The organism is Sphingomonas sp. OV641, from assembly GCF_900109205.1.
Taxonomy (GTDB): domain Bacteria; phylum Pseudomonadota; class Alphaproteobacteria; order Sphingomonadales; family Sphingomonadaceae; genus Sphingomonas.
In genome coordinates this window covers 56,270-112,567 of the sequence record NZ_FNZB01000005.1, presented here as the reverse complement: position 1 = coordinate 112,567, position 56,298 = coordinate 56,270, and the positions used below count along the sequence as shown (strand labels likewise).

At 64.6% G+C, this 56,298-nt stretch carries 54 protein-coding genes and 3 pseudogenes (2 of these 57 only partly in view); 15 read left to right on the top strand and 42 right to left on the bottom strand.

All coding sequences use genetic code 11. From position 1 onward, the window contains the following. On the top strand, positions 1-1,652 hold the 3' portion of the coding sequence (locus tag BMX36_RS17865) for an alkaline phosphatase D family protein (RefSeq protein WP_062348204.1). 49 nt of this gene lie to the left of the window's left edge; only the last 1,652 of its 1,701 coding nucleotides appear in the window; the start codon falls outside the window, past its left edge; the stop codon is at positions 1,650-1,652. Here the strand turns inward: BMX36_RS17865 and BMX36_RS17860 are convergent. Then, positions 1,645-1,914, bottom strand: a complete 270-nt coding sequence (locus BMX36_RS17860; RefSeq protein ID WP_004212913.1) for a hypothetical protein — start codon at positions 1,912-1,914, stop codon at positions 1,645-1,647. The two genes, BMX36_RS17865 and BMX36_RS17860, sit on opposite strands and share 8 nt — an antisense overlap. A 171-nt stretch (positions 1,915-2,085) precedes the next feature. On the opposite strand from BMX36_RS17860, the gene BMX36_RS21405 reads away from it, so the two are divergent. The 4 genes from BMX36_RS21405 (at position 2,086) to BMX36_RS17840 (ending at position 7,308) form a co-directional block, all read left to right on the top strand. Then, a complete protein-coding gene (locus BMX36_RS21405) occupies positions 2,086-2,268 on the top strand; it encodes a hypothetical protein (protein ID WP_143058613.1) in 183 nt (60 codons plus the stop codon). A gap of 419 nt (positions 2,269-2,687) precedes the next feature. Continuing rightward, positions 2,688-5,144 (top strand): TonB-dependent receptor, encoded by a 2,457-nt coding sequence (locus tag BMX36_RS17855; protein WP_093067849.1) that lies wholly within the window; start codon positions 2,688-2,690, stop codon positions 5,142-5,144. Further along, entirely contained in the window at positions 5,144-6,262 is a 1,119-nt protein-coding gene (locus BMX36_RS17850; protein ID WP_004212909.1) for a glycerophosphodiester phosphodiesterase, read from the top strand. The genes BMX36_RS17855 and BMX36_RS17850 overlap by 1 nt, the downstream gene beginning before the upstream one ends. Before the next feature lie 665 nt (positions 6,263-6,927). Beyond that, a complete protein-coding gene (locus tag BMX36_RS17840; RefSeq protein ID WP_010409231.1) occupies positions 6,928-7,308 on the top strand; it encodes a response regulator in 381 nt (126 codons plus the stop codon). A gap of 468 nt (positions 7,309-7,776) precedes the next feature. On the opposite strand, the gene BMX36_RS17835 is transcribed toward BMX36_RS17840, so the two are convergent. From BMX36_RS17835 to BMX36_RS17795, 9 genes are all read right to left on the bottom strand, one after another. Beyond that, on the bottom strand, positions 7,777-8,184 hold the full coding sequence (locus tag BMX36_RS17835; RefSeq protein WP_047867216.1) for a hypothetical protein: 408 nt from the start codon (positions 8,182-8,184) through the stop codon (positions 7,777-7,779). 17 nt (positions 8,185-8,201) lie between these two features. Then, positions 8,202-9,542 (bottom strand): S1 family peptidase, encoded by a 1,341-nt coding sequence (locus BMX36_RS17830; RefSeq protein ID WP_156455409.1) that lies wholly within the window; start codon positions 9,540-9,542, stop codon positions 8,202-8,204. A 294-nt stretch (positions 9,543-9,836) separates the two neighbouring features. Further along, a complete protein-coding gene (locus tag BMX36_RS17825) occupies positions 9,837-10,142 on the bottom strand; it encodes a HigA family addiction module antitoxin (RefSeq protein WP_205499322.1) in 306 nt (101 codons plus the stop codon). A gap of 122 nt (positions 10,143-10,264) precedes the next feature. Beyond that, complete coding sequence (locus BMX36_RS17820; RefSeq protein ID WP_079246893.1) at positions 10,265-10,579, bottom strand: type II toxin-antitoxin system RelE/ParE family toxin; 315 nt, start codon at positions 10,577-10,579, stop codon at positions 10,265-10,267. 40 nt (positions 10,580-10,619) lie between these two features. Continuing rightward, positions 10,620-11,183, bottom strand: coding sequence for a MobA/MobL family protein (locus tag BMX36_RS17815; protein WP_131818580.1), 564 nt, complete (start codon positions 11,181-11,183; stop codon positions 10,620-10,622). A gap of 691 nt (positions 11,184-11,874) precedes the next feature. Further along, positions 11,875-14,157, bottom strand: a complete 2,283-nt coding sequence (gene acs, locus BMX36_RS17810; RefSeq protein WP_256210873.1) for an acetate--CoA ligase — start codon at positions 14,155-14,157, stop codon at positions 11,875-11,877. Then, positions 14,157-15,191: an alcohol dehydrogenase AdhP gene (adhP, locus tag BMX36_RS17805; protein ID WP_066278433.1), complete on the bottom strand. Its 1,035-nt coding sequence runs from the start codon at positions 15,189-15,191 to the stop codon at positions 14,157-14,159. Before adhP ends, acs begins: the two co-directional genes overlap by 1 nt. Before the next feature lie 79 nt (positions 15,192-15,270). Beyond that, the gene (gene adh, locus BMX36_RS17800) at positions 15,271-16,791 is read right to left on the bottom strand and encodes an aldehyde dehydrogenase (protein ID WP_066278437.1); all 1,521 of its coding nucleotides are present in this window, start codon (positions 16,789-16,791) and stop codon (positions 15,271-15,273) included. Positions 16,792-16,931: 140 nt separating this feature from the next. Then, positions 16,932-18,008, bottom strand: a complete 1,077-nt coding sequence (locus tag BMX36_RS17795; protein ID WP_231738994.1) for a helix-turn-helix domain-containing protein — start codon at positions 18,006-18,008, stop codon at positions 16,932-16,934. Positions 18,009-18,033: 25 nt separating this feature from the next. On the opposite strand from BMX36_RS17795, the pseudogene BMX36_RS17790 reads away from it, so the two are divergent. Beyond that, a pseudogene (locus BMX36_RS17790) lies at positions 18,034-18,408 on the top strand (transposase); the annotation flags it as partial. 240 nt (positions 18,409-18,648) lie between these two features. Here the strand turns inward: BMX36_RS17790 and BMX36_RS17785 are convergent. Further along, the gene (locus BMX36_RS17785; protein WP_093067843.1) at positions 18,649-19,674 is read right to left on the bottom strand and encodes an IS110 family RNA-guided transposase; all 1,026 of its coding nucleotides are present in this window, start codon (positions 19,672-19,674) and stop codon (positions 18,649-18,651) included. A gap of 50 nt (positions 19,675-19,724) precedes the next feature. Between BMX36_RS17785 and BMX36_RS17780 the strand changes: the two are divergent. The 3 genes and pseudogenes from BMX36_RS17780 to BMX36_RS17765 form a co-directional block, all read left to right on the top strand. Next, positions 19,725-20,180, top strand: a pseudogene (locus BMX36_RS17780) (IS5 family transposase); the annotation flags it as partial. A gap of 238 nt (positions 20,181-20,418) precedes the next feature. After that, positions 20,419-20,865, top strand: coding sequence for a hypothetical protein (locus BMX36_RS17775; protein ID WP_093067811.1), 447 nt, complete (start codon positions 20,419-20,421; stop codon positions 20,863-20,865). A 385-nt stretch (positions 20,866-21,250) separates the two neighbouring features. Then, on the top strand, positions 21,251-21,904 hold the full coding sequence (locus BMX36_RS17765) for a recombinase family protein (RefSeq protein WP_371262943.1): 654 nt from the start codon (positions 21,251-21,253) through the stop codon (positions 21,902-21,904). A gap of 59 nt (positions 21,905-21,963) precedes the next feature. Here BMX36_RS17765 and BMX36_RS17760 read toward each other — a convergent pair whose 3' ends face one another. The 28 genes from BMX36_RS17760 to BMX36_RS17630 form a co-directional block, all read right to left on the bottom strand. Further along, entirely contained in the window at positions 21,964-22,485 is a 522-nt protein-coding gene (locus BMX36_RS17760) for a hypothetical protein (protein WP_218142210.1), read from the bottom strand. Positions 22,486-22,629: 144 nt separating this feature from the next. Further along, positions 22,630-23,160, bottom strand: a complete 531-nt coding sequence (locus BMX36_RS21960; RefSeq protein WP_093067800.1) for an SGNH/GDSL hydrolase family protein — start codon at positions 23,158-23,160, stop codon at positions 22,630-22,632. After that, complete coding sequence (locus BMX36_RS17750) at positions 23,160-23,345, bottom strand: hypothetical protein (RefSeq protein WP_093067797.1); 186 nt, start codon at positions 23,343-23,345, stop codon at positions 23,160-23,162. Before BMX36_RS17750 ends, BMX36_RS21960 begins: the two co-directional genes overlap by 1 nt. After that, positions 23,332-23,475, bottom strand: coding sequence for a hypothetical protein (locus tag BMX36_RS21805; protein ID WP_177179213.1), 144 nt, complete (start codon positions 23,473-23,475; stop codon positions 23,332-23,334). Before BMX36_RS21805 ends, BMX36_RS17750 begins: the two co-directional genes overlap by 14 nt. Before the next feature lie 65 nt (positions 23,476-23,540). Further along, positions 23,541-23,825, bottom strand: a complete 285-nt coding sequence (locus BMX36_RS17745; RefSeq protein WP_093067794.1) for an HU family DNA-binding protein — start codon at positions 23,823-23,825, stop codon at positions 23,541-23,543. Between the two features lie 46 nt (positions 23,826-23,871). Then, positions 23,872-24,570, bottom strand: a complete 699-nt coding sequence (locus BMX36_RS17740) for an SOS response-associated peptidase (RefSeq protein WP_093067791.1) — start codon at positions 24,568-24,570, stop codon at positions 23,872-23,874. A gap of 13 nt (positions 24,571-24,583) precedes the next feature. After that, on the bottom strand, positions 24,584-25,567 hold the full coding sequence (locus BMX36_RS17735; protein ID WP_093067788.1) for a diguanylate cyclase domain-containing protein: 984 nt from the start codon (positions 25,565-25,567) through the stop codon (positions 24,584-24,586). Next, entirely contained in the window at positions 25,564-25,887 is a 324-nt protein-coding gene (locus tag BMX36_RS22220; RefSeq protein WP_256210871.1) for a hypothetical protein, read from the bottom strand. Before BMX36_RS22220 ends, BMX36_RS17735 begins: the two co-directional genes overlap by 4 nt. A 205-nt stretch (positions 25,888-26,092) precedes the next feature. Beyond that, on the bottom strand, positions 26,093-29,020 hold the full coding sequence (locus tag BMX36_RS17725; RefSeq protein ID WP_093067786.1) for a conjugal transfer protein TraG N-terminal domain-containing protein: 2,928 nt from the start codon (positions 29,018-29,020) through the stop codon (positions 26,093-26,095). A 13-nt stretch (positions 29,021-29,033) separates the two neighbouring features. Continuing rightward, positions 29,034-30,494, bottom strand: a complete 1,461-nt coding sequence (locus BMX36_RS17720) for a conjugal transfer protein TraH (protein WP_093067783.1) — start codon at positions 30,492-30,494, stop codon at positions 29,034-29,036. After that, a complete protein-coding gene (locus tag BMX36_RS17715; protein WP_093067838.1) occupies positions 30,494-31,246 on the bottom strand; it encodes a conjugal transfer protein TraF in 753 nt (250 codons plus the stop codon). Before BMX36_RS17715 ends, BMX36_RS17720 begins: the two co-directional genes overlap by 1 nt. 124 nt (positions 31,247-31,370) lie before the next feature. Further along, entirely contained in the window at positions 31,371-32,063 is a 693-nt protein-coding gene (locus BMX36_RS17710; protein WP_093067780.1) for a hypothetical protein, read from the bottom strand. 40 nt (positions 32,064-32,103) lie between these two features. After that, the gene (locus tag BMX36_RS17705; RefSeq protein ID WP_093067778.1) at positions 32,104-33,897 is read right to left on the bottom strand and encodes a conjugal transfer protein TraN; all 1,794 of its coding nucleotides are present in this window, start codon (positions 33,895-33,897) and stop codon (positions 32,104-32,106) included. Next, the gene (trbC, locus tag BMX36_RS17700) at positions 33,894-34,637 is read right to left on the bottom strand and encodes a type-F conjugative transfer system pilin assembly protein TrbC (protein WP_093067775.1); all 744 of its coding nucleotides are present in this window, start codon (positions 34,635-34,637) and stop codon (positions 33,894-33,896) included. Before trbC ends, BMX36_RS17705 begins: the two co-directional genes overlap by 4 nt. Before the next feature lie 11 nt (positions 34,638-34,648). Then, the gene (gene traU, locus BMX36_RS17695; RefSeq protein WP_093067773.1) at positions 34,649-35,668 is read right to left on the bottom strand and encodes a conjugal transfer pilus assembly protein TraU; all 1,020 of its coding nucleotides are present in this window, start codon (positions 35,666-35,668) and stop codon (positions 34,649-34,651) included. Further along, complete coding sequence (locus BMX36_RS17690; RefSeq protein ID WP_093067770.1) at positions 35,665-35,943, bottom strand: hypothetical protein; 279 nt, start codon at positions 35,941-35,943, stop codon at positions 35,665-35,667. Before BMX36_RS17690 ends, traU begins: the two co-directional genes overlap by 4 nt. Continuing rightward, the gene (traW, locus tag BMX36_RS17685; RefSeq protein ID WP_093067767.1) at positions 35,943-36,581 is read right to left on the bottom strand and encodes a type-F conjugative transfer system protein TraW; all 639 of its coding nucleotides are present in this window, start codon (positions 36,579-36,581) and stop codon (positions 35,943-35,945) included. The genes BMX36_RS17690 and traW overlap by 1 nt, the downstream gene beginning before the upstream one ends. Then, positions 36,578-37,120: a S26 family signal peptidase gene (locus tag BMX36_RS17680; protein WP_093067764.1), complete on the bottom strand. Its 543-nt coding sequence runs from the start codon at positions 37,118-37,120 to the stop codon at positions 36,578-36,580. The genes traW and BMX36_RS17680 overlap by 4 nt, the downstream gene beginning before the upstream one ends. Beyond that, a complete protein-coding gene (locus tag BMX36_RS17675) occupies positions 37,120-37,833 on the bottom strand; it encodes a TrbI F-type domain-containing protein (protein ID WP_371262941.1) in 714 nt (237 codons plus the stop codon). Before BMX36_RS17675 ends, BMX36_RS17680 begins: the two co-directional genes overlap by 1 nt. After that, positions 37,830-38,189 carry a hypothetical protein gene (locus tag BMX36_RS17670; RefSeq protein WP_093067833.1) on the bottom strand — a complete coding sequence of 120 codons (360 nt, stop codon included), beginning with the start codon at positions 38,187-38,189 and terminating at the stop codon, positions 37,830-37,832. The genes BMX36_RS17675 and BMX36_RS17670 overlap by 4 nt, the downstream gene beginning before the upstream one ends. 5 nt (positions 38,190-38,194) lie before the next feature. Next, on the bottom strand, positions 38,195-40,771 hold the full coding sequence (gene traC / locus BMX36_RS17665; protein WP_093067762.1) for a type IV secretion system protein TraC: 2,577 nt from the start codon (positions 40,769-40,771) through the stop codon (positions 38,195-38,197). Next, entirely contained in the window at positions 40,768-41,802 is a 1,035-nt protein-coding gene (locus BMX36_RS17660) for a TraV family lipoprotein (protein ID WP_093067759.1), read from the bottom strand. Before BMX36_RS17660 ends, traC begins: the two co-directional genes overlap by 4 nt. Continuing rightward, positions 41,799-42,671 carry a DsbC family protein gene (locus BMX36_RS17655; protein ID WP_093067756.1) on the bottom strand — a complete coding sequence of 291 codons (873 nt, stop codon included), beginning with the start codon at positions 42,669-42,671 and terminating at the stop codon, positions 41,799-41,801. Before BMX36_RS17655 ends, BMX36_RS17660 begins: the two co-directional genes overlap by 4 nt. Beyond that, positions 42,658-43,980 (bottom strand): TraB/VirB10 family protein, encoded by a 1,323-nt coding sequence (locus BMX36_RS17650; RefSeq protein WP_093067754.1) that lies wholly within the window; start codon positions 43,978-43,980, stop codon positions 42,658-42,660. Before BMX36_RS17650 ends, BMX36_RS17655 begins: the two co-directional genes overlap by 14 nt. Before the next feature lie 4 nt (positions 43,981-43,984). Further along, positions 43,985-44,800: a type-F conjugative transfer system secretin TraK gene (locus tag BMX36_RS17645; protein WP_093067750.1), complete on the bottom strand. Its 816-nt coding sequence runs from the start codon at positions 44,798-44,800 to the stop codon at positions 43,985-43,987. Beyond that, positions 44,797-45,366: a type IV conjugative transfer system protein TraE gene (locus BMX36_RS17640; protein WP_093067747.1), complete on the bottom strand. Its 570-nt coding sequence runs from the start codon at positions 45,364-45,366 to the stop codon at positions 44,797-44,799. The genes BMX36_RS17645 and BMX36_RS17640 overlap by 4 nt, the downstream gene beginning before the upstream one ends. A gap of 1 nt (position 45,367) precedes the next feature. Beyond that, entirely contained in the window at positions 45,368-45,658 is a 291-nt protein-coding gene (traL, locus tag BMX36_RS17635) for a type IV conjugative transfer system protein TraL (protein WP_093067744.1), read from the bottom strand. Positions 45,659-45,716: 58 nt separating this feature from the next. Beyond that, positions 45,717-46,031: a hypothetical protein gene (locus tag BMX36_RS17630; RefSeq protein WP_093067741.1), complete on the bottom strand. Its 315-nt coding sequence runs from the start codon at positions 46,029-46,031 to the stop codon at positions 45,717-45,719. A gap of 1,023 nt (positions 46,032-47,054) precedes the next feature. On the opposite strand from BMX36_RS17630, the gene BMX36_RS17625 reads away from it, so the two are divergent. The 3 genes from BMX36_RS17625 (at position 47,055) to BMX36_RS17615 (ending at position 48,805) form a co-directional block, all read left to right on the top strand. Then, positions 47,055-47,513, top strand: coding sequence for a hypothetical protein (locus BMX36_RS17625; RefSeq protein ID WP_093067738.1), 459 nt, complete (start codon positions 47,055-47,057; stop codon positions 47,511-47,513). Between the two features lie 128 nt (positions 47,514-47,641). Next, positions 47,642-47,842, top strand: a complete 201-nt coding sequence (locus BMX36_RS17620; protein WP_093067735.1) for a hypothetical protein — start codon at positions 47,642-47,644, stop codon at positions 47,840-47,842. A gap of 198 nt (positions 47,843-48,040) precedes the next feature. Then, positions 48,041-48,805: a helix-turn-helix domain-containing protein gene (locus tag BMX36_RS17615; RefSeq protein ID WP_093067733.1), complete on the top strand. Its 765-nt coding sequence runs from the start codon at positions 48,041-48,043 to the stop codon at positions 48,803-48,805. 216 nt (positions 48,806-49,021) lie between these two features. Here the strand turns inward: BMX36_RS17615 and BMX36_RS22325 are convergent, their stop codons facing one another. Beyond that, positions 49,022-49,960, bottom strand: a complete 939-nt coding sequence (locus tag BMX36_RS22325) for a lytic transglycosylase domain-containing protein (RefSeq protein WP_305825952.1) — start codon at positions 49,958-49,960, stop codon at positions 49,022-49,024. Between the two features lie 172 nt (positions 49,961-50,132). Here BMX36_RS22325 and BMX36_RS17605 point away from each other — a divergent pair. The 3 genes and pseudogenes from BMX36_RS17605 to BMX36_RS17595 all read left to right on the top strand — a co-directional run. Next, positions 50,133-50,960 (top strand): annotated as a pseudogene (locus BMX36_RS17605) (hypothetical protein); the annotation flags it as partial. Positions 50,961-51,139: 179 nt separating this feature from the next. Further along, positions 51,140-52,645 (top strand): tryptophan halogenase family protein, encoded by a 1,506-nt coding sequence (locus BMX36_RS17600; RefSeq protein ID WP_093067730.1) that lies wholly within the window; start codon positions 51,140-51,142, stop codon positions 52,643-52,645. Then, positions 52,642-53,316 carry a DUF6445 family protein gene (locus BMX36_RS17595; RefSeq protein ID WP_093067727.1) on the top strand — a complete coding sequence of 225 codons (675 nt, stop codon included), beginning with the start codon at positions 52,642-52,644 and terminating at the stop codon, positions 53,314-53,316. Before BMX36_RS17600 ends, BMX36_RS17595 begins: the two co-directional genes overlap by 4 nt. On the opposite strand, the gene BMX36_RS17590 is transcribed toward BMX36_RS17595, so the two are convergent. After that, the gene (locus tag BMX36_RS17590) at positions 53,291-55,354 is read right to left on the bottom strand and encodes a hypothetical protein (RefSeq protein ID WP_093067724.1); all 2,064 of its coding nucleotides are present in this window, start codon (positions 55,352-55,354) and stop codon (positions 53,291-53,293) included. The genes BMX36_RS17595 and BMX36_RS17590 overlap by 26 nt on opposite strands. A gap of 56 nt (positions 55,355-55,410) precedes the next feature. Continuing rightward, positions 55,411-56,298, bottom strand: the 3' end of a protein-coding gene (locus tag BMX36_RS17585) for a TonB-dependent receptor domain-containing protein (RefSeq protein WP_218142208.1). Its footprint extends 1,653 nt past the window's final position; the window shows 888 of its 2,541 coding nt (coding positions 1,654-2,541); its start codon lies beyond the right edge, outside the window; its stop codon occupies positions 55,411-55,413.

Genomic DNA, 56,298 nt, shown 5'->3' with positions numbered 1-56,298 from the left:
TTTTGCTCGCCGCCGGTCCCGCCGGGGCAAAAACGAACATGGTCTTCGCGCATGGCGTGGCGAGCGGCGATCCGCATGCCGACAGCGTCCTGCTGTGGACCCGCGTGACCGATCCTGCCCATGGGCCGGTCAGCGGCACATGGGAAATGGCCGAGGATGAACTGTTCACGCGCATCGCTGCGCGCGGATCGTTCAGCACATCGGCGGCGCGGGACCATACGGTCAAGGTGATCGCCTCCGGCCTGAAGGCGGGCCGCGAATATTTCTACCGCTTCCGTGCCATGGACACGGTATCGGCGATCGGGCGGGCAAAAACCCTGCCAACGGGACGCATCGATCGTCTCGATATCGTGCTCGCCTGCTGCGCCATGTATATGTTCGGCGAATTTCACGCCTACCGGGCCATTGCCGATCGGGAAGCGGTGGACCTCATCCTCTTCGTGGGCGACTATATTTACGAATATGGCGCCAACTCGATGCCCGCACTCATGGATGTTCGGGCGATCGAGCCAACGCACGACACGGTCACGCTCGCCGACTATCGCGCACGCTATGCACAGTGGCGTCGTGATCCGGCCCTGCGCGACGCCCATGCCCGCGCGTCGTGGATTTGCATGTGGGACGACCATGAAATCGCGAACGACGACTGGATGCATGGTGCCCAGCATCACGATCCGGCGGCCAACGGCGACTGGGAGGAGCGCAAGGCTGCGGCGGTTCAGGCCTACCTGGAATGGATGCCGATCCGCGATCCTGTCACTTCCGATCCCTATGGCATCACCCGCAGCTTCGCGTTCGGCGATCTCGCGACGCTGGCCCTGCCCGAAACCCGGCTCAAGGCCCGCCAGCAGCAATTGTCGCTGGCCAAGGATCTCGACTGGCATGTTGTCGACCGGCGCGGCAGTGGGGAGCGGGTGATATCCGACCCGGCGGAACTCAAGACACTCGACCTCAAGGCCCTGCCGCAAGGCGTCACGCGCGAACCCGATGTCGCAGCCTTCCGCGAGAAACTTGCCGATCCCGCGCGCGAAATGATCGGCGCGGAACAATGCGCATGGCTGGCGGACGAACTGAAGGCCCATAAGGATGCTCGCCGCCCGTGGTTCCTGTTCGGCAGCGCGACCATCCTGTCCAGCTACGTCTATCCCGATCTGACGAAGTTTCCCGATGGCAAGGTAGCGCTGGCGCCGATGTACGCCCTGACGCGCTATGGCCTGCCGCTTCTCAATGTCGATTCCTGGGACGGCTATGCCGGCGAGCGGGACAAGCTGTACGACCAGTTCGAGAAAAGCGGCGCGAACCTGCTCGTGCTGTCGGGCGACAGTCACATGGCCTGGATCAACGAACCCCATCGCGGGGACCGCCGGATTGGTCTCGAGCTTTCCGCCTCCACGCTGACCGGTCCTTCGATCGGGGAACTGCTCCTGCCGTCGGGGCCGGTCGGCGACGCCTTTGTCCACGACAATCGCGATATACGCTGGTGCGACACCAATGCCGTTGGTTTCGTAACGGTATCGCTGACACGCGACCGGGTGGAGGCCGACTTCGTCCGCGTCCTAACGCCGCGCCAGGCGATCGGAAAGCTCGACATCGCGCGCCATGCCAGCGCACGGATCGCCGAAGATGGGTTGAGCGGCTGGGAGATCAGCTGACCGAACGGCACTGCGTCGGAGCGATCCGGCGCAGTGCCAGCAGGCCGATGAGGCCAGCCAGGCATGAGGGCAGCGCGTAGATCGCCCGCAAGGTGGTTTCGCCTAGCCCATGCGCGGCACCCGGCAGGAAGCCGATAAAGGCGAGCGCCGTGAGCGCCCCGAAAACGCCCAGCGCGGCGGCGAGCTTGTTCGCGACATTGAACGGCGCATAGTGCGTGGCAGCAAAGCCATTGCCGCCCGATCGCACCAGATCCGACACCATCGCCCGCAGCAGCTATATAGTCCGCACCCCATGCGAAACTGCGGATGAGCAGATGGGCCAGCAGCAGCGCCCCGGTCCACCCGTGAATCCCCAGTGCCTCCTCTATGAAGAAGAGCGTCACCGCCCCTTCTGCCGCGTCGGCGGCGCCGAGCGCCCGCATAGAGCAACAGGATGAGCACCAGTTCCCGGCGCAGCAGTATCGGGACCAAGGAGTCTCGATTGCCTTGGTACATCCACATCGACGAGGAAAAGACCGCGAGGTCGCTGGCGCTCAAAGGCGCTTTTCTTGCTCCTTTCATGAACGGCTTGTCGCTGACATGGAACGACCGCCTTGCAGGATCTGATGATGATTGAGTTACAAATTACGACGCGGACTTTTTTGTACGAGAGATTCTATCCGTAAAACTGACTCACGGCATAGCAACCGGGCACAACAACTATCGGCTCGGGAGAAAATAGTCTCTGAGCCCAACCCACTATCGTCATTTGCTGCACAATGCCCGATGCTCGCCTGCGAACTTTCCCCTTACCGAAAAGCTTGGGCTACTTACTGAGCGCAGACGGACCAATACACAGCCACGCCTGATATCTCTCGCCGAAATTCGGACCTACACCGCACCTTGACCGCCATCATAAGCGTCAGGACGCAATGCAACATGTCCGCCGCCCAAATGTCATCAAATCGACCCGAAACGGACCGGAAATCGCAACTCGCTCCATTTAACGCGATGCTGCAAGTGCGAAATTGCGCGCTGCTTGGGGGATATTGGGTCATGAATATTTTGCACACGCGTTCGCGCGCCTGCCTGCTAGGCAGTGCCGGCCTGCTCGCTCTGGTAGTAAGCGCGCCCGCTTTTTCGCAGACGCCCACGCCCGCAGCAGACCAAGCGGCGCAGGTCGATGGCGAGGCAACGTCCATCGTCGTGACCGGTGTTAAGGCTACACGCTCTGCGACCGCCATTACCACAACCGAAATCCAGAAGATCCTGCCGGGCGTTGCGCCGTTCAAGGCGATCCAGACCCTGCCGGGTGTCATGTATGTGACTGCCGATCCGTGGGGCAACAACGAGCAGAACGCCTCGCTCTTCATCCATGGCTTCAGCGCTCAGCAGTTGGGCCATACCCTGGACGGCGTGCCGCTGGGCGATCAGAGCTACGGCAATTTCAACGGCCTCTCTCCGCAGCGCGCTATCATCTCCGAAAATGTCGGCAGCGTCGTTGTCGCCACCGGCACCGCGGAACTGGGCATCGCGTCGACCAGCAACCTGGGCGGCGGGATCGAGAATTTCTCCAGCGATCCGCGCCAGCAGATGGGCGCACAGTTGAACCACACTTTCGGCAGCTACGGGACGGCCCGCACATTCGTTCGCCTCGACAGCGGCGAGTTTGGCGACGGCAATAGCGGCTATGTCTCGGTCCTGCGCCAGCGTGCGCGCGCCTGGGATTTCCGCGGCAAGCAGAAGGGCTGGGCCGCCAACGCCAAATTCGTCCATGACGACAGCAATGGCAAGCTGACCGCCTATTTCAGCTATTCCGACAAGCAGGAACCCAATGAGGACGCGACCACCGTCTTCAAGAACCCTACCAATGCGGCGCAGGCCTATCAGCCCTATACCCGCCCCTTCTTCTACCCCGATTTCGCCGGCGCGGTCGCTTATCTGAACGCCAGCGGCAATGTGCCGGCCGCCGAGGCGCAGAATTATCGCAACTATTACAGCGCCGCGATCCGGACCGATTATCTGGGCTACATCAAATATCAGGCCCATCTGTCCGACCAAGTCGACTGGTCGAACCAGGTATATTATCATAATAATGACGGCGCGGGCATCGTCGCCGGACCGATCACGGTCGCGGGCCTGCCCAACCTGTTCTCGCTCTATTTCCCCGGCCAGAATCTGAAGACGGCCACCGGCAATTCGGGCTATGCGATCCGTACCACCGAATATCGCATCGATCGCGGCGGCATCCTGTCCTCGATCGACGCGACGTTGGGCAACCATCAGATTCAGCTTGGTGCGTGGTACGAATATAACAGCTCGGCCGCCTATCGGAACTGGTATGCGCTCAATGTGACCCGGCCGCAGGACTACAACCCCTATTCGCTGCCGCCGCATGATCCGCTGTTCACCCAATATGCCAGCGAGATGCGCACCAATGTTCTGCAACTTCATGTGCAGGACAGCTGGCAGGTCACGCCCAGCCTGCTGGTCCAGGGCGGTTTCAAGTCCAGCCTGCAATTTGCCAGCGGCACCTTCCCGGTCCAGCCGATCATCGGATCGCTGCCTGGTTCGGCAAGCGCCCTGCCCGAAGGCGAGATCAACACCAAGCGCTGGTTCCTGCCCGCGATCGGCGCGAAGTGGGACTTCACCGACAGCGAGCAGGTCTATGTCAACGTGCAGAAGAACCTGCGCCACTTCCAGCCTTATGGCGGCGGCGGCGTCACGCCGTGGAGCAGCGGCAGCCAGGCGGCATTCGACAATCTGAAGTTCAATGGCCGCCCCGAAACCTCCTGGGTCTATGAAATCGGCCTACGCAGCCGCCGGACCATCGACAGTTCGTTCCTGACCGGGATCGAAGCGCAGGTGAACTATTATCATGTCGATTTCAGCGATCGCCTGCTTGGCATCACGCCTCCCGGCGCGATCGGCGGCATCGGCGGCAGTGGCATCAGCGGCGGCACACCCGCCGTGTTCAACGTCGGCGGCGTGAAGACGGACGGTATCGACGCGGCGCTGACGCTGCGCTTCGGGCAGGTCTTCTCGCTCTACAACGCCGTGTCCTACAACCGCTCCATCTACGACAGCGACTATAGCACTATCACTGGCGCCGCGACCGGCACGCGGATCGGCGGCATCGCGACCGTGGGCGGCGTCGTGCCCACCGGCGGCAAGCTGATCCCGGTCAGCCCGAAGTGGATGAACAAGACGGTCGCGACGCTGACGCTCGGCGATTTCGATGCCCAGATGATCGGCGACTATGTCGGCCGCCGTTTCACCACCTTTACCAACGATGCATCGGTCAAGTCGGTGTTCCAGGCCAGCGCCCGGATCGCTTATCGCCTGCCCGCCAGCATGGTCGGCCTGCAAAAGGCAGAGATCAGCCTGAACGTCACCAACCTGTTCGACACGACGGGTGCATCGACGGTGCAGGCGAGTGCGAACACCAACAATTACAATGTCTACCCAATCCCGCCGCGCCAGTGGTTCGCCACATTGTCGGTGAACTACTGATGCAGGACAGGTCGGTATCCCGCCGTTCGCTGCTTCAGGCGGGTGCCGGCCTGACCGCCGCATTTGCGACGGATGTGGGGGCAGCGATCGCCGCCCCTGCCCGTCGCAAGGGTCCGCCGCTGCTCATCGCCCATCGCGGCGCGTCGGCGCTGCGCCCAGAACATACGCTTGCCGCCTATGCCAAGGCGATCCAAGACGGGGCCGACTATGTCGAGCCTGACCTGGTCGCTACGAAGGACGGCGTGCTGGTCGCGCGGCACGAGAATAATATCGCGGAAACCAGCGACGTTGCCGCCCGGGCCGATTTTGCCGCGCGCAAGACGGTCAAAACGATCGACGGCGAGCGACAGGAAGGTTGGTTCACGGAGGATTTCACCTTCGCGGAACTCAAGACGTTACGCGCGAAAGAGCGGCTGGGCGCCATACGGCCCGAAAGCCAATCCTATGACGGCGCATTCCAGATCGTGTCGATGGAGGAAATCGCCGATTTCGTGGCGGCCGAATCCGCCGCGCGCGGCCGGACCATCGGCCTGATCCCGGAGATCAAGCATTCCACCTATTTCGCAGGCATCGGCCTGCAACAGGAGCAGCGGCTGATCGATATCATCGGCAAGAGCGCCTATCTGCAACGCGCGCCGTTCGCCATCCAGTCGTTCGAGGTCGCTAATCTACGCGCGTTGCGCGGCAGGATCGGCGCCTATCCCAACATCCAGCTGGCCCAGTTGATCGGCGACCCGGCCCAGATGCCGGCCGATGTGCAGGCGGCGGGCAACAAGCGCTTCTATCGCGATATGCTGACGCCCGCAGGTCTTTCCGAAATCGCCAGCTATGCAGATTATCTTGCGCCCCATGTCCGGATGATCATTCCTGTGGACGAGGATCAGCGCCTGACAAAACCCACGGGGCTCGTCGATGCCGCACATGCGGCGGGCCTTCTCGTCAGCATCTGGACCTTCCGCCCGGAAAATCAGTTCCTGGCCGCCGATTTTCGCAGCGACAAAGGCGTTTCCGCGCGCAACGAAGAAGGCAGCATTGCAGAGATGCAGCGCTATCTTGCAACGGGTGTCGATGCGATCTTCACAGACGATCCGGCTTTGGGACGGCGTGCGATTTCCTAGGATAGAGAGAATAAAAACTGCCTATTCCAAATTCACCTCTACCGGTCATTTGATCGCCATCTGGACTGGCCAGCCACAGCAAGTCCACTTCTCTTGACCATCTGCAAGCCCGATCGCAGTTTCGGATCTTCGCGCCGCTTGTGGTCGAATTGCAGCCGTTGGTTGGGGGCGTTTGCGGGAGGGGGCGGAATCCTACGCCAAGCTCGCCCAGATAGCCGGCGCGAGATCTTACTTGTAGGCGCTTGCAATCGTAGCGGCGTGTGCTCGCAAACAGCCTGATTTCCTGCTCACGCTTTCTGCCACTGGCGGGGAGCGTCCTGCTCGAATTATCTGCCAGTGTGCTCGCCATCATCCGGCGCTGCTTGCAAACGGGGCGTTGTGCTCACGCTCCGTGCCAATGGGCTCTCCAAACCCGTAGCCGGCAAGCGCTTTTGCGAAGCAGGTTTCCAGAACAGTTCTGACAAGCGGCGGGCCGCAGAAATGCGTTGTCGTCATGGCCCGCCCGCGAGGTCGTCAGAAAGGAAGGGTTTCGGGTCCACCCTCATCGAGCGGTCGCTTCGATCATATTTCCGGGGGCAGGCCGCAACCGACTACCGGCCGGAAGGTTTGGTTTTTCAGTTGGAAGCGCGGCTCGGAGACGCCGCAATCGTGACCGGGAAGTAAGCGTGGGCCAGAGTACGCCGATCGGCACCAAGACGATCCTGATCGTGGAGGACGAAGCCCTGATCCGCTTCGATCTGGTGGACTTCTTCGAGGCCGCCGGGTGGCGGGTGTTCGAGGCCGAGAACGCCGACGACGCGATCCGCATCCTCGACCACCACAAGGAGGTCCGCGCCGTCCTGACCGACGTGCAGATGCCGGGCTCGATGGATGGCGTGAAGCTCGCCCACTACGTCCGCGAGCGGTTTCCGCCGACGGTGTTGTTCGTGGTGTCGGGCAATCTCCATATCCCGGACAGCGAGCTACCGCCTCAGACCACCTTCCTCCCCAAGCCGTTCGATGCTCACCGGCTGCTGCGCCAGTTGGAAGCCGCTCAACCAAGATAGGCCGGTCCCGCGCCTGCTTTGGCGGAGGCTCAGCGGTTCCCACGCATAGAGTGCGAAGCGCGTCGCGCTTCGGTGCTGGCATAGCTGAGGGCTACCACGCCCCCGCTTGGTGGTCATCTCCTTTCCCTCAAACGAAGGTCGCGTGGGACGGCTGACGGCGGGAAGGCGCGCTCGATGGCAACGAGGGCGCCATTTTCCCGAAATGTGTTCCCGATTGGCTTTTCCCGAAACTGCCCGGTGCAGATGGAGAAACGGGACAACCTATGGCCGTCTGATCGACCTCCCCTTGGCGGTCGAAGCTGTTGGCAGATAACGTGAGTGCGACGCCTCGTTTGCGAGCAGCGCCGGATGATGGCGAGCACATTGGCAGCTAATTCGAGCACGGTGCCACGCGCCAGTGGCAGATAGCGTGAGCAGGAAATAGCGCTGTTGGCGAGCAGACACCGCTACGATTGCAAGCCCCTACACCTACCCGGGCGAGCCCATGCTAAGGAGCCGTTGAGAGCATCTATCGGGCAAGCCGATCGAGGCGGCCGCCTCGCCGGCTTCGGCGCCGACCTCCGAAGCAAAGGGCAGGCTGTACTCCCGCCCGATCGGAAACCGCCTACCTCCCACGACGATCGCGTCGCCGCGAGCGTCGAGGGTCGATCCTAGCGGCAGGACCGGCGTCAGGACGGTGGAGCCGACGCGGACCTGAAGGCAGCCATCCTTCACGAAGAAGGTGCCATAATCCCGTGTGGCGTTCCGCAACCGGTTCGCGGCCTCCGGCAGCTCGGTCACGACCGTCACGCCCGAGCTTTGGCCAACCGCGAACGGCCATACCTTCTTCTCCCGGTCAGCGTTACAGGCGGCGAGCGCCCCTAACGCCAACATCATCGGGACCGCTCGGGCGCTCAAGGCACCAATAGCCCTTGGGTGGTGTGGATCAGGAAGGGAACCCTGTCGTTCACCCGATCGATCGGCATATATGAGAACGAACAAGCGCTCCCGGTGCAGGGACGCCCATAAGCGTCGGTGCTGCCTCCCTTGAGAATGCCATAGGCGACGATCTCGTACGAGCCGTTCGGGTATGAGAATACAGGCGCCCCGCTGTCGCCGCCGAAGGCGATCACCTGCTGGCTCGATCCGCTGACCTTCACGAAGCTCGAATAACTCACGCCTCGATCATCGGTGCCCGACACCGAGCTTGACTGGACGGTGCCGCAGGTGAAGCCGGTCGTCATGCCGCTCTTGCACACGGGCATTCCGATATAGTGGTTCGAGTTGTAGGACGACTGCTTGAGCGTACCCCGGGTGGTGAAATAGCCATCTCCATAGAAGCCCGGAACCGTGTTCACGTAGGACGGGTAATCGGTCACCGCCTTGGAGTTCTGGAAATAGACCCAGTACCCGGTGCTAAGGCCGACCACCGGATGATAACGGAAATCATAGAGGTCGCCATAACGCGTCTCCGTTGCGGCCGGCAGTTGCACCAGGTGGCTACCATCGGACCCGACCACGTAGGGCGGGTTCGTCCGGCAGTGGGCGGCGGTCAGGATCGAGTCCCGGCCGTTGCTGTCCCTTCCGGCGAAACCGTAACTACAGGTCGCGCGCCCGGTCGAGTCGACCAGCTCCCATCCGCCATAGACCGCATCGCCTGGCCGCACGTTGGTCTGGAAGGTTTGTAGAATCGGCCCCACCTCGACCTTCACGGCCGAGCGCAACGTCGGGGGGATCAAGCCCCGGGCCGTCTGAGCAGCCGCTTGGTCTTTCACCGTGACGACATAATTCTGGCTTCTCGGCTCGAAATACGTCTCGAAGGGAAGCTTGGCGGCGGTGATGGCCTTCAAGATCGCATCCAGGTCCTGCTGCGCCGCCGCGAGCGATTTGGTCGCGTTGCGCAGCTGCACATAGCGCCGCAGCTTCGCCGGAATCTGATCCAGGAACGCCTTGCGCTCGTCCTGGCCGGTGAATGCGACGATGATCTTGAACGTCGGCGTGTGCTCCACCCACAGGCCCGCGAAGCCGTCCGGATCGCTGGCGACCGCGACGTCCACGATTTGCTGGACATCGCGGAGGACGTCGACACGCTCTGCCGCCTCCGCGGCCGAGATACCGTATTGCTGGGCTAGGTACTCGACCTGGAGGTCCTTGCCCGACCCCTTGGAGTTTTGCGGTGTCGGGAGTGGGGGAGCCTTCATCTCCTGCGCCGCGAGCGGCGTGGTGCAGAGAAGGGCCGAAATGACGGTAAGCAACGTACGCATGCATTCTCCTGATGACGATCATCTACAGCATGGACGGCCCGACCGTTGCGGCGGACCACCCAAGCCCGACTCACCATGAGTGCGGAACAAAGGGTGAACGATTTAGAATCCTACATTGCAAGCCCTTTTTGCAGGTCCGACCTGCGCTTCTCTGAAACGAGGGCGTATGAGAGAGCCCGCCTCGCTGTCGGCGTAAAGCGGGCGGCGAGGCGGGCTTTTCCCAGAATTTGTTCCCAATTCACTTTTCCCGAAATGGCTCGACCTCGACGGGAAATCGAGAAAGGATCAGGCGGCTTCCAAGGTCGGGATACGCGCGATGATATCGGCATCCTTCACGGCCTGCACGCGCAGGTCGTAATTGCGCTGCATGTTCACCCACATTTCGGGCGTGGTGCCGGTGAGCTTGCCGATCCGAAGCGCCATAGTCGGGGTGACATCCTGCTTTTCAGCGAGGATATCGTAGAGGGTCTGCCGCGACACCTCGATCAGCCTGGCGATCTCCGCCTTGGGCTTGTTGAGCGCGGGCAGAATGTCCTCCCGCAGCAGCTCACCGGGGTGCATCGGGGCAAGGCCGGATACGAGCTGGTTCATCATCTGTCTCCTGTCCGGGCCGATCCCGGATCATCATGCGTCTCTGTGTAAGTCCTATGTGTAAACTAAAGCCTTACATGTCAAGCAATGACTGACAGATTTTTAGGAGGGGGGACACCCTCCTAGTGATAGTCCTCGATGTTCACGTCGATCGCATCGCCGTCATCCCAAGCCCATGTGACCCGGTAATTGCCGCTGGCATCGACCGCATATCGTTTGGGCTTGGTGCTCAACCCATGAAAGCGAAAGCCCGGAACATTCATGTCCTCGGGCTTCGTGGCAGCATCCAGCGTGAGCAGGATGCGGCGAACGCGGTTGTGGTTCTGGACGGGAAGTTTTGAGCCATCTCCCTTGGTGGCGAAGGCTTCGAGCGCCTTGCTGGTGTATGTTTTAATCATAGACACATTGTAAGGCATTTCCTGACATTTGTCAAGCATTACCTTACACTCTGCCGAAAACGATTCTTCGACAGCGACCCTACCGCCCGAACCCGATATCCGGCCCGTCACGTCCACGCTGACGGTCTAGCTCCTGCTCTCGCTGCCGATCGCGCCCACGCTGCCCCGATTGGTCCAGCTCAATCGCCGGCACCTGGTCGCGCTGGGGTGACTGGTCGAGCGCCGGCACCGCCCCGAACCCGCCCTCGCTGCTGGTCTGTAGCCCCGATCGCATCGCCCGCGCTGCGCCCTGGACCAAGCTGGACATGCCCTGCATCGCTAGATCGGCACGCTCGCGGAGTTGGTGGGACCACTCCCGTATCCGCTCCTGACCACGCTCGATGTAGAAGCCCAGCCCCCGCTTCTCCATGATCGCCTCGTTCATCTGCCCGCGCGGGGTAACGGCGTGCGGCTCCTTGCCGGCCGCGATCTGCTCGGCCGACGCGCGCCGCTCGATCGCGGCCGACGCATGGCCCATCTTCACGGTCGGTTCGATATCCAGCCCCTGACGCTCGTAACTGCGGTGATCGACCCGCTCGGCTACCTGGGCGTGTTCCAGCGCGCTGTTGACCATCCCGGCCCACCGCTCGCGGATCGCCTCCACCTCCACCGAGGCCGTCGAGCGCTCGTACGACCAGTCTCAGAACCGAAAACTTCCCGCACCGCCCGCGCCCTCGTCAAAGACGATAAGCATCCCGGCTACGGCCAAACGGGCAAGGCGGCCCTCAGGCCACGCTTACAGCTTGTCTTGCTCGCAATCAGCGTAGATTCCTGCTCACGCTTGGTGAGAACGGGCGACCGCGCGTGCTCGCGCTCAACGACGCTGTGCTCGCATTCAGCGTAGCTTGCTCGATATCGGTGCCCTCATGCTCACATTGGGGTCACGACACGAAAGTGAGTTTTGCGTACGCTAGGAGCGAACAGAACGTGTCCGTAAACCCGTTGCGCGCCGATCTTGTCCGGCAAGCCGTCAAAACCGTGCGCTGCCGGACACTCTGACGCTGACCGGCATACCAGCGTTTGACGGCGACGGCAGGAACCGCCCAAATCCTGCCGTTCAGTAAATCGTCTCGGCGTTTCGAAACCGGCCATTTGCCGTGCAGAAATATTCCCGCTTTCCCATGTACGACGGGCTGTTTTGAGAAAACTCAATCGGGAACAGATTTCGAGAAAGTAGCTCCCCTAGGCGCATCAAGAGAACGATCCTGCCCAGCTTTCTCGCTGCGCCTTCCCAAACGAGACGGTGCCGGAGACGATCCTAACTTCGGAAAGCTTTCCTGTCCCCGTCACGGACCCTAGGCGCTGATGCGGTTGGCCACGAGTTCGTCGACCACCGCAGGGTCGGCCAAGGTTGACATGTCTCCGACTTCGCCCGGTTTCCCTTCGGCAATCTTGCGCAGAATGCGGCGCATGATCTTGCCGCTGCGCGTCTTGGGTAGGCTGGGCGCAAACTGGATCGCATCGGGCGTGGCGATCGGACCGATCTCGCTGCGCACCCATTTGCACAGCGCGGCACGCAGGGCCTCGTCGCCCTCCTGATCCGCGTTGAGCGTCACGAAGGCGTAAATGCCTTGTCCCTTGATATCGTGCGGCATGCCCACCACCGCCGCTTCCGCCACACGCTCATGCGCCACCAGCGCGCTTTCGACTTCGGCGGTGCTCATGCGGTGGCCCGATACGTTGATCACATCATCCACCCGGCCGGTAATCCAGTAATCGCCATCGGCATCGCGACGTGCGCCGTCTCCGGTGAAATAGCTGCCCGGGTAGGTGCTGAAATAGGTCTGAAAGAAGCGTTCGTGATTGCCGTAAACCGTGCGCATCTGACCGGGCCAGCTACGGGTGAGGACGAGATTGCCCTCCACCGCGCCGGCCAGTGTGCGGCCTTCGGCATCGACCAGTTCCGGAAATACACCCGGCAGCGGCTTGGTCGCCGATCCTGGCTTCGCCTCCGCCGTGCCGTTCACGGGCGCGATCAGCGCCGCGCCAGTTTCGGTCTGCCACCATGTGTCGACGATGTCGCAACGCTCGCCGCCGATCACGCGGTGATACCAGTTCCAGGCCTCGGGATTGATCGGCTCGCCTACGGTGCCGAGCAGCCGCAGCCGGGACAGATCGTGTTGTTTCACCGGCTCCTCTCCTTCGCGCATCAGCGCGCGGATCGCGGTCGGCGCGGTGTAGAACACGGTGACGCCCAGACGCTGGCACGTTTCCCATAGGCGTCCGGCATCAGGATAGGTCGGCACGCCGTCAAACATTACCGTGCTGGCGCCGTTCGCGAGCGGCCCGTAAACGACATAGCTGTGGCCCGTGATCCAACCGACATCGGCCGTGCACCAGAATAGATCGTCGTCGGCTAACCCGAATAGAAGATCCGTGGTGAGCGTGACCCACAGGAGATAACCGCCGGTGCTGTGCAGCACGCCCTTGGGCTTGCCGGTCGATCCGCTGGTGTAGAGAATGAACAGCGGATCTTCCGCATTCATTGGCTCGGGCGGACAATCGGCATCGACCCCTTTGCTCAAGTCGTGCCACCACCAATCGCGGCCCTCCTTGAGATCGACCTCGGTCGTCGTCCGCTGTACGACGATAACCGTTTCGACCCCGCCCGCCTTTGCACAGGCCGCGTCGACATTGGCCTTTAGGGGAACCGACCTGCCGCCGCGCCTGCCTTCATTGGCGGTGATAACGAGCTTGGCGCCGCAATCGGAAATACGATCAGACAGACTATCGGGTGAAAAGCCACCGAACACCACCGAATGTACCGCGCCGATTCGTGTGCAGGCAAGCATGGCGATCGCGGCTTCGGGTACCATCGGCATGTACAGGACTACCCGATCTCCCTTGGCGACGCCGCGGCCCTTCAACACATTGGCGAAACGACAGACTTCCGTATGCAGTTCGCGGTAAGTGAGGGTTCGCCCCTCGCCCGGCTCGTCCCCTTCGAAAACGATGGCGGCGTTGTCGCCACGGGCATCCAGATGGCGATCGAGGCAGTTGACCGAAACATTCAGTTCGCCGTCGGCAAACCAGCGAATGCCGAAGTCGGCTTTGTCGAAGCTGCTCTCGTCCGCTTTGGTCGGGAAGACGCTCCAGTTCAGGCGGCATGCCTCGGCCAGCCAAAAGGCGTCGGGATCGCGCTCCACCGATGCTTGCATCGCGTGAAGCCTGTCGGTTGCCGCCAACATGGTGATCTCGGCCTTCTCATAGACACGGCTTCGCACGAGAAAGCGTCGGCCCGTTCCGTTGTCGAGGCTGAACATCCCGCCCCGTCCCTCCACCACGTCGAGGATCAGCTGCGTGTGCTTCCATGCCGCGAATTGCTGCGCCCCGATATAGACTGGCGTGGTGCCTATGGTGCCGAGCAGCACGTCCGATCCGCCAAGGCAAAACTCGCTGCGGGGATAAACCATCGGGCTGGAACCGTCGCAGCAACCGCCCGACTGGTGGACCAGCACCGGGCCGTGACGGTCGACGATTTCGGCCAGCAGCGCCGCTCCCGCCTCGGTGGCAATCACACGGCGAACCAAAGCGGCCCGCCCCATTTTTCCCTCGTCCTGCTCGTCACCGTTCGCCATTATACGGTCAGGTCGAGGACGACCCGCCCTTCGATCTGGCCCTGCCGCATACGGTCGAACACCGAGTTGATGTCTTCGAGACCGGCAGTCGAGATCGTCGCCTTTACCTTGCCGTCGCCAGCGAATTCGAGCGATTCCTGCAGGTCCAGCCTGGTGCCGACGATGGAGCCGCGTATGGTAATACCGTTCAGTACCATGCCGAAGATGTTGAGCGGGAAATCACCCGGCGGTAGGCCGTTAAGCGCGACGGTGCCGCCGCGCCCGATCATGCCGACCGCCTGTTCAAAGGCCTTTTCGCTCACCGCGGTCACCAGCGCGCCGCGCGCGCCTCCGCTGGTCAATCGCCTTACCGTCGTGGCGGGATCATTGTCCGTCCGTGCGTTGACCGTCTCCACCGCACCGAGCCTGCGGGCGAGGTCGAGTTTGGCGTCGTCGACGTCGACGGCGACCACCTTCATCCCCATGGCCACCGCATATTGTACCGCCATATGGCCGAGACCGCCGATGCCGGAGATGACGACCGCATCGCCGGGCCGGGTATCGGTCATCTTCAGGCCCTTGTAGACCGTCACGCCCGCGCACAACACCGGCGCGATTTCGTTGAAGCCGACATTGTCCGGCAGGTGGCCGACATAATTGGGGTCGGCCAGCACGTAGTCGGCGAACCCGCCATTGACCGAATAGCCGGTGTTCAACTGGCTTTCGCACAGCGTCTCCCATCCACCGAGGCAGTGCGTGCAGTGACCGCAAGCGGTGTAGAGCCAAGGCACGCCGACCCGGTCGCCTTCCTTCACGTGGGTCACGCCCTTGCCCACAGCGGAGACAAAGCCCACGCCTTCGTGGCCCGGGATAAAGGGCGGCTCGGGCTTTACCGGCCAGTCGCCTTCTGCGGCGTGGAGGTCGGTGTGACACACACCGGAGGCCTGAATGGCAACCTGGATCATGCCGGGCTGGACCTCGGGCACCGGAACTTCCTCGATCCGCAGTGGCTCGCCAAAGGCGCGCACGACGGCGGCTTTCATGGTCTTGCTCATGACATCTCTCCTGTAGTTTTATCGTTCGAAGGCCGGGCGGCGGGCGAAACTCCGCGTCGCCGTGCCCGGGCTGTTCGCCTCAGAAGAAGCCGAGCTTCTTCGGGCTGTAACTGACCAGCATGTTCTTGGTCTGCTGATAGTGGTCGAGCATCATGCGGTGGTTTTCGCGCCCGATGCCGGATTGCTTGTAGCCGCCGAACGCCGCGTGGGCGGGATAGGCATGGTAGCAATTGGTCCACACACGTCCCGCGCGGATCGCGCGGCCGAAGCGGTAGCAGGTGTTCGCATCCCGGCTCCACACGCCCGCGCCCAGGCCATAAAGCGTATCGTTGGCGATGTTCAGCGCCTCATCCTGGTCCTTGAAGGTGGTGACCGACAGGACCGGTCCGAAGATTTCCTCCTGAAAAATCCGCATCCGGTTATGGCCACGGAACACGGTGGGTTTTACATAGTAGCCGCCTGCAAGATCGCCTTCGAACCGGGCTGCCTCGCCGCCGGTCAGCAGTTCGGCGCCCTCCTGTTTGCCGATATCGATGTAGGATAGGATCTTCTGCTGCTGTTCGGATGATGCCTGCGCGCCGATCATTGTCTCCAGATCGAGCGGATTGCCTGCCTTGATCGCCTCAACGCGCTGGATCGCGCGTTCCATGAAGCGGTCGTAAATGTTCTCATGCACCAGTGCCCGGCTTGGACAGGTGCATACCTCGCCTTGGTTGAGCGCGAACATCACTAGGCCCTCGATCGCCTTGTCGAGATAATCGTCGTCCTCGCGACATACGTCCTCGAAAAAGATGTTCGGACTTTTCCCGCCGAGCTCCAGCGTCACCGGGATCAGGTTCTCGCTGGCATATTGCATGATGAGCCGACCCGTCGTCGTCTCGCCCGTGAAGGCAATCTTCGCGATGCGGTTGCTGCTGGCGAGCGGCTTGCCGGCTTCCAAGCCGAAGCCGTTGACCACGTTGACCACCCCGGCGGGCAGCAGGTCGCCGATGATTTCCATCAGGACCATGATCGACGCCGGCGTCTGTTCGGCCGGTTTCAATACCACGCAATTGCCTGCCGCCAGTGCCGGTGCGAGTTTCCACACCGCCATCAGGATCGGGAAGTTCCACGGAATAATCTGGCCGACCACGCCCAGTGGCTCATGGAAATGATAAGCGACCGTATCGTGATCGATCTCCGAGATACCGCCTTCCTGCGCGCGGATGCAGCCTGCGAAATAGCGGAAGTGATCGATCGCCAGCGGAATGTCCGCGGCCATTGTCTCGCGTAGCGGTTTTCCGTTGTCCCAGGTTTCCGCGATGGCGAGCTCGCGAAGATTTTCCTCCATCCGGTCCGCGATCCGATTGAGGATCAAGGCTCGCTCGCTAACGCTGGTGCGGCCCCAGGCCTCCTTCGCCGCATGCGCCGCATCCAGCGCGGCTTCGACATCGGCCGCCTGACTGCGTGCCACCTGACCAATGGATCTGCCGGTAATCGACGAGATGTTGTCGAAATAGCGCCCGTCCTTGGGCGCGGTCCACTTTCCGCCGATGAAGTTGTCGTAGCGTTCCGCGAACGGCACCGTCATCGAAGTGGCGGGGTTGGTCTGCATGTCCATCACGTCATCCTCTCGAAACCGCCGGATCCTTCCGGTCGCGAGGACGATAGTTCCGCGAGATGGCGGCGGTGCACAGGGACTGCCGGTTGATGGAATGGGTCGATTGTCTCGCTATCGAGACAATGGGGAGACCAGATATGTCAGCGACGCTGCAAACCTACCCTTTCCATTCGACGATAGAGAGTAGCTCGACCGATGCCGAGTTCCTTTGCCGCCTTGGTGGCGTTGCCGTCTGCCCGCGCCAGCGCGCGGCGCAAGAAAGCCCGTTCCGAGTCAGCGAACGAGGTGGCTTCTTCGCCACCGAGGATATTCGAAGCCGTGCGGCGGCCCCCGAGACACGCGTTGGTCAGTTTGAACCGATGCCTTGCAGCGAAGGTCGCGCCGATGACCAGATCGTCCCGATCAACGGCCAGCAAGGCTGCATCGCCGCCTGGCAGATTGGCATCGATGATCCGGTACGAGGCGAAATGCGCGCGAAAGATGCCGCTCTCGATCCGGCGAGCGGCATCCTGCACGATCTTCTGAACGAGCATTCCCATCGCGGCGCTGTGGTCGTAGCGGCAGTTCGAGATATCCAAGGCGCCGACAAGCTGGCCGGTCGCATCGCGCACCGGCGCATCCATGCAGCTTATGCCCGTATTCCGGCTGGCGAAGTGTTCATCTCGATGGATCGTGACCGGTCGACCCTCGATCAGGCAGGTGCCGATCCCGTTCGTGCCTTCCCGGCTTTCGCTCCACACTCCGCCGGGCGTCAAGCCGATCCGATCGAAAAGCTCGCGGTCACCCGCGAGGCTACGCGCTTCCAGAACGACACCGTCATTGTCCGACAGCATCACGGCGCAACCCGTGGCAGAGACGATCTGGAACAGCTGGTCGACCAAGGGACGCGCGACCTCCAGCATCAACTCACAGCGTTGCCGCCGCTGAATCAGGTCACTTGCAGATACAAGATCTGGAACCCGATCGGCTCCTGCGTCGAGACCGTGCTTTAGGCCCGAACGACACCAGCTGGCAGCAACAAGCGAATGCGCGGCACTGGCTGAGCAATGCAGGACCTCTTCGACAACTGCTTCATGCCGATCCTTCATCGCGCCGGGATACACGAAATGTCGCCAGTTGTCGAACCAATGCCGTAGTGTTCTACATCCCGCCAGCGGCCTTTGGTGTGAAGAAAGGTATCCTTGCGTCGATAAATTGACATCACGCTGACCGGTCACCCTGCCTGCATCGTGCCATCCGGCAATTGCTTGCAGCCGCCCATCGGTTCGTCCGTCAGTCAGGACAGGCCTGTTTTGGCTGACGGATGAGCAGATTGAGCGGCTGCGGCCGTTCTTTCCCAAGAGCCACGGCCGGCCGCGGGTGGACGACCGACGGGTTCTGAGCGGCATCGTCTTCGTCAACCGCAATGGGCTGCGCTGGCGAGATGCGCCCAGCGCCTATGGGCCACACAAGACGCTCTACAACCGGTGGAAGCGCCGGGGTGAGGCAGGCGTGTTCACGCGGATGATGGAAGGGCTGGCGGCGGCAGGCGCCGAGCCGAAGACGGTTATGATCGACGCCACCTACCTGAAGGCGCACCGCACGGCATCGAGCCTGCGGGTAAAACGTATGGCTCGCCCCGTCGGCAAGCGGTTTGTGTCTGATGCTCTGAGCAGTCTGCGAAAACGTATCCGGCCTTCCAACACCAGGTCGTTGGCCAAGATGGAGATCCGCGCGTCCTGGTCCTCATAAAGGGGCCGGCATCGAGTGCCATTTTTAGCCATAGGTTTCCGGGACACCGGTCGACTGTCAGGCCATCTTTCACTCACCTCCCGCAGACATCATCCAGCTGGCGCAAGGAGCGCCGACCGAGCTTGTTCAGGCTGCCTGCGCAACCGGATCGTAGGTGCGCTGGTGTCGCAGCAGCGCCCACACGATACGCGCCATCTTGGCGGCCAATGCCACCACGACGGTGTTGTGATGAGAACGTGAGAGGAGACCGCGCAGCCAGGCGCCAAGTCGCGTATCGCTCTTGCTCATTACCGGCAGGGACGCACGCGCACCTTGGATCAGGTTCTTGCGCAGGTAGCGGCTCCCACGTTTGGTGATACCGAGCAATCGCGGCTTGCCTCCGGTCGTGGCCTGCCGCGGCACCAAGCCCAGCCATGCGGCAAGGTCGCGCCCACGCCCGAAGGTCCGGGCATCGCCGACCGCTGCCACCAGCGCGGTGGCATTAAGCGCGCCAATGCCTGGAATGGTCAGCAATCGTCGTGTCCGTTCATCCGCCCGAGCCGCATCGGTGAACTCGGCGTCGAGATCTGCGATCCGTTCGTCGAGCGCTCTCCAGCGCAGGCGCATGTCGCTCATCAGCCGGTGAATGCGGGAGCCGAGTACCGGTTCGTCACCATCCAGCATCTCACCCAGCCGAAGGGCAAGCTTTGCACGCCCCTGCGGGACGATGTAACCGCGTTCGAGGAGGAGGCTCCTGATCTGGTTCATCAAGGAGGTGCGGTCTCCAACAAGCTGGTCACGGATGCGATGGAGCGTCTGCATGTCGAGTTGCTCCTCGGTCTTTAGCTCGACAAACCGCATAGTCGGCCGTGTCGCCGCCTCGGCGATCGCCTCGGCATCACGATCATCGTTTTTCTGCGCCTTGACGTAAGGGCGGACGTATTCCGGCGACATCAATCGTACCGCATGGCCTTGTCGCGCCAAGGCACGTCCCATGTGGTGCGCACCGCAGCAGGCCTCCATCGCCACAACGCAGGCCGGCAAGGTCGCCGCGTAGGTGATGACCGTCTCGCGCCGCATTCGCCGGCGGACGACGACCTTGCCAATGGCATCCAGCCCAACCACGCTGCAGCTATTCTTGCCAAGATCGATCCCGAGCACAGAAATGTCCATGACCTTCGCTCCTTCCGCAAACGACCCGCTGTCGTGAAGCGACAACGGTTCAGATAAGGGGCGAGCCATCCATAAAGGGGGGCCTTGGCCGCCTGATAGGCCGCACCAAGGGCGGCATGAACACCAAGCTCCATGCCGTAGCCGATGCGAACGGACGCCCCTTGAGCTTCTTTATGACCGCCGGGCAGGTCAGCGACTACACCGGTGCGGCCGCGTTGCTGGACGACCTGCCGAAGGCTCAGTGGCTGCTAGGTGACCGCGGCTACGACGCCGACTGGTTCAGGGATGCGCTCCAGGCCAAGGGCATCCAACCCTGCATCCCAGGGCGGCGGTCCCGCAACGAGCCGGTCAGGTACGACAAGCGCCGCTATCGGCGACGTCACCGCATCGAGATCATGTTCGGCCGCCTCAAGGACTGGCGCCGCGTCGCAACCCGCTACGACCGCTGCCCGACCGTCTTCTTCTCCGCCATCGCCCTCGCTGCCACCGTCATCTTCTGGCTGTAATCAACGAGTCCTGACCTTAAAGCATGATCGCGCGCTTGGTGGGTGCCACTGCGGTAAGCATGTAACTGTCCCAAAACACCATCCTTTTCGAGAAAGGCAGCAGCGCGACACGGTAGCAGCTATCAAACCTACCTCCCGGAAAGCGGTCGGATTGCTTCTCGCGAAGTATCGCCGTTCGCTGTCCGTTCGCTCCTAGCGTACGCAAAATTCACTTTCGTGTTGTGACCCCTAAGTGGCCATGCCGATCCGCCCCGAGAACCGCTGGCTCTATCCGATCGACTGGCCGCAGATATCCGACCGGGTTCGCTTCGGTCGCGCCAGAGGCCGGTGCGAACGGTGCGCGCGGCCGCACAAGCGCCGTGTCGCCCATCTCGGCGATGGTCGGTGGTGGGACGCCGATGCGCGCTGCTGGCGGTCTAACACCGGGCCGCGGATCAAGGGACAGAGGTTCGTGCTGGCGCGGATAAGGACCACCTATGTCGTCCTCGCCTGCGCACACCTCGATCACGATCCTGGGAACAGCACCCCCGGCAACCTCGCGGCGCTATGCCAGCGATGCCACATGCTGCACGATGCCGAGGAACATCGCTGGCAGCGATGGTGGAACGCTTACCGCATCCGTGCCTGGCGCGACCTGTTCGAAAGTCCGCAGGAAGTGCGGCTGCGTAATAACGTGAGCAGATGAAAACTTCAGATCGGTCCTACAACACCCTCTCGCAGTGGGCCGCTGATCGTGCCGACATGCGCATCGTTTGTGATTGCGGACGAACGATAAACATCCCTTCGGAACAAATACTCCAGCGTTTTCGCCGCGACAGCGATGTCCCGTCCAGCTTTGTCCGGCTGCGATGCCGTCGCTGCGGCCGGCGTGGCCATGCCACGGTGACTTCGGTTCCGATTCTGCGCCGGTAACGACATCATCTGATACATGAACCATGTCGTGATGGTTCGATGGGTAGCCACTTGAGGCCGCGTCGGATAGCTAGGCCACGTAGGTTCGCAACAAGTTTTTATGAGCCAGTAGTCGTTGAGATGGCCATTTCGGCTATACCCACTTGAGCCAGGGAATGATGAGCAAGCAGCAAAACATGATCCGGGCGGCGCGAGTATATCTGCGGGTCAGCACCGACGAACAGGATCTGGCCCGGCAGGAGGCGATCGTCGCCGGTGCACGAGCCGCCGGCTTCTATGTCGCGGCGGTGTACCGCGAGAAGGCGTCAGGTGCGCGACCCGATCGACCGGAACTGTTGCGTATGGTCGACGACCTGCAACCCGGCGAAGTCGTGATCGCGGAGAAGATCGATCGCATCAGCCGGCTGCCGCTGCCCGAAGCGGAACTGCTGGTCGAGACTATAAGAGGGAAGGGGGCTCGACTGGCGGTCCCGGGGATCGTCGACCTGTCCGACCTGGTCGCCGACAGTTCGGGGGTGGCGCGCATCGTGCTGGAGGCGGTGCAGGACATGCTGCTGCGCGTCGCGCTGCAAACCGCGCGCGACGATTACGAAACCCGGCGCGAGCGCCAGCGCGAGGGGATCGAGATCGCCAAACGGGCAGGGCGATACACCGGGCGCAAGCCCGATCTTGCCCACCACCGCCGCATCGTCGCGCTTCGCGATGCCGGCATGAGCATCGCCCGCACCGCCGAACTGGCTGGGTGCAGCATCGCGCAGGTCAAGCGTGTGACAGCAATCCACCGTAGAATGCTCGCCGTAACCGGCACGTAACGGTTGCAACGCCAATCGGATGAAATCAGATTTTTGCAAAGCCTACGTGCCGTTTACAACTAGCGGTCCGCCGATACGTTGCGATCTCGCCGCCGCGCGAGCATGACAAGGTTGCTCGCGGCGACGAGTACCACAGTGCCGATGTGGGGATATTGTCGAACCATCTGCTGCGAGCTCTCGCCAGCAGGCGTGAACTGACGCTCGAGCAGCATGAAGGGTTCGATAAGATCAGCCGCCGGGTTGTAGAACCACGCAACGAGGATGGTGATCGCCGCGCCAGCGACCGCAGCCATTTCGAGCACGCTGCGATAAGAGGCGATCTGTTCGAGCCGTCGTGCGGCCGTTGCAGACACGAACAGGCTGAGCGTCACGATCGCAACCCAGCCGGCTGCGTCGAAGCCGTTGAGCCAGATACGCTGGTCCACGAACCCGATGTCGATCCGCACCCCGATGAAGGGCAGGAGGAGCGCGATCGCCGCGAGCACACAGGACGAAACCGACAACCGGAACGGTGATCGGGCGATAGCCCGGATCGCGTCGCGCGGTGACTTCTGCTCGATCGGAATCTTCGGCTCGGTCATCATCCATCCTCTTTCTGACACCGGCTCGGAGGTGGTTCGATAATCGACCGGCAAGACCGGCGACCATGATCAACGCACTCGGCGTCCACGCTGGCCTTGGCGACTATCGCTTGGTCAATCACTGACGAGCTTATCGCACAGATATCAGAACGTCATCACGACTGCTTGGCGAACCGGCCGAGCAGCAGCAGCGGGGGCAGGGGATACGGTTCGAGGTTGCCGCGCAACGGCAACTCTATCTTCACCGTATCTCGGAGACGACGACAGCGATAATGCGACCGATCGATAGCTGACGGGGTGGATGCCATCCCGGCTATCGATCGCTGTGAGATGGACAATCTCATCGCCGAACGATCGCGCGATGGCCGCGCTGATTCGCGCCGCTGCCGGCGCGTAGGGAGTGACCCAGGTAACCCGCGCGGCCCTGACCCGTTGTCGCAGCGCAACGAGATTGCGCAACAGGTTCGGATTGCCAGCGTCGTTCGATCCCAGCGCGATCACCGCTCGCTCCCGGAGTGCGCCATCGGTGAAGGTTCGCAGCATTTCAGCAGAGGACGCACCGACGCGCGCGTGAACCTCGCAACGCAACCCCTCGCTGGCGAGCGCGCCTGCGGTTCCCACCGCGATGCTGTCGCCGATCACGATGCAGGCAGGTGGCGGGGGCGGGAGTGGCATCAGAAGTCCAGATCGCGAACGCGCATCTGCTCGGCGGCAAGGTCGGCCACGGGGCCTGCGCCTTCCGCCGCCTCGTAGATCTCGATCACCGCCTTGTCGTCGAGCCACTCGACCATCAGCGCGACCGCGCGGAGGTTGGCGGGATCGAGCACGACGCCTCCAGCATCATCGTCACCGTCTGGCACCGAAGCGCTCCCGCATGTCGGCCATCTTCGTCCAGCTCTCGGCCGAACGCAGCGCACGCTCGCGCTGGTTCGGCAACTCGGCTTCGGCGGCTTCCGCCAGGGCAGCGGCAGCGCGTGCGCGCAAGTCCATGACATTTTCCGACATATCGCCTCCCGGTTCATTCGGCGGGCGGTTTCGCCCGCCGGTGGTGGTTCTCAGTTGCCGTTCATGCGGTCGCGGACCTGCTTGGCCGGCGCGAACGTCAGCTTGCGCTGTGCCGCGATCGTGATCGCCTCGCCATTCGACGGATTGCGACCCTGCCGCTCGGGCACGTCCTTCACCTTGAACTTGCCGAAGCCGTTGATGCTCACTTCCTCACCCCCGGCGACCGCCGCGGTCAGATTGGCAAAGACGGCATCGACCAGCTTCTTGGCATCGCTCTTGGCGAGACCATGGGTGTTGACGAGCTGGTCGGCGAGATCGGACGTCGTAACTGCCACGTATATGTTCCCTTGCTGTGATTTCCCAGGCGAACCCTATCCACGATCAGGCGTCACCGCCATCGGGTGTTGCGACCTGTTCGCGCATTTCGCCGTCATACGGGCGCACCAGCGCCAATGCCGCCGCATGATCGCCGTCGAGCCAGGTCGTGAAGTCGTCCGGATGCAGGATCGCCGGCATCGCCTTGGAATGCCACGGCGCGACCGTCTCGTTCGGGCTGGTGGTGCAAAAGGCATAGGCGTCGCCACGCTCGGTCGGTCGCCAGAGCCCCGCGAAGAAGCCGATCGGCCGGTCAGGCAACGAGAACCAGACCTGGCGCGGCTTGCCGTCGTCGCCCTTGCCGCCTTCGGGATGCGGCTCGGCGAAGTGCGTGAAAGGTACGAGGCAGCGCCGCTCGGGGTTCGCGATCGAGGGCTTCCACATCGAGGACGAAAGGTTGCGCGCATTGGTGACGTACTTGTCGAGCTTCACCGCCGGATCGCGCTTGCTCGCGACCTTCGTCGGGAAGCCCCATTCCATCGCCACGGGCTCGAGCGGGCGGTTGCCTTCGCCCGATCGGCGCACGACCAGGCCATGCCGCGCGGTCTTCTTGCCGGTCGGAAAAATCTCGCGCGGCACGGGGAAGTTCGCGTCCTCGGGGTAGGGCGGCTCATAGCCGCACGCCCGCATCACCTCCGCTTGGCTGGCGCTCAGTCGATACCGATTACAGACGATCGCCTCCCTGTGTGACGTGGCTCGCGCCATCCTGCGCCGGCGATCATCGGATTTCCACCACGGGCGGTTCACTGACGATGACATCGCCATCGGCGCCGGCACGAGCCGCGAGGATGGCGAGTGCCCCGAGGAGTTCATCGAGCGTCCGCGAGCGGGCAGGTGCGACGCCGGCCGAGAAGGTCATCCTGCCGAGTTCGACATCGCTTTCGCGTACCTTCATCCGCCGGGCGGCGAATGCCTGACGGGCGGCATCGAGGAGGGCGCCGAGGTCGGGCGCCGGCATGTTCGGGAAGATGGCGAGCAGCCGATCGTCGCCGGCCCGTCCGATCGCGGACGGGCGGCATTGTTCGGCAAGGGTCCCGACAAGGACGCGCAGCACGCGCACCGCGACCGCTTCGCCATGCGTCGTACGCACATCCCTGCCGTGATCGAGATTGAACATCGCGACCGACAGGTCCTGCGGCTCCGTTGCCAGGGCGCTCGCGAGCCGGTCGAGGACCGCGTCATGCGACAGCGCCCCGGTCGCGGGATCCTGTTCGACGACGTCGAGGATCGCACGCAGATCGTCATGGAGAGCGCGAGTCTGGCTGCTGACCGCGGCGAATGACTGCTCGGCCGAGCGGCTTTGCGCCAGCATCCGCATGACGACCGCGCGCACGGTCTGCGCATCGCCCTCGACCAGTTCGGCCGCGGCGAGCGTGAGTTCGCGGGTCAGCGCCGACGCCTCGTCGTTCGCCTGGGTGATGATTGCGAGGATACCCAACGAGATGCGTTCGATATCGGGAAGCAGTCGATCGTTGGCGGCGATCTCTGGTGAAGGGACGGGCGTGAAGCTGGCCACCTGGCGTTCGGTCAGCCGGACGCCGCCATCGATCAGTTCGTCGACCTGCGCCCTGAAGGAAGCATCGCGTCCAAGGAGGTAGCGGTGCGCGAAAGCATAATGCCGGGGCGTATGCTCCAGTTGGTGCGCGTCGAGGAACCTGAGCACGACCGCACCGCTGCCCGGCCTGTTGCGCCGATCGGTCATGCGCCCGCCACGAACAGCACGGCGGCCAGCGACATCACGAACAACGACAGCCAGATCGCGATCTGGCCGTAGATGTGCATCGCGAGCCCGACCCAGGTATAGCGGCGCCGCAGCACGATACCGCTCGCCACCGCCACGAAGAAGGCGATCAGCGCCGGCGTCGCGATCGAGGGACTGCGCGCCATGCTCGCCTCGGCGAGCGGCAGCAGCCCCAGTGCCAGCACCAGCAGCCACGAGAACGCAAGCACCACGCCCGATCGCGGATCGAACTCCACCTGTTCGGTGGTGCGGGAGCGTTCGGTTGTGAACCTCGTTGTCATGGTCTACCCTTCGCGCGAGGAGGCTGGGCTATGTACGACATCGACATGTACCTTATCACTAAGGATAACCCTGCCGGCCCCATCTATGTCGAGAAGCATAATCCAGCCTTCGATGAGGATCGACGCTTCTACGATCAGGACGGGAATGAAACCAAGGGTTCAAGGATAGGACGATATTTGTCTTATGCGGTCCTTGCGGCTCTTCTCATTTGGATTTGGGCTCACTAGGGCCAAAGATCTTTTCCTTCAGATAGCGTGACCCAGGGAATAGCTCAGGCATCTCGCGGGCCTTCGGATCGGTGAAGAATTGCCGGTTCATATCTTTATCGACCTCACCCCGTACACCCGACCCGGCATCCAGATGCCCCTGACGCATGACGGAAGCCGCGCGTCCTGCATCAGCGATCCCGGCTTGGCCCGCTGCGATCCTGCCTGCCGCCCCGGTCGTGTCAGGCAACGATCCGGGGATGTTGACGGGCAGTAGCCCACCGGGACGATGATGCCCGCGGACATCCGCCTCCGATGTGATGGGCGAGGCGGGGACGTCGACGAGATCAGGCTCGTGGAAGCGGGGGGCAACCGAGTCCATGATCTCCTGCTTCGACGAGGCGAGATACTCTGACATCAACTGATCGCGAACCTGCCGCTGCTGCGGCGTCATTACGACGGCAAGCGGCGAAGGGGCATCGAGACCCTGACGGCCTGCGATACGACGCTCGTACCACTGCGAGAAATCCTGGCTGAGGTTCTGGCTGACCTGGAAGTTGTGGCTCTCCATGTAGCTGGCCTCGTTCGACAGCTGGTCGGCCCGCTCGTTCAGCTTGCGCGCGCGCAGTTCATGGGTCGCAGCCTCGGAAAGCGCCTGCTCGCGGCTGCGCGACGCCGTGCTTGACCGTTCGTTGCGGCTAGTGAGCGCGGAACGCTCCTGATGTCCAGTTCCATCGGTGATGCGATCACCAGCGGACTTTTCATTTCGTATCCCGCCGGACGCTGTGTTGGCGTCATCCGTAGATTGGGTTCTTTCTGTCGAACGATGAAGACTATCAGAATTTTGGGCGCTTAGGACGCGACCCCCTTCAATTCCGCCGTTTATCGACGGGCTACGGTTGGGCGACGACGCTGAAGCGCCGCCGGACTGGCCAGTTCCGTTCGCCCCAGCATTCTTTCCGCCACCACCACCACCAGGGAGGCCTAGCGCAGCGGAATAGCCTCCGCGAGTAACGTCGTTGTCTTCAGATGCGCGCCGATGCGATCCTGTCACCCGGGCGGCATTCCCGACACTGGACCGGTCCTCGATCCCGTTGAAGGTGCTGCCGCTGTTGCCGTAGAAGTTCTCGACGCCGCTGCTGTCGGTGTTAGACGAGGATGTCTCGAACCCGCTCCCGATCGTGGTCGAGGTGCCCTGCGACGCGCGATCGGTGTTGGTCGAGGTCAGGATCCGCGCGGCGGCTTCCTCTTCGCTGACCGCCTGGCGACGCATCTCGGAGGCGGTCTGGCGCAGATCGGCCGCGATGCCGCGGTTCTCGGTGAAGCCGGTCCCGAGCTGCGACATCGCGCCCGAGACATTGTAGACGGACTCGCCGTTGCCATAGGCCGATCGGGTCGCGCCGTTGCTCGCACGCTCGGTGAACCCGGCCGCCCCGGTCGAATAGTTCGCCGCGTCGTGCCACTGGTTGCTTTGCAGGTTGTTCGACGACGAGTTGGCGAAGCTGACGTTGCCGTAGCTGTAATTGCCGGTGGTCTGCTCGACGGCGGCTGCCTCGGCCGCGTTCTGCGCCGGGTTGAGCATCGACATCGACTGACCCGAAATGCTCATGGCCCCGCGTGAGAGGGCTGCCGCCATGAACGGCACGCTCATGAGCATGAACCCCGCGATCGTGGCGGTCTCGGCGTTGACCGCGCCGATGCCCGCGAAGCTGCCAAGCGACACGCCGCCCTCGGCGACCCCGTTGGCAGCCGACATGCCCCGGCTCATGCAGATCATGTGGAGGATGACGTAGAGCGGCCCCCAGGAGGCGAGATAGAAGAAGCCGGTGAGATAGCCCTTCAATGCCTGGACCCCGGTCTGCGGCATCAGGAACAGTGGGAAGATCACCGGGAACATCGCGTAGAAGACGACGGTCAGCACGATGTTGAGGATCGGGACCCAGGTCATCGCCTGCTGCGAGATCGAATTGTAGGTGTTGCGCGCCTGGATGTCGGCGCGGGTAGTAGCGAAGGTGTCGATCGAGGCTGACCCCGGCCCCCCGGCCATGCCGTCGCGCGCCTGCATGAAGGCGTTGATCGCGGTCATCTGGCGCATGGTCGAGGTATAGTCGCCCGACGAGCCGGTGAAGGCGGAAGCCACGACCGGTATGTCCTGTTTCAGCTTGGCCGCCGCCTGCGCGGTCGACAGGCGGGTATAGGCTTCCTTGCCCCACAGGCTGGTGGCCGCCTCGATCATCGGCACCCATTGCGCACTGAGCAGGTTATAGGCCTGCTCGCAGGTGACGATCTGGCTGCTCATGCCCGACCCGTCGCGCGCGATCCACGGCTGTCCGCGCGCCGGCGAACCCGGTCCTAGCTCGGCCCACAGGTCTTTGGCTTGCGACAACACGGTCAGCGACTTGCGATTCAGCAGGATGTCGCCGAACACGCAATTCTTGAAGTGTATCTGGAGGTTGGTCGAAAACTCGGCATCGCGGATCTGGAAGTTGCGCGTCATGTCGAACAGGCGCGAGCCGTAGATCATGCCGTTGGTCGAATAGTTGAGTTCGTTGGGCATCACGAACACGGTCTCGGCGGTCCGCGTCAGCCAGTCGCCGACCTGGCTGGTGAAGCTGGCCATTACGCCCAGACCCAGCGGCACGTTGGCGACGACGGCGGGGGCGAGGCTGGGATTGATCCGGTCAGTGACCTTGACGGTGACGGTCGGCACCATGAGGCACGAATAGATAAGCGCGGAGCCCAGGAACCAGTTGAGCCAGGCGCGCACGTTCATCGTGAAGGCGACCGCCATCAGCGCGTAGATGAAGCCGAGCACCATGACGACGCGCAGCAGCGCGCGATAACCGCCGCCTCCGGTCCACGCGGCGACCGCGTTGAAGACGTTGACGATATACTCGCCGCCCCCGATCGTGAACACCTCGACCATCGTCAAAGCCCCCTTAGTTGAGCCCCTGCGCGCTCAGGCCCCGCGAGAAATTGAGCGCGGCCTGCATGCCCGGCGACATCGCGTTCTGGAGTGTCGATTCCAGCATCACCGAACGGTTGATGAGGTTGGTCGCCATCGTGACGGTGTCCTTCACCTTCACGTCACGCTGCGCGTATTTGTTGCGCGCATCGGCCAGTTGCCCGCGCCACGTCTCGGCGGTCGCCTGATCGGCGGGCTGGAAATCGACCTGCGTCACCACCCGGTCGATCATGTTGTCGATCATCGAGGCGAGGAGGTTGATCGCGACGACCTCGGCCAGCGCATCGACCTCGCCGTCGGTGAAGCTCGAATGCGCGAGCGCCTGGACGGTCAGCATCTTGTAGAGCGGGATGTTGGTCATGTTGAGCAGCTGCTTCTCGGCATTGTCGAGCGCGCTGTCGGTGCGGATCTTGCCGTTCATCGATACGATCATCGCCTTGACGCGCGGGCGCAGCGCGCTCGCGGTCGGGATCGGCAGCGATTGCTCGCTGATGTCGAGGCAATCATCGTCCCGGCACGACAGGATCTTGACCGGGTTGCCGTTCTGGGTGCCGTCGAGCAGTGCGGTCACCACCGCATCCTCGCCGGGGCCGAAATACTTGATGCTCCGGTCCGCGTCCTTGCCGCTGATGACGACGGTGCCGACCAGCGTCATCAGATATTCGGAGAACTGCTTGTCGAAGCCGCCGAACTTGTTGGAGCGCTTCAACGCCTCCCAGGTATAGTTGCGCGGCTTGGCCGGAATATGGTCGGCCATCTTCGGGTCGGTATTGCCCTCGAGCGTCGCATCCTGCTCACCGCCGGCACCGCAGCCCTGCCGCGCCTTGGCCCAGTCGGAAAACTTGCCCTGGCTGTTGCCGACCGCCGCGCAGATGGTCGATCGCGCGCCCTGCATCTTGGGCCACACCGCCCCGACCAACCCCTGCGCGGCCTCGCACGACGAGATGTTCATCTGGTTGAGCTGCTGCGCCGCGCCCTGCAGGAAGTCGATCTCCTTCGAGATCTGCGGCGAGATGCTGCTGATGGCGAGCTTGAAGGCGAAGCCCAGCGCATTGTTGGCGACGCCCTTCATCATCGCGACGAGTTCGCCCGAGTTGATGAACGAGAAGGAGCCGGCGAACAGGTCGATCCCGCCGCACCCGGCGCGAGCACTCGGCAATTGCAGGTTGAAGGGCTGGACGCTGCGCTGGGGGAAGCGGGTCCAAACGTTGCCACCTGAATAATAACCGGCACTTTGCCCCTGATAGGCCGATGGCCCGGTCACGTTGGCGGCACCGCCGGCATCGTTGAAAAAGTCGTTCATCTTGGCGGCGACCTGAGCGGAGGCGATGTCGGCCGGGATCATCGAGAGCGCGGCGGCGCTCGCGAGCCCGGCGGCAAACCGCCGGCGAAAGACGCGGAAAGGTGAGCGGGCGGGGGGCAGGGGAGTGTGCATCAGTAGTCGCTCCCGACCTTGGTGTTGGTAAGGGTGAAGATGCGGTCCGAGATTTCGTCGGCCGAGAGGATGCCGAACCCGATGGGGACGGTGCGGCGGGTGACGGTGTCGAAGAGGACGAGCGCGGGGACGGCGTTGCCGGGCACGCCCATGCGCGCGCGCTGGCCGCTGTCGACCACGTAGTTGGGGAAGTCCTTGCTTGGTCCCCCGTCCATCGAGACCGCCATCACCGCCATGCGGTGGCTGGCGGCGACTGAGCGCAGGATCGGGCCGAAGACCTCGCAGGCGGCGCAGGACTGCGCGAAGAAGTAGAACATGCCGTACCGCTCGCCCAAGCGGTTCATCACCGTGTCGCGGTCGGCCTTGCGGGTATCGGTCCAGGCACGCTTGCCGACGGTCGAGACCGGGCGCTGGAGCGTGTAGTCGATATCCGGGTTCTGCCACAGCGCGCGCTGCCAGGTGTCCGAGAAGGTCGAGGCACGGTCGAGCTGCTCGCGCTGGTAGCGGACATAGGCGATGACGTTCGCCTCGCTCGGCTCGAGGATGGCGCGGGCCTTCAGTTCATCGAGTTCCTTGCCGATCGCGGCGAGCCGCTCGCTGGCGGAGGCCTGCGGGGTGGGCGCGGGGGTCGCCGTCTTCGGCTTCGCGCGAGGCTTCTCGCAGTAGAACCATTGCCCGAGCCGGCGCTCGCGGCAGTAGAAGGCGTCTTCAGCGGCCTGCGCCTCGTCGGCCGACGCGGGCGCTGCGACCATCTGTGCGCGCGCATCGTCCTCGTACGCGGCCGCCTCGGCGAGCGACTGCGCCGGCGCGGTCGCCGGCAGCAAAACGACACCCAACGCCGCGAGACAGACGATCCGCAACCGGCGGACCAGATTCCTATCGTTCGTCATCGTCATTCTCCCCCCGGGTCTTTCCCGGCGCCCCGGGCTCGTTCGTGGCCAGCTTTCCCGTGTCGTCACCGGCCGTGTCGGCATCGTTCGCGGCGCTATCGGCCGGGGCGTCGCCCGCGCCGGCGTCGTCACCGCTACCGGCACTCCCGGCCGGTTCCTCGCCGGCCCCGGCGCTCGCGGCGTTTCCGGCTTCGCCATCTCCAGAGCGGGTGCCCTTGGGTCCGCTGCCGTTGCGCCACGGGTCGGGCTTGCCGGTCGCCGGATCGATATCGGTCCAGCCATCCTTCGTGAGCCAGCGGTCGGGCGCGTCCGGATGGTCGAGGTCCTCGTCGATCGGATCGAGGTCCTCCTCGTACGGCGGGTCGACCTCGTGCTTGGCGACGTTGAGGATGTTCATCATCAAGGCCACGTCGAGCAGCTTGGTGCCCATCCGCATGAAGTTGATGATGCCGTGCAGGCTGACGCGCGCCTGGTCGCGGCCGTCCGGCGCGGCGCGAAGGCCCCCCTCGCGGTGGGTGAGCCAGCCCTTGCGGATCATGCGGTCGGCGACCGCGCGGACGTGCGCCACGGTCACGTCGCATTCGAACCAGTGGCCGACCGTCGCCGCCACGTCGCCGGGATCGACCGGGTTTTCATCGCGGAAGATCCGCATGAACATCGCGAGCTCGAAGACCGACATGCGGATCTCGCACGGGCCTTCGCCCCCGCTGCTTCCCCATTTAGTTGCGAGGCGAACGACCATAATAATCCTCAATTTTTTGCTGGATCTTGGCCATTGTCTCCACCTCGTCGGGGAGTTTGGCGGCGTCGGTGAACTCGGCGTAGACCTCGGCGAAATCCATCTTCGAGAGGTCGAGGCGCTGGAACTCCTCGATGGTGAAACCCTCGCACTTCGCGTCCTTGGGCTTGCCCCACGGCTTGTTCAGCTGGGTGCGGCCCTGTTCCTGGAGGATGCGCGAGAGCTTGCTGCCAAAGCAGCAATAGGCGTCGCGCGAAGTGACGCAGATGCCGAGCACCTTGTCCGAACAATAGGTGCCGACCTTGTGGCACAGCCCCTTGTCGTCCTTTTCGTCCAGCGCGCGATCGGCCGCGCTGCACAGCCAGGGGGTGAGCAGCGGTACGCCCTTGCCCGAACAGCAGTTGGACGCGCCGAAGATCTTCTTGCTGCAGGCACCCCGCTCGCCCGAGAAGACGGTCAGATTGTCGGGGTCGAACTGCTTGCCCGCCTCGCCCAGCGAATGGAGGGCGACCAGCGCGTCCTTGAACTCGGTCGATGCCTCGCGCTCGATCGGCTCGCAGTCGCCGTTGATGCAATAGACATCGCCGCCGCAGATATATTGCTTGTCGCCCGGCGCCTGTTCGGCCGGAAGCGGACAGCTGTAGATCCGCTGCGAGACCTTGCAGGCGCCTTGTTGCGGATCGTCGAGGCATTCGTCGCGCAGGAAGGTGCACTGGCGATTGGCATCGAGATCGGTGCAGTCGTTGCCTTGCGTGATCCGCCGGCACGAAAAAGTGCGCGACCATGCCCAGCAGCTTTGCGTGACGGCGACGCCCTCGATCATCCGCGTCTCCGGCCCCTCGGTGCAGACCTCTTCGCCGGTCGCCGTGCAGCCCTCGTTGTCCGACAGCGCCGGGCAGCTTCCCTCGTTGCGGGTGACGGTGACGCTGGTCGACCCTTCCTTGCGCAGGTACGTGGTGCCGGTGCGATTGTTGACGTGCGCGGGGATCTCGGCCTGCGGGATTTCGGACGAACAGGAATAGAGCTGTGCGTTGGTGCGCATCGAGCTCAGCCCCTTGCACCAGCGCAGATAGTCAGCCGGCCGATCGCCGCCCGCGCCCATCTCGACCTGTGCGTCACAGATATGCGGCGTGGCAGGTTCGGTGCGACAGATGCCCGCCGCGACCTTGGCGGCCATCACGCTGTTGCGGGCAAAGCCGTTACCCTCGTTCTGGTCGCGCACCCCGTAGTAGAAATAGCGCTCGGTGTTGACGACGGTCGGCACGAGCCGCGCGGTGCAAGTCTCCGGACCTTCGGATATCTGCGACCCCTTGTTGCAGACCGCCTCGTAATAGCCTTTGGCACCGGCACCGGGCGGCAGCGGCGTACAGGTGCCGTTCTCGCCACCCAGCTGCTGTCCCTCGAGATAGGCATCGGGGTTGTCCGCGATCGTCATGCCGCGCCGCGTCACCTCCTCGATCTCGGCGCTCGAGAAGCGCGGGCGGCTGTTGTCGGCGTCGGTCACGGTGCGGAAGTTCTGGTCGGCGGTCGCGATCGGCCGCGCCTCGGCGGTCAGGCGATCCGGATCGCTGAAATAGGTCGATTCCGGCAGCGTCGTGCCCTGGTATCCCGGCAGTTCGCCAAGCTGTCCCTGGCCCGGCAGATTGGCGCCGTTGGCACGCATCGCCTTGCCCAGATCGTTGCCCTCGCGCCGTGCCTCCTCCTTCGTCGTCTGTGCGAAGCCGCCGCCAGCAGCGAGCAGCGCACAGAGGAAAGGGAGGACGAGACGCTTCACGCGCCGGCCTTGCTCATGTTGCGCAGCGCCACGCCGGCGACGCCGGCACCGGGTCCGCGCGCGTCCACGAAGGTTTCGAGGACATAGCGCAGCGTGACGTTGCCGGTCATGCGGTCATAGGCGGGCACCTCGCTCTTGCACGAGAAGCCCGAACACAGGTCGAAGTCCGACGAGACCGCGACATAGGCGGGCACGGCCTGGACGTCGAACGCTCTGAACAGGCGCGGATCGACGCCGACATTGGCGAGCTGGTCGCGCTCGGTCACGACCTTGCCCATCTGTTCGCTGAAGGCGCGCATCGAATTGTTCGGGAAGCCGCGAAAGACGACGACGCCGCCCGCCTTGGCGGTATCCGCGATCAGCCGGCGCAGCGCCTGGGGCGGCATCGAAAGGCTGGCGAAGACGATGAGCTGCGGCGCGTCGCCGCGCGCGCCCGCCGCATTGGCGCCCGCGCCCTTGATGATCTCGTCGAAATCGACCGCGCCGTCATAGCCCCTGGGCAGATCGGCCTTGGCCAGCTGGACGGCATTGTCGTTCGCCTTGTCGCGCACCGCGATGGCTTCCTCGCGAAAGGCGTCCCCACGGTTCTGGACATGGGCGACGAAGGCTTCGGCATCGGGACCCATCGCCTGCGCGCGGGCGCGCACCGCATCGAGGTCGAGCCCCTCGACGGTCTGGGCGAACGCCTGGAAGCCGGCAACCCCGGCAAGGGCGGAAGCGAGGATGAGGAAGCGGCGCATGGGGTCTCTCCTCAGAGCACGCAGCAATTGCGCTTGCGCCACACGAGGTAGCCCATGTCCTCGCCCTTGACGGGGAAGGACCGGCCGGCCTGCGGCGGCATGTCGGACGCCCCGATCGGCGAGCAGGCGGCCTTGCCGCTGACCGTCGCGATCGGGTTGGTCATCTGGATGCGATATTGCTGCTTCCTGAGCATCGGCATCGGATATTTGTTGCAGAGGCCAGGCGCGCCCATCGTGCCCCAGGCCAGCCCCTCGCGGTGCATCTTGAAGGCGAAGCGCGAGAGCGCGAGACGCGATGCCTGGACGTGGCCGACATGCGAGGCGACGTTGCCGTTCATCGGGTACATCGGTCCCTGGCAGCCGGCGCACCAGAAGGTCGCATCGAGCGGCAGGCGCGCGGTCGCGGCGATGCAGTCGCCCGCGCACGCGGCCTGCGCGACCGGATTGGAGAAGACCACCGCCTCGGGGTTGATGAGCGCGGTCAGCGTATCGTCCTGCCACAGGGGATCTACCTCGGTGATATAGGCGATATCGAACGAGGCCTGCTCGAAGCAGACGAAATCGGCGAGGATTTCCATCCAGTAAAGCAGCGGATAGATGTACCAGTGGACATGCCACTTGGACGTGCTCTGCTGCTGGCCGCCGACCTGGCCCGCCGCCGAGATCTGGCCGTTGCCGATATCGAAGCCGGGCGAGATCTTCGCGCCGCCGAGGTTCACGAAGCACCACGGCTTGGTCGAGACATCGGCGAGGCGGACCGGCTCCCAGAACCCCGCCGCGATCCCGATGCGCGGTACCGGCGCGCCGCAGGCGCAGACCGGCAGGCCGGGATTGGGGGTGTCGGGACGACCGCTCGGCCAGATGTTCAATCCGCCGACCGACATCGGGAACAGGCACGACCAGCACACGTCGGTGATCGGGTTCACGAACTTGCCGGTGCATTTGGACGGGGCCTGCGCGGCCGCGGGCAGCGCCAGCATCGCGGCGATGGCGGCAAGGAACGCCACCGCGGCGAGGCGCAACGCCTTCATGCCTCGTCGCCCCCCGATACCGCCGCGTCGAGGAAGGCGGCGTCCGCGCGGTTCTTGCGGGTCACGTAGAGCGCGGTGTGGAGCGCGGTCATGATGAGCAGCGCCGCCACGCCGACGCCGGCGGCACGGCCGAGAAGCGAGGTCAACGGCGAGATCGCCAGCACGCCGACCGCGCACAGGACGCACAGGACCTGAAAGGTGCGGCGCATGGCGCGCAGCTCGCCGGTCTCGGGCGCCGCCATCGGGGTGCGCAGAAGATCGAGCCAGAGCGGCATCAGCCTTTCCCCCGCAGCACGATCTCGCTGATCTTCACGACACGTCCGTCCTGCTCGGCGACCGCCGGCGTATGGCGCACGCCCAGCTTGCCCGTGAGCCGGCCTTCCTGGTCGAAGTAGAAGCGCCGCTGCCGTTTGGTCATGGCATCGATCGGCGAGCCGTTGACCATGATGATCTTGGCGTTGGCGTCGGTGTAGCGCTTCGTCGCCCAGTCCATCTGTTCGGGGCTGTCGCCGTCCACGAACACCAGCGCCTGGCGCATGGTCACGAAATCGAGCGGATTGACGGTGTGGCCCGCCTTCGCGACGAGATTGCCCTTGGGGTCGCGGATATCCTTGTCGATCGTGATCGTCGGATCGTAGAGCCACTCGCGCGCATCGCCGGCGGGCGTCACGCCGGCGACGGGTTTGGGGCGACGGATGCGCGCCTCGGATCGCTCGGCGAAAACCTTGTTCATCCGCTCGATCCCGCCGTTCGCCTCGAGCGTGCGCAGCCGGGTCTCGATCGTGGTCAGCAGGTCGGCTTCCGCGATGGGAAAGGTCTGGCCGACGGTGCCGTGGTCGCGCGCGCGGATCGGGGTCGACATGCCCAGCGTCAGGATCGCGGCGAAGGCGGCGGTCTCGAGGATCGCCTTCACAGGATCGGCTCCCCGACCCCGACGATCTTGTCCGAACACGCATAGCCGATCGCGGCATAGCGGCTGTCGAAGCCGTCCTTGTGGGGCGTGCCGACATAATAGCAGCCCTGCGGGACCACGCCGTTGCTCCCACGCACCAGCGGCTCGCCGAAGCGGGTGGCGGGCTTGGTGTGCGATACCACGTGCCCCGCGACCAGTACGGCATTGCCGCGATGCTCGACGGTATCGCCGGGCATGCCGTAGACGATCTTGCCGAACATCTGCTTGTTCGACCCGAAATGGCGGATCACGATCGGGTGCGCGGGCGGCACGAAGAACACATAGTCGCCGCGCTGGGGGACATGCGTCTTGTGGATCACGAACGCCCAGTTGGGGAGCGACGTGGTCTGGTTGATGAGCAGCGCGTGGGTGTCGCGCCAGTCCGCGATCGCGGTCAGCGCGATGCTCCCCGCGAAGAACAGCCCCATCGCCGCCCACAGGTTGCGGCGCGGCCGCCAGGCGGGCGCGGGATCGGAAGCCGGGGCGAGCGCTTGCGCCATCACTGCTGCCCGAAGACCGAGACCGCCGCGCCGGTGAGCGCCGGGTCGGAGGCGGGTGCGGGACCGGACATCGCCGGAGCGCCGGCGGGCGCGGGGCCGTCACCGAAGATCGCGGCCCCCGGCACCGGACCGATCCCCGGCTGCGACGCCGACGCCAGATCGACCGGCGCGGCCATCGGCACGCCCTGTCCGGCCTGCCCGACCTGTCCCCGCAGCGCGCCGCTGCCGGCACGCGGGCGCGGTACGCCGTTCGCATAGACCGCTTTCGCCACATCGGCGGTGATGTCGGCCACGTTCTTCGAGAGGACTGCCTCGCCGACCAGCACCACCTCGCCCGCCTTGCCGCGACGCTGGAGCTCGCCGTCGAGCGAGGCCATGAAGCGCCGCATCTCGGCCTGGACGCGCTCGGGCGGCGTGTCGCTGCGCGCCTGCGCCTGCACGTAATCGCCGACGATCCGCGAGAGGTCGGCCTTCACGATATGCTGGTCGGTCGGGGTCATGAGCGTCCGCGTGACCCACATGCCCCAGATCGCCAGCAGGATGGCGAGCAGGCCCAGGCCGAGCTGCGCGGGGGTTAGCCCGGCGAAGCCTGCCGGGCGCCGTGCGGGCGCGGTCGCGGCAGCGGTAGCGCCGGTGTCGGCGGATGCCGGGGCCGGGACGGGTGCCGGCTCGGCGGAGGCGCGGGCGTCCGGGCCGGTCCCGGGCGCGCTCACTTCGCGTTCTCCTTCATGTCGGCGAGCAGCGCGACGAGCGCGTGCCGGCGGAAGAAGGCGATGGCGAGCGTCGCGAGGAGGAAGGTCGTGCCCGCGATCGCCTTGAAGCCGGTGATCCGCGAAGGCTCGGCCTCGACATAGCGCCCCGCCATGTTGGCGAGGTGCGCCATCATGCCGTCGAGCGAGAAGCCGCCGATCGCGAGGAAGAACAGGACGTAGACGCCGAACGCCATCAGCATCGTCGAGGCGAGAAAGCCCGTGGCGCGCAGCATGAAATAGAGCGCGAAGCCGTAGTCGGGCCGTGGACGCGCGCTAGTCGCGTTACGCTCGGGGGCGGGGGAGACGATGGTCGCCATGCTGGTCACTCCGCGGCGATGGCGAGATCGTCCGCGCCATCGTTCCACTTCTCGGGGTTGTCGGGGAAGGCGATCCGCTCGATCGCGGCCTCCATGGTGAGGCCCTGGTCGAGCAGCTCGTGGATCGCGGCGAAGGTGCGCGGCGAGGAGGAATAGACCGTCGCCGAATAGGGATCGAGGACGAGCCGGCCGGAGGCCAGCATGTCGGGTCCCTTGATGAGCACGTCGGAATATTCGACGCCCTGGCGTTTGAGCGAACGCAGCAGCGCATCGGTATGATCGTCCATCTCGAAGCGGTCGTGCTTCTTGAAGTCCGCGATCGTCTCGGCCTTCTGCTGGAGGATGACGAACCAGTCGCTGTTCTCCAGCGCCGCCTTCGAGCCGTCCGACTTGTAATAGTCGTTGAGGCTCTGCGTCGCGGTGACGAGGCTCGCGCCGTACTTGCGGCAGGTGCGCGCATAGGCCTCGATGAAGTCGGCCATCGAGCCGCCTTTCAGCATCTGCCACGCCTCGTCGAGGAGCAGCGCCTTGGGCGTGGCGCGATCGACGCGGCGCATCATCTGCGACGCCATGAACATGATCGCCGTCAGCACGACGCTGCGCAATTCCTCGCGCGAGGAGAGATCCGACAGCTCGAAGACGGTAAGGTTGGCCTCCAGCTTGAACGACACCTCGCCCTCGAAGAAGCGGCCATAGGTGCCCGCCCGCGAGAAGGGCCGCATCGCGATGCCGAGGTCGCGACCGAGATCGTTGCCGGTCCCGTTCAGCGCGTCGATCACGTCGTCGATCGAGCCGGCGCGTCCCTTCTCGCCCCAGACCTTGTTGACCGCCCCGTCGATCAGACCCCGCTCGGTATCGTTCAGCTTGTCGATGTGGCGCGCCATCTGACTGATGATCGACTTGAGCATCGCGAAACAGTCGAGGAGGTAATCCTCGTCATGCTCCGCCTGGACCGGATCGATCATCGAGAAGGGGTTGAGGCAGAAACCCGACGCCATGGTGAACTCGACGAACGAGCCGTTCTGCAGCTTGGCGGAATGCTCGAACGAGCGGCCGTCGTCGATCACCACGACCTTGGCGCCGGCACCCACCATCGAGGCGCACAATTCCTGCAGCGCGACCGACTTGCCCGAGCCGGACTTGCCGAACACCGCGACATTGTGGTTGCCCGCCGTGTTCTCGAACGGCGACCAGAAGAAGGGCTGGCCGCGCCTCCCGATCAGCATCAGGTGCGGCACGTTGGCGCCGAGATACTCGCCCTGCATCGGCATGAGGCTGGCGGCGGTGGTGGTCAGCACCGTGCGCAACCGCTTCATGTTCCTGAGGTCGTACGACAGCCCGTTGGCCATCGTCATTGGCATCGAGGCGAGCAGCCCCTGGATCTGGAGATAGCGGTCATCGAGCAGGTCCCAGCCCGCCGCGCGGTATACCGATTTCAGGATACGCTCGTTGGTATCGCCCTTGCCCTTGGGACTGAACGAGGTGACCGAGAAGAACGCCTGCACCAGCTTCCGGCCCTGGCGCAGCTCGTCCTTCACGAACTTCCACTCGGCCGACTGATCCTTCAGCTGCGGCAGCAGCCGCGCCGACTTGCTGTCGGCAAGGCTGGTGGTGCGCATGAACTTGCGGCTCGCGCGGCCGCTGGCGGCCTCGGCGTCGGGGAAGTCGAGGCACAGGTTCGTCGCGACCGGGCAGGGCATGCGCAGCTTGTCGGCGAAGAGATCGCCGATGAGCTTGGCCATGTCCCACGGTGCCCAGCGCGTCGGCAGGTTGCGCACCGAGAAGGAGCGGACATCGAAGACGTCCGGGTAGATTTCGCCGATCTCGGGCGCATCGTCGATGACCTTGCCGGTCGGACGGAAGCGCTCGGTGCGCAGCAGCAGCCGGTCGGGCTCGATCCGGACCTCGAGGTCGTGACGCACCGCCTGGTCCGCGATGGGATCGAACGGATTGTAGCTGATCGCGTCCGACCCCGGCGCGGTGGTCGGCGAGGTGATATCGTCGATCCAGGCGATGAGCGCTTGCGGGTCCATCGGACGCGCCTCGACCCCGATCGCCTCGAGGCTCGAGATGAGCCCCTGCAACACCGAGACGATCTCCTCGTTGCTGACCCGGCTCGATTCCGGGGTCGCATAGCTGATCGCGACGCGGTGGTTGCGCAGGTGGAAGGGGGCCGCGACCGAGAGCGAATCCCAGACTCCGCCCAGCAGATAGTCGGTGCGGTGCTTGGCCATGCGCTCATAGACGCCGGCGGCCATGAAGCGCGGCAGATACCAGCCCGACAGGCGGTCGCCGACGCGCGGGCTCATCCAGCCATGGATCTGGAGCGTCCCCGGCGTCGGCACGCCTTCGGAAAGGAACTGCGTCAGGATCTCGTGGCTGCGCTCGCTCGCCCCGATCATGGGCGCTGCCTCGACGACGAAACCGCGCGAGGCGGAATTGTAGAAGATGTGCGTCTTGGAATCGTAGCTGCGATAGGGCAGCCAGTGGACGAGCCGGGGGACGGCGGTCGCGGGGCGCGCATTGTCAGGCTTGTCGTCGTCGCCGAGGATGCCGCCGAGGATCGAGCGCAGCATGTTCATTGGGGTGCTCCGGGGAATGAGGGCGCGCGCAGGACCGGTAGCGCGAGCGGCGGGCGAGCGGCCGTCGCGGCCGCGCTCATGCCGCCGACGCCGGCGGCGAGCGCCGGGTTCGCCTGCAAGCGCGCGACGGCCGCCTTGCCTTCCGGCGTGGCATGCGCCGGCGTCGCGATCCCGGCCGCAACGGGCGCCGATGGCGGGGTAGCGGCCGGAGCGGAAGGAACCGGGGCTTTCGCGACGGTGCCCGCCTGGCTTGCCGGCGCGGTCCGCGTTCCGGCAGGTGCCGCGGGCACCTTCACGGCGACGGCCTGACCGGCGGGGGCCGACACCGAAGCATCGAGGGGCAGCGCCGCCTTGCCGACTTCGAGACGGGGCGGCGTGGAGCGAATGGCTCCCGGCCGGGTCACGGCGGTACGCGGCGGACGAACCGCCAGCTTGCTCGCGACCTGCGCCTTGATGTCCCCGATCGGATCGGACGCGCGCGCTCGGGCCGCCGCGACCGCGGCCGCGCTCGGCGCGTCGGGATCGGCTCCGGCATAGCCGTCGCCCATATCGGTGAGCGCGACGCTGACCCGGTCGACCGCCGCGAACAGCGGTCCGCCAGCAGCCGAGGACGCGACCTGCGCCGGCGAGGAGGCGACGGGCGCCCCGACCGAAGCGCTCTGCCAGTCGCCGTTCTCGACGACGGCATGGACCGCCGTCTGCTCGTAGAGCCGTCCCGAGGCATCGATATGCGAGGGGAACACGATCCGCAGCACCTTCTCGCGGGTACGCGTGGGATCGGCAGCGGCGATCTGTTGCCCGCGCCGCGCGGCCGGAGCCGGCGTATATGGACCGGCGGGCGTCGTCTGCGCCTCGGGCGCATCGCCGAGGATCAGCGCGAGCGCGCGATCGTCGATGACCGAACTCGGCGCGCAGATGCCGTCGGGCGCGCGGCAGGCGAAATCGCCCTTCACGGTGCCCCCCATCGTCATGCAGCCCGAAAGCAGCGTGCCGGCGAGGATCGCGGCGAGCGTGTGCGACCGCGCGCTCACGACGCCTTCCCCGCGAGCCAGGCGGCGAGGAACTCCTTCGGGCGATAGCCCTCGATCGCGGCGCCGTCGCTCCGCACGATGACCGGCGTGCCGGCGAGCCCATGCTTGCGCGCGAAGGCCTCGTTGGCGTCCAGCCCGGACGTGTCGCAGGTGGCCGACCCCTTGACCGGCTCGCCGGCATAGGCCGCGTGGAGCGCCTGTTCGCGGTTCTTCGCGCAATAGACCCGGTTGGCGAGATCGCGGCTGCCGAGCGTCGAGATGGGCCGCTCGATCACATGCACGTTCATCGAGCGCAGCGTGTTGGTGAGCGCGCGGCAATAGCCGCACTGGAAATCGCTGAAGACGGTGACGCTCTTACCGCCGCGCGGCCCCCACTCGATCGCGCCGGTCGCCGGCAGGGTCGAGATCGGCAAGGACTTGAGCGACGGCGCGGGCGCGCGCGCCGGCGCGGCGCCTGGCGGAGAGGGCGGTCCGCCCGCCTCGGCCGCGGCATTCGCCTTCGCCGCTCCGCCGACCAGCATGTCGGGATTGATCTCGAGCAGCCGCGCGGCGGTCAGGTCCTGGCGCGTGTCCATGTCGTAGACCCGGCCGATGACGAGATAGCGCGCGCTGCGATCGACGTAGAACAGGTTGTTGCCGGCGGTGACCTCGCACAGCCCGGCGACCTTGCCGCAGTCGAGCCCGGAGACCTGTGTCTTGGGCAGTCGCTCCTTGAGGAGGGCGGCGACCTTGGTGTCGGACGCGCCGACGATGCCGATGCTGGACGCGTAGCTTGCCGCGCCGGCGCCGACGAACGGCGAGGCGAGCAAGGCGGCCGCGAGCAGCGCGGAGCGCGCCGGCCGTGCACGGATGCGGTCAATTACGGACATGGACACCCTCCAGGAAAACGACCTCGACATCGACACCGGTCGGCATCTCGATCACGGGCTGGTATTGCTCGGCGCGCTCGATGAGATACTTCGAGACCATGTCGCCGCTCTCGGCGACGCCGTTGCCCAGACCCCCTTGGGCGATATCGCCGAGGCCGAGTTGCTGGCGGCGACCGTTCACGACGACGTTCCCGGGTTGCAGCGCGAGATTGGTGTTGGTGGCAAAGCCGCGCCCGATCCCGCCGACAAGCCCCGCGATGAACGCCTGCCCAACGAGAGAGCCTTCGCGGCTGACCACCCGCCCGCGCACACCGGTCTTGCCGGCAAAGGCGATGAAGCCCTTCACTTCGGACACCGCGTAACGCCCGCCGGGCTGCGGGCAGGTCATCTTTTGAAGCTTGACGTAGACCTTCTCGCTCGAGAGTTCGCCGCGTGCCGCACCGTTGATGAGGCAGCCCTGGATCCGGGTGGTCAGGAGCTTGCCGTTCTGGAAGACCGAGCGTGCGGGACCGGTCACGCGCAGCACGACCGGCAATGGGTCGGTCTGGCTCTGGACGCCGGCCGCCGCATCGACGCCGACGATGACGCGCGCGGTCGCGAAGCTGTTGGGCGGCAGATAGTTCGGGCTGTCGCTATAGACGGTGTTGCCCTTCTCAACCTGCGTCGCGGTGCCGCCCGCCGTCTGGAACGAGACCATCTTCACTTCGGAGAGCCGTGCGGGGGCGGGGGCTTCGGGGACCTGTGCCCCCCCTGCGCCCTCGGGCCGCTGATAGAGGGGAACGCCGGCGGGACCGTACATCGCGGCGGGACCCGGCGCAGGCGGCGCGCTGGCGCGCTCGTTGACCTGGCGGCGCAGCTGCTCGTTCTCATTCTGGTAGGCCGAGACCACACGCTGGCCGTCCGAGGCCATCGACTGGTTCTGCGCCTTGAGCGCCTCGATCTGCTCGGAGAGCTGGTCGACCCGGTGGTTGGTGCCGTTGATGCCCTTCAGCTGGTTCTCGGTGGAATCGAACCGGTTTTCGCTGAGCGCCATCCACTCCTGCTCGGAGAGGTTGCGGTTCATCATGTCCTTGGTGGAGACCTTCACCTCCTCGGCGGTGTCGGCCGTCTCGGGTTTCGCGTCACCGCCGTCGAAGATGTAGAAGGAGGCGCCGACCAGTGCGACCGCCGCCACGCCCGCCAGCATCATCTGCTGCTTCTTTTTGGTCGCGTCGTTACCGGCGAGTTCGGAGGCGACCGGCGAGACGCCGTCGCCCTCGGGCGCGTCGAGCGCCTTGCGATTGCGCGAGAACATGTCTTTGAATGCCATCGGCTTACTTCCCGCTGCGTGAGACGAGATAGGCCGTGGTCACCTTGCCCACGGCCAGTTTGGGATCCGCGATCGAGACCGCGAGCGCGCCGCGCGGTGCGACCATGTCGTCGGTCAGCACCGTCTCGGTCGCACCGGTGTTCTCGATGCGCAGGACATGGCCGGTGAGATCGGACCCGCGATATTCCGCGATCATCTGGACCTTGAGATCGCCGACATGAACCGGCCGGATCGCGCGCTGCTTCATCTCGTAGCCGTCGCCGACCTTGTTGGCGTACATCGCCTGGATGAGCTGGATCGCGCCTTCCTGCGGGCTCGTGGTTGATGCCGCTGCCCGGCCCATCGGCGCCTCGTCCGCTGCCTCGGCCTTCTCGATCGCGGGGTTCGAGAGAAACACCTGCGCGGCTTCGTTGCCCGCGATCCGACAGGCGAACTTGTAGACATAGCCGCGCTTGCTGGTCGCAAAGAACGACAGCACCGGGCGGCTATAGCCGTCGGGCACCGACAGGTAGATGTCGCCGCGCACCGGCTCGTTGACGACCGAGAAGTCGTCGCTCGGATTGCCGGTGTTGATCTTGGAGACGCTGGCGAACTCGTCCTGGACGAGACTGATCCGCGTCAAATCCCTCGCCGAGGCATTGCACTGCACCGCCGCGCCGTCCGAGACTTGGAGATTCTGGTCGGCGAAGGCGGGCGTGGCGAACAGCAGTACCGATGCCCCGATCAAGGCACCGCCCGCCAGACGGCTGAGATGGCAGAAGCTACGCGAGGCAAGCACGGTGCCGAGCGCTGCGCTGCCGAAGGCGAGGTAGCTGGTCATGCGGGCATGCCCTTCTTCTCGGGCTGGACCATCCCGAAGCCGATGAGCTTCAGCGACACGCCCGAATATTCCCAGTCGAACCGGAAGGTGCGCACCTGCGAGGTGATGATCTTCTGGCCGACGACGGTGTTGAGCTGGCCCGTCACCGTCGACTGGAGGTTGGCGGGGTCGATCTTCATCGACTGGAGCGTGAAATACTGGCTGATGCTCGACCCGCGCTGCTCGTCGACGATGCGCAGCAGATCGGCCTTGATCTTGCCCTGCGCGCGCGGCGAGACGATCTCGAGGACCGACTTCATCCAATAGTCGAGGTTGGCAGGCGAGCGGTCGAGGGTCAGGATCGCGGTATCGCGCGTGACCATTTCGAGATATTCACGACTGACGCCCGCGCTGCTGACGGTCAGCGGCGAGCGCAATACCGGCTGCAACACGACCTCGCGGTCACGCGAGGCGGAGAAGAGGAGGAGGAGTGCCACGGCTGCTGCGAGCACGATCGCGACCACGCCGAGCAGGTTGCGCTGGCGCAGCACGCGCTGGCTGTGCGCATGTTGATATGCGAAATCCATCTCAGCCCACCATCAGCCGGAGATAGGAAGGTGGCGTGGCGCGCAGCGACGGAAATCCGCCCGGCAGATGCCAGTAGGCCAGGTGTATGAGCCACGATGCCGCCCGCCCAGCTTTGGCTTTTTTTAGACCCCACCAGCCCGCGAACCCTAATGCGATGCCGATGATGATATGCTGGGACAGGATCCCCCACACGAAGGGGATGACCATGAAGAGGAACTCATCCAGCGTCCAGAACCCGATCAGTTCGGGGTCATCCAGATGAGACGGGATCACGTATTTGTCGGCTGACATCACACCACCTTCCGGTAGGGACACCGGCCGGGCTGCAACCCGGCCGGTGCGCACGGGGTCAGACCGTCGCCGTGACGGTGGAGGTGACGATCGGGATACCCGTGCCCGCGCCGACGCCGACACCGACCGGGATCGCGACCTGGCCGAGGCTGAAGCGCCCCGAGGCGAGGCCGACGATGCCGCCCGCGAGGCTCAGCACGGTGATGATCTTACCGCCCGAACCCTCGAGGAAGCCGGTGAACGAGTTCAGCGCGGTGTTGAACGTGGCGTCGGCGCCGGCGAACGCCGGACCGGCCAGAACGGCTGCGGCCCCTACGAGGCCGAGGGCTGCGAGGCCCGCGGTCTCGATGCGGCCCTTGGTCAGTGCTTTCATGGAAGTCTCCTTCAGATGGAGCGCTTTGTGCGCCCAAAGGAAGGTTCTCCGGATCCGAGGCGTTCACCAAACGATTAAGGCTGTCGTAAGGTAATTCTGCAAAAATAGTGGAGACGACAGACACGGATTGCCGATTCTCGACTCTATTTCGGGGCTCAAGGCCCAGCCGCTGGGACGCTCCGTCCCAGTCCCTGGGATTGGCAATCCCAGCCGCTAGGACGGAGCGTCCCAAAGGCCGGGATTATGCGATTCGGGTCCATGCGCTGCATGACCATGTTGTGAGGCAGACAGGTTAGCAGACCGCGTGGACTCAAAATTGGTGAAAACAGGCGTGGGAAAGCGCAGGAGATTAGGAATGAGGTGCTGGCATTAATATGTCGAGTAACATTGAAGTGGTTACAATCCATACTTCGGAGCAGTTGTTTAAGCTGACCTCCGAGGGAGTTCGTATAGGTTCGGACGAGGCGAAACGGCACATAACCATTTCAGCATTAGTAAGCGATCTCCTCGCGCACTGGCGCGACAATGCACTTATGCCATCAAAGAGCATTATTGAAACTCACCTCTCAATAATAGATCCGGATGGTGAGTATGAAATTGTCCTTACTTTGGAGCGATCTAGCAAGGGTGAGTTAGATAATCTTGATGCGTGGCTGGCAAAGCTGACAGGCCGATGTTCTGATTTGAGAAATGCATGCTCTGTACTTGTGATGAGTTACATTGCAGATCGGGAAAGCGCCCGCATCGCATCGAGAATAGGAATACCGGACGACAAGGCGAGACTATTCAGCGATGTATTGAGGAGGACCCGCGATAATGTTCATCCAGTGAGGCAATGACCGCGCGGAAACAGTTCGACACATTCGTGCTTAGAACGAATTGAGATCCAAATAGGGTTGCCTCTCGGGACGCACGCCACTTTAATGCCCCCAAGACAGGAGGAATGCGATGGCGGACGCAAGGGGGGGCAAACCCGCTTTGGGGCGACCAGTTCGGACTGCGGTTCCATCGACGGATGAAAACATGGCTATAGCCATGAGGATCATGCGGGTCAGGGGCATTACCCCAGGGTCCATCGCCGGCAGGATCGGAATGAGCCGCTCACGTGCCTATCGCCTGATGGCCAAAGACAGTGACAAGCGAACGACGGTTCGGGTCGATGAGATCGACGCCATTCTCCGAGACCTCGGGGTCGACCGCTACCAGTTGGCAGTCATCAGTGAACTCGGGGAGCGAGCTGATGCCTCCCTCGAAGAAGATCTGCAGATCGCCATTTTTTTCAGCGATCTTATGACCGGGCTGGCTACGGAGCTCGTTCAGGGCCTATCCAACATCCATGGTCTTGATCTTCAGGATCTTGACGATCGCCACCGGCGGGCTTTACGTCAGCAGACCGCCGAGAGGCTTCTGGATCGCATGCAATGGCTCTCGAATCATCGGGCCAGCCTGAAGGCTAGGTTCTGCGGGGAGGACCAAGCCTGAAATCCCAGGCAGCGGACAATTAACCGCTTCAGCATTTATTAAGCGCTGAAAATTGCCAAGAGTTTAACGGTTTGCTACGCTTCGTCACGATGACGGAGTCGGTATCAACCAAGGCAGCAGCCGTAACCATGCGCAACCGCGCAGCACAGCGGCGTGCGCTGGGCCAAAGACGAGACTGTTTTTGGTTATCGGCTGAAACCATCGAATTTCTTAACGAGGTTCAGGAAGCGCTTGGCTTGTCCTCGCGCGAAGCGGCAATCAATGCCGTCCTAAGCGCAGTTCGCGAAAACCAGCATATCCGACAGGAGTTTTTGGCCGTGACCACATAAAGGAAAGCCCGGCACGAGGCCGGGCATCCCAAAGTTAGGATCGGGGAGCAAACACCCGATATGTCAGCGTCTGGTAAACGCTTAAAGGCTTCAATCTCAAGCCCCGACATATCGCTTCCCGGTCCGACCGTCAAGGATGCGCGTTTCGCGCCACGCATTTTCTTTGCCTGGGCCCGGCCTCCATAAGGAGGAAGGAAGATGGGGTTGTTTTCAGTCGGCGAGGCCGGCATCGCCGCGTTGTCGGGGATGCCGGTGTGCCGCTCGCGGGCGAAATCGGGTGCGCCGCATCCGACCGGCGCGCCGGTGTTGCGCGGCAGCCGAGAGGCAGGGACGTTCGAGGACACGTTCTTTTCGGTGCCGGCGAAAGGCGAGACCGACCGACTGCTCGCGGCCGCCAGACGCGCGCTCGACGAGGGACGTCGGCTAAAACGCGAGGCGCGCGCGGGCAAGCGCTCGCTGAGCGTCGCCGAGCGTCTCCTGACGTTGCTGACCAGCGCGGCGATACGCGTCTATGAGGAACTGCTGACGCTCGCGCGGCTGTGCAAGGGACAGGTCTATCCGTCCTACGCGGGTCTCGCCGAGCGCACCGGTTTGGGCGAGGCCACGATCGGGCGGGTGCTGAATATCCTCGAGACGGTCGGGCTGCTCGCACGCCAGCGGCGCTTCGAACGGGTGCCCGGCAGTGGACCGGGGCCGCGCTACGCACAGACCTCGAATGTCTATCGCGCTCTCCTGCCCGATTGCGTGAAGCGGATATTGCCGCGCCGCTTACGCCCCGCGCCGCTACCCGATGACGACATCCAGCGACGTGCCGATGTGGAGCAAGCGACGCGCGATATGCTGGCGAGGCTCGGCCTCGGCGAGCGCGCGCGTGTCGAGATCGGCGGCGAACTCGGTGAGCTGCTCGCCCGCATGGGGGCCACGATCGAGGCGCGCCAGCGTGACACTCATGATGATGATTAACCGCTACGGGATTCTATTTAATATAACGCCAATGGCGTTGCCCTAGTCGGGCAACACGTCGGGCCTGACGGCCTGATTGCCGAACCGTCGGAAATAATCCCAAACCTTGCATGTACGGAACATGCGGGAGCGTCGGCTATCGCCGCCGCAATGCTCCCCGACGGAAGCAAGCGGATCCGGCGCGTCCAATTCCCCGGCGTCGTGCAGGTAGCACCGTCAGAAGGTGGAGATCGCGACACCTGGCCCGCGTACTGCCATGGAGGTGAGAGGCGGTGCCACAGGTAACGACGACGCCTGGACCGTTGCGACCCGACCGAAGCCGGAGAGGCGGCTCCAGTTGGTCAGGATGTTGGCGACATATTCACGCGTCTCGGTGATCCGGGGGATCTGCCCGCCGCGCACCCGGCCGGGACCGGCATTGTACGCGGCCAGTGCCAGATGGACCTGCCCGAAGCGGTCGAGCTGCTGGCGCAGATAGCGTGCCCCGCCGCGCAGATTGCCGATGATATCGAAGCGGTTTACCCCGAGCCCGTCGGCGGTGCCGGGCATCAGCTGGGTGAGGCCATAGGCGCGCTTGGGCGAGATCGCTGCCGGATCGTAGCGGCTCTCGCGCATGATGACGGCATCGAACAGCCCGACCGGGATGCCGTGCTCGCACGCGATCGCGCTCATGTTCGCGTAGAAGGCGGCACGCCGCGCCTCGGCACCGCGGGACAGGATGCCCGACGGGCGATAGCCGACGGGCGTACAGCCGGGGGTGAAGACCGGCGGCGCCATCGGGAGGGCCGGGCCTGCCGGCCGCATCCAGAACGGCACCGATATCGGCGAGGACGCCGCGACCGGAAGCGCCGGCACGGCCATGTTCGCGGCATCGATCGGGGCAGGAACGACGCCTTCGACATTGCCGCGCAGCTCGTTGACCATGCGGTATTCGACATAGCGCCGGCTGAGGTCATGCACCGCGAACCCGGGGATTTCGGGTGGCGACGAGATGCCGGCAGGCACGCCGGCCTCGCTTCGCGCGCCAAGACCGGTGGGTTCCGACGCACCGCCCATCGCGATCATCTGCACCTGACGGTTCCCCCTCCTGGGTTGAGCATTCGCCGGCACTGTAATCATCGCCGCCAATGCAGCCCCTGTGATCCACTTCTTCATGACCGGTCCCCCGCTCGTCTCTGTGTCGTCGAATCAAGAAGAGCCGGTCGCGGACACCACGGTCAAATCATCGCAGCGAAATCGACGGACGATGACGAAATCGCTGGACAAGTGGAAAACTTCGTTTTCCGATACCGTCAATATTTCCCGTGCCGGGACGGATGCGCAACGCATGTGGCTGGTCGACCGCGACACTTCGGGCGAAGGCCCCAACCGCATCCCGCTCCCGGGGCCGCTGCGCGCGGCGCTGGTGCGCTGGTATGTCGGCGAGGGGGATCATGGCGACGAGCAGGCCGGCATACGCCTCGTCCAGAACGCGCGCATCGGCCACAAATGGCTCGCCTGCGACTGTCTCGGCCGCCAGCTCGCCCCCCCGATCCTGACGCCGGCCTATCTCTCCGAGGCGGAAACCTATTATCTGCGCCGCCTGACCGGCACGAAGCGCGCCGAACATCGCGGCGACAGCCCGTTCTTCCGCGACCAGGCGACCGCGCGGATCTCGGAGGTGCGTAGCCGGCACGCACCGGCGAAACCGCCCGAGGGCTTCTTCGAGGTGCTGAAGCCCGCGCCCGAGAAGCTGGCGCAGCGCCCAGAGGACGACAGCACCGACGACCGGACGCGCAACGCCGCCACCCCCAAACTCGCGCGGCAGCTGTGGCGGTTGCTCGATGTCGCTGGGGTCAACCGGGTCGCGCCGCTCTCGGCACGGGTGGATTGGTCGCTCGGCACCAGCCTCGCCTCGGTCACCCGCGCGTCAACGGGCATTCCCGTGGCACCGGGAATCGAACTGTCGCGCGCCTTCTGGACGCACGCCGCCCCGCTCCACGCCGGTCATGTCCATGCGCGTCTGGACATGCTCACCCCGCACTGGCCGAAGGGGCACGCGCCGCAAGGCTTCGTGCTCCTCTATGCCCGGGCGTTCAAGGGAACCGCGATCGAGGTGGCGGACGGCGAGCCGGTCACGCTGGTCAACCGCGTCCAGTCACCCTCCACGCTCGGCCAGCGTCTCGGATGGCAGTCATGAGAGCGTACGTTTTCGACCATCCTCTCACCGGTCCCGTACCTTGCCGCCAAGGGTGTGGCCGCGCCCGCACGACGTCACCCGTCAGCGCCGACGGATTATCGGCAAGGCTCCAGTAACCCGGTTCTCAACGCGATCCCGCGCGGGTACGACAGGGCATGGAAGCACCGGATCGAGTTCGTCGCGTCGTCATCCTCGGGGGTGGTACCGCCGGGTGGATGACCGCGGCGGCATTGTCGCGCAGCCTCGGCCCTGGCGTCGCGATCACGCTGCTGGAATCCGATGCGATCGGCACGGTGGGGGTCGGCGAGGCGACGATCCCGACCATCCACTGGTTCAACGAACTGGTCGGGATTGACGAGGCGGCTTTCCTGCGGGTGACGCAGGCAACCTTCAAGCTCGGCATCGAATTCGTCGACTGGACGGCACCGGGGCATCGTTATTTCCACCCGTTCGGGCAGTTCGGCGCGGCACTGCCCGGCGTCGCGTTCCACCATCGCTGGCTGAAGGCGCAGGCCGAGGGCCTCGACGTGCCGCTGTCCGCCCTGTCGCTCGCCGCTGCGCTGGCGGCCCAAGGGCGGTTCGCGAAGCCGGCCGGTGATGCGCGGTCGATCCTGTCGACGCTCGGCTATGCCTATCACTTCGATGCCGGGCTGTACGCGGCCTATCTTCGGCGGCTGAGTGAGGGGGCCGGCGTGACCCGGATCGAGGGCACCCTGCACCATGTCGAGCGCGACGCCGCAACCGGCTTCGTGACCGCGCTGACCACCGAACGCGGCGAGCGGATCGAGGGCGAGCTGTTCATCGACTGCTCCGGCTTCCGCGCGCTGCTGATCGCCGGGGAAATGGGCGAGGGGTATGAGGACTGGTCGCACTGGCTGCCCTGCGACCGCGCAGTCGCGGTGCCGTGCGCCCGCGTCGCGCCGACGACGCCCTATACCCGATCGACCGCGCGCGCGGCCGGATGGCAATGGCGTATTCCGCTGCAGCACCGTACCGGCAACGGCTATGTCTATGCCAGCGCCTATCTCTCGGACGATGCGGCGGCGGCGACGCTGCTCGGCAGCCTCGACGGCGAGCCGCTGGCGGAACCCCGTTTCCTGCGCTTCACCGCGGGCACGCGGCGTCGGCCGTGGCGGGGCAATGTCGTGGCCATCGGGCTGTCATCGGGGTTTCTCGAACCGCTGGAATCGACCAGCATCCACCTGATCCAGAGCGGCATCGCCAAGCTGCTGACCTTGTTCCCTAATCGTGATTTCGATCCCGCGCTGTCCGACCGGTTCAACGCGGTGTTCGCGCGCGACATGGACGGGATCAAGGATTTCCTGATCCTGCACTATCATGCCACCAGCGGACGCGACGATCCGCTGTGGCGTCATTGCCGGACGATGCCGTTGCCCGACAGCCTGCGCGCGCGCGAGGAGCAATATCGCCGGTCCGGCCGGATCATCCTCGAATCCGACGAACTGTTTCGCGAGGCGAGCTGGCTGGCGGTGCTGAACGGGCAGGGGATCGTGGCGGGCGGCTACAACCCGCTGGCCGATGCGATCGATGGCGCTACCAACCGGGCACAGGTGCGGCAGATCGCGGAGGTCGTCGCCCGCGCCGCGCCGACCTTGCCGATGCACGATGCCGCGCTGGCGGCAATCCTCGCCGCGGCATGACGGCCCCCGATATCGTCGGTCGGCGGATCGGGCAGGAGCGGCAGCCGATCGCGATCGTCGATCACTTCCATCCTGACCCCGCGGGTCTCCGAGCCTTTGCCGCGGCGGCGCGGTTCGAACCGGCGCAGCGGCAATATCCAGGCGTCCGTACTGCATTGCCGACAACCTATTTTAAAGACGTTAGGTCGGTCTTTTCACGAGTGCTGGCGGGGGTGTTCGGTCATCGCGGGGCCGTCGCGCTGCTCGACGCCAGCTTTTCGATCGTGACCACGCCACCCGATGCCCTGACGGTACAGCAGCGAATGCCGCATTTCGACGCGGTTGAGGGGGACCGGATCGCACTGGTCCATTATCTGGGCGGCGAGGACGATGGCGGCACGGCATTCTATCGCCACCGGGCGACCGGGTTCGAGACGATCGATGCCACGCGCGCACCGATCTATCTGAATGCGATTTCCGCCGAGGTTGGCAACGCGCCGCCGCCGACTGCCTATGTCGACGGATCAACGCCGTTGTTCGAACAGATTTCGGCCGTCGATGCGCGGCCGAACCGGGCGGTCGTCTATCGCAGCGCGCTGCTGCACAGCGGCCGGATACCGCCTGCCGCGTCGCTCAGCGCCAATCCCCTGACGGGCAGGCTGACGGTTACCGCCTTCCTGTCGCTGGGTTGATCGTGCGGGGCGGCCGGACCGCCAGATAGACGGTACTCCACAGCTGCGCCGCGTTGGATTCGTCGACGTCCTGCTTCCCCGCACCGAAGGCGACCACCTGATAGCGACCGCTACGATAGGCCCAGGACCATAGTTCCGAACTCTGCGTTGCGCGTGTCGCATTGATCGCGCGCCACAACGTCGCTTGCGCCCGCGTCAGTACCGCGCGGGTGGCAGGCGGCAGGTCGCGGCGGGCAAGCTGGCGTTCGAGGCCGGCCGCGAACAGTGCCTGTTGCCACGACCACACCACTGCCCCGTGATAGGCTCCAGGAGTGAAGCGCGCCTGCACCGCCGCGTCGGTCTGCGCCGCGTTCGCCACCAGCATCCCGATATCGGTCATCAACCCGGCGGGGAACGGCCGCATCGCGGCGGTGACATAGGTTTCGAGGTCAGCCGGCGACGGTTCGGCGAACATCAGCGCGAAACCCTCGTCGGAATTGACGATCGGGATCGGCCGCCCGCCATCGTCGAGGGCGATCGCGTGGAACGTCAGCGGCGCGGTGCCGAGCGATGCGAGTGCAGGGGCAGCCGGAATGCCGAGACTGCGCGCATAGCCTTCGATCCGGGGCCTTGCCTGCGCGGCCGGTGTCGACACGCGGAACAGTGCCGGTGCACGCGTCCGCCAGACGGTGGCCATTGCCTCCGCACGGGCCAGCGCCGCGCGGTCATCGGCCGTCAGATAGCGGTCAAGCAACCCGGCGCGCATCAACCGCGCCGCCGCCTCCAGCGCCGCCGGCACGAACACCGCATTGACGTCATAGGCATAGCGCCCACGACCGAGCCCTTCCTCGCTGTCGCGCCATTGTCCGGTCAGCCGGCCCTTGCCGATTGCGACCAGTCGCGCATAGCCGGGATCGTCGGCAAAGGGACGCGCGGTGTCGATGACGAAGCGCAGGTTGCGCACCAGTGCCTTGCCCGCCGGCGCGGTCGTGCCGGGTACACCTTCGCTCACCAACGGCCGGTCCAGAAAGGCGCGGGCGCTGACGGGGGTACCATGGTCGAGCAGGTACGCCGCCGCGACGGGAGCCAGCATATAGTCGTCGTCGACCATTGCGTAGTCGAGGACTGCCGCATCGCCGCTGCCGCCATGCTGGCGACGGTCGACGACGGCGAACTCCCCGATACCCTCCTCGTGCGCCACGTCGCCACGGGCATCAAGCCTTGCCAGAACCGATCCGAGGCCGGCTTCGATCGCCTGCGGTTGCAGCACCGGCATCAGTAGCCGGACCGACATCAGGGTGTCCCGCCCGAAATAGGTCTGGAACCGCCACGATCCCGCGAGGAATTTCTCGCGATAGCTCAGGAAGCGCAGGGCATTGCGCGCGCCCGGGTCTTTGGCGGCGCGTGCGTTCAGAAGTTCGTTTTCGGCAAGGCCGGTCAGCGGCGTCTCGCCGCTCGACGCCGTGATCTCCATCCGCAACGGCCGGCCGGCATCGGCGACCATCGCGCCGTTCCGGATGCTGCCCGACAACAAACGGACCTGCAACAGATAGCCGGGCTTGCCGTCGAGGCGTGGGCGGCTCCAGCGGATGGTGTTGCCGCTGACGACCGGATCGACCGCGACCTCTTTCGGGAAACGACCGACCGATTGGTAGTCGCGCAGGAAGCGAATCGACGAGAGGACCGCCTGCTTGATCCGCAGCTGTGGCGCATCGATACTGGCGACGGTGACGACCGCCGGCTGCGGTCCGGCGACGCCCGGTGCGCTGGTCGGACGGGGCGCCTGCTCAATCCGCCATGTTGCGCCGCGCGGTACCGCGTCGAACCACAGCCCGACGCCGCTGTTGCCCGCCGGAAACGCGACGAGGATGCGCGGATCGGTGCCATTGCGCAGGAGCAGATGCGCCGCCACCGGCCCTTCGCGGACGAAGGCGTTGAGATTTTGGCCTTCGGTGAGCTGATAGGCGAGTTCGGGCGCCTTTGCGGGCCGTTGGGCTACTGCCAGTCCCGTTCCGGCCAGCATCGCACCTGCCAGCATCCACCGCGCCACGGTCTTCATCCACCACCTCTTCCGCAAGGGCGGGGTGCCGCAATACGCCGCGACACCCCCTTCGTTCAGAACCGGAACGTCAGCGTCCCGCCATAGGTCGGCCCGACGATACCGCGCGCGTAGAAATAGCCGTCGGTGATCGCCTGCGTCTGTCCCTGACGTGGATTGCCTTCGGTCAGGCCCACGACGTCGAACACATTGTCCGCGTTCAGGTTCAGTTGCACCCGCTTGCTGAGGTTCAGGTTCACGCCGATCCCGGTGACGCCATAGCTGGGCAGGGCAATGCCGTTGCCGTTGTCGGCGAAAATCTTGCCGACGAACTTGTACCGGGCATAGATGTCGCCCACCCCGTTGGGCAGCGTGAGCGTCGGCAGGATGGTGAACAACTGGGCGGGGGTACGCTCCGGCCGGTTGCCCTCGAACGCAGCGCCCTGATCGACACCGTCGAGCTGCAGGTTGAGCAGTTGCGGGTCCTGGAACACGCCCTGGAAGTCGACCGAGAACCAGTTGGTCGGACGCACCACGAAGTCGATCTCGACGCCCTTGGTGCGCAGGTCGGCGTTCAGGTTCTGCTGCTGCGAGGGGTTGGCGGGGTTCGCGAAGTTATAGTTCTGATTGTCGAAATTGGTGCGGAACACGGTCGCCGAGCCGGAGAAGAGGCGGCCATATTGATAGCGGACGCCGGCTTCGTACAGTTCGATCGTGGTGATCGGGTCGACATTGTTGGTCTGGAACCCGTTGGCATAGCGGGCATAGACCGAGAAGTTCGGCGTGATGAGATAGTTCGCGCCGACGGTCCACGACGCCTTGCGCTGCGTGCGCTGCCGCGTCGCGAAGGTGCCGTCGAAGCTGGAGCCGACATTGCGGATCACGCCGCCGACGCCGGGCTGCACCGCCTGGTTCACCGCCAACTGGTTGCCGTCGAGCGCAGTCGCGTCATCGCTTTCCCACCG

What these genes read in the sequence shown, in the direction of transcription:
- BMX36_RS17860 (WP_004212913.1), bottom strand. Translation starts at nt 1,914, where the DNA reads ATGGTGTCGGATCTGGTGCGATCGGGCGGCAATGGCTTTGCTGCCACG.
- BMX36_RS21405 (WP_143058613.1), top strand. Translation starts at nt 2,086, where the DNA reads ATGAGCACCAGTTCCCGGCGCAGCAGTATCGGGACCAAGGAGTCTCGA.
- BMX36_RS17855 (WP_093067849.1), top strand. Translation starts at nt 2,688, where the DNA reads ATGAATATTTTGCACACGCGTTCGCGCGCCTGCCTGCTAGGCAGTGCC.
- BMX36_RS17850 (WP_004212909.1), top strand. Translation starts at nt 5,144, where the DNA reads ATGCAGGACAGGTCGGTATCCCGCCGTTCGCTGCTTCAGGCGGGTGCC.
- BMX36_RS17835 (WP_047867216.1), bottom strand. Translation starts at nt 8,184, where the DNA reads ATGATGTTGGCGTTAGGGGCGCTCGCCGCCTGTAACGCTGACCGGGAG.
- BMX36_RS17825 (WP_205499322.1), bottom strand. Translation starts at nt 10,142, where the DNA reads ATGAACCAGCTCGTATCCGGCCTTGCCCCGATGCACCCCGGTGAGCTG.
- BMX36_RS17820 (WP_079246893.1), bottom strand. Translation starts at nt 10,579, where the DNA reads ATGCTTGACAAATGTCAGGAAATGCCTTACAATGTGTCTATGATTAAA.
- acs (WP_256210873.1), bottom strand. Translation starts at nt 14,157, where the DNA reads ATGGCGAACGGTGACGAGCAGGACGAGGGAAAAATGGGGCGGGCCGCT.
- adhP (WP_066278433.1), bottom strand. Translation starts at nt 15,191, where the DNA reads ATGAGCAAGACCATGAAAGCCGCCGTCGTGCGCGCCTTTGGCGAGCCA.
- adh (WP_066278437.1), bottom strand. Translation starts at nt 16,791, where the DNA reads ATGGACATGCAGACCAACCCCGCCACTTCGATGACGGTGCCGTTCGCG.
- BMX36_RS17785 (WP_093067843.1), bottom strand. Translation starts at nt 19,674, where the DNA reads ATGGACATTTCTGTGCTCGGGATCGATCTTGGCAAGAATAGCTGCAGC.
- BMX36_RS17775 (WP_093067811.1), top strand. Translation starts at nt 20,419, where the DNA reads ATGCCGATCCGCCCCGAGAACCGCTGGCTCTATCCGATCGACTGGCCG.
- BMX36_RS17765 (WP_371262943.1), top strand. Translation starts at nt 21,251, where the DNA reads ATGAGCAAGCAGCAAAACATGATCCGGGCGGCGCGAGTATATCTGCGG.
- BMX36_RS17760 (WP_218142210.1), bottom strand. Translation starts at nt 22,485, where the DNA reads ATGACCGAGCCGAAGATTCCGATCGAGCAGAAGTCACCGCGCGACGCG.
- BMX36_RS21960 (WP_093067800.1), bottom strand. Translation starts at nt 23,160, where the DNA reads ATGCCACTCCCGCCCCCGCCACCTGCCTGCATCGTGATCGGCGACAGC.
- BMX36_RS21805 (WP_177179213.1), bottom strand. Translation starts at nt 23,475, where the DNA reads ATGGACTTGCGCGCACGCGCTGCCGCTGCCCTGGCGGAAGCCGCCGAA.
- BMX36_RS17740 (WP_093067791.1), bottom strand. Translation starts at nt 24,570, where the DNA reads ATGGCGCGAGCCACGTCACACAGGGAGGCGATCGTCTGTAATCGGTAT.
- BMX36_RS17735 (WP_093067788.1), bottom strand. Translation starts at nt 25,567, where the DNA reads ATGACCGATCGGCGCAACAGGCCGGGCAGCGGTGCGGTCGTGCTCAGG.
- BMX36_RS22220 (WP_256210871.1), bottom strand. Translation starts at nt 25,887, where the DNA reads ATGACAACGAGGTTCACAACCGAACGCTCCCGCACCACCGAACAGGTG.
- BMX36_RS17725 (WP_093067786.1), bottom strand. Translation starts at nt 29,020, where the DNA reads ATGGTCGAGGTGTTCACGATCGGGGGCGGCGAGTATATCGTCAACGTC.
- BMX36_RS17720 (WP_093067783.1), bottom strand. Translation starts at nt 30,494, where the DNA reads ATGCACACTCCCCTGCCCCCCGCCCGCTCACCTTTCCGCGTCTTTCGC.
- BMX36_RS17715 (WP_093067838.1), bottom strand. Translation starts at nt 31,246, where the DNA reads ATGGTCGCAGCGCCCGCGTCGGCCGACGAGGCGCAGGCCGCTGAAGAC.
- BMX36_RS17710 (WP_093067780.1), bottom strand. Translation starts at nt 32,063, where the DNA reads ATGTCGGTCTTCGAGCTCGCGATGTTCATGCGGATCTTCCGCGATGAA.
- trbC (WP_093067775.1), bottom strand. Translation starts at nt 34,637, where the DNA reads ATGCGCCGCTTCCTCATCCTCGCTTCCGCCCTTGCCGGGGTTGCCGGC.
- traU (WP_093067773.1), bottom strand. Translation starts at nt 35,668, where the DNA reads ATGAAGGCGTTGCGCCTCGCCGCGGTGGCGTTCCTTGCCGCCATCGCC.
- BMX36_RS17690 (WP_093067770.1), bottom strand. Translation starts at nt 35,943, where the DNA reads ATGCCGCTCTGGCTCGATCTTCTGCGCACCCCGATGGCGGCGCCCGAG.
- BMX36_RS17680 (WP_093067764.1), bottom strand. Translation starts at nt 37,120, where the DNA reads ATGGCGCAAGCGCTCGCCCCGGCTTCCGATCCCGCGCCCGCCTGGCGG.
- BMX36_RS17670 (WP_093067833.1), bottom strand. Translation starts at nt 38,189, where the DNA reads ATGGCGACCATCGTCTCCCCCGCCCCCGAGCGTAACGCGACTAGCGCG.
- traC (WP_093067762.1), bottom strand. Translation starts at nt 40,771, where the DNA reads ATGAACATGCTGCGCTCGATCCTCGGCGGCATCCTCGGCGACGACGAC.
- BMX36_RS17655 (WP_093067756.1), bottom strand. Translation starts at nt 42,671, where the DNA reads ATGTCCGTAATTGACCGCATCCGTGCACGGCCGGCGCGCTCCGCGCTG.
- BMX36_RS17650 (WP_093067754.1), bottom strand. Translation starts at nt 43,980, where the DNA reads ATGGCATTCAAAGACATGTTCTCGCGCAATCGCAAGGCGCTCGACGCG.
- BMX36_RS17645 (WP_093067750.1), bottom strand. Translation starts at nt 44,800, where the DNA reads ATGACCAGCTACCTCGCCTTCGGCAGCGCAGCGCTCGGCACCGTGCTT.
- BMX36_RS17640 (WP_093067747.1), bottom strand. Translation starts at nt 45,366, where the DNA reads ATGGATTTCGCATATCAACATGCGCACAGCCAGCGCGTGCTGCGCCAG.
- traL (WP_093067744.1), bottom strand. Translation starts at nt 45,658, where the DNA reads ATGTCAGCCGACAAATACGTGATCCCGTCTCATCTGGATGACCCCGAA.
- BMX36_RS17630 (WP_093067741.1), bottom strand. Translation starts at nt 46,031, where the DNA reads ATGAAAGCACTGACCAAGGGCCGCATCGAGACCGCGGGCCTCGCAGCC.
- BMX36_RS17625 (WP_093067738.1), top strand. Translation starts at nt 47,055, where the DNA reads ATGGCTATAGCCATGAGGATCATGCGGGTCAGGGGCATTACCCCAGGG.
- BMX36_RS17620 (WP_093067735.1), top strand. Translation starts at nt 47,642, where the DNA reads ATGCGCAACCGCGCAGCACAGCGGCGTGCGCTGGGCCAAAGACGAGAC.
- BMX36_RS17615 (WP_093067733.1), top strand. Translation starts at nt 48,041, where the DNA reads ATGGGGTTGTTTTCAGTCGGCGAGGCCGGCATCGCCGCGTTGTCGGGG.
- BMX36_RS22325 (WP_305825952.1), bottom strand. Translation starts at nt 49,960, where the DNA reads ATGAAGAAGTGGATCACAGGGGCTGCATTGGCGGCGATGATTACAGTG.
- BMX36_RS17600 (WP_093067730.1), top strand. Translation starts at nt 51,140, where the DNA reads ATGGAAGCACCGGATCGAGTTCGTCGCGTCGTCATCCTCGGGGGTGGT.
- BMX36_RS17595 (WP_093067727.1), top strand. Translation starts at nt 52,642, where the DNA reads ATGACGGCCCCCGATATCGTCGGTCGGCGGATCGGGCAGGAGCGGCAG.
- BMX36_RS17590 (WP_093067724.1), bottom strand. Translation starts at nt 55,354, where the DNA reads ATGAAGACCGTGGCGCGGTGGATGCTGGCAGGTGCGATGCTGGCCGGA.